This is a genomic window from Porphyromonas gulae DSM 15663 (genome assembly GCF_000378065.1).
Classification (GTDB): Bacteria; Bacteroidota; Bacteroidia; order Bacteroidales; family Porphyromonadaceae; genus Porphyromonas; species Porphyromonas gulae.
The window spans coordinates 1-57,671 of sequence record NZ_KB899154.1; the positions used below are offsets into that span (position 1 = coordinate 1).

Genomic DNA, 57,671 nt, shown 5'->3' on the forward strand with positions numbered 1-57,671 from the left:
TCCTAATAAAATAGACAATCCCAGATTGAGGGCAGCCTCTGTAATAGGAGCCCATATATCTCTGAAAAGACCATAAGCGGACAAAAAATCATCGCTGATACGCGTAATGCTGGCGAATGTAATGCCAACGATCAGGAAAAATGGGATTTCTTCCAAAAGATATTCAGCACCTACCCACAAAACAATAAAACTATTTCCTCCAATCCATAAACAATAGGTGACGACTCCTGCTATAAGCATACGGCAGGCAAAATATTCTCCGAAAACCTTTAGGATGGATTCTCGTTTCCCTTCCGCGATAAGGTTTCCTAAAGTCGGTATAATACCACTGAAAATCGCAATCAGAAGAGAGATTAACCCTGATACTATCAGCATATAATTGCCATAGATAGCAACAAGTGTTAGGGTCGTATAAGCATAGATAATCAGAGGTGAGGTCTGATTGAGTACATACCCTGCAACCTTGTGGAAAAACAGTTGTTTGCTCTTCGTAAGTATTACTTCATGCTCCTTATATACGCTTTTTCCGATCCGGAAAGAAGTTTTCAGCCAAGGATAGGTCTTTCGAACGGAATATTCTAGCATGATTGCAGTCAGGAAAGCAAATACAAATTCGACAACTAACCAACCCTGATAGCTCCATGGCGAATAGTATAGCACCAGGATTTGGATAATAAGCTTGAGGAAGGTTAGACCTTTGGCAATATAGGTTATTTTGTATTGCTTTTGATCCGCGGATAGGATAATCTGTCTATAATTGACGAAGTAACCCAAAAGAGAAGAGGTTAGAAAGACTATATAGGTGGCATAGGCATACCATAACGGCAGATCTGTTTTTTGAAATATCCAGGGGAAAAAAAACATAAGAATCATTCCCACGATAATGATCAAAATAGCGATATTCCTGTATAGCCATCCCTGAACTGATACGATCTCGGTGATACCCTTTCGATTATTCTCCAGCAGAGGTTTGAACAATGCAAAAGATACGGCAGTACCAATCCCTAATTCCGATAGGTTCAAAAGGCCCAGCAAATTTGTGATTGTTGTATTCAAGCCCAATACCTCGGTTCCAAGGGAATCGATAAAAACTTTACGGGAAAAGAAGGTTGTTACGAGGATAAGCAGATAAAAGAACAAAGAAACCCTCTTTTTTATCCTTCATCGATAGTGATGATTACGTATCATCGGATTTCTACGAAAAGAATATCAAGTATTTGCAGGATCATCCTGAGGTCGATATAGTAGTAGTTCCCGTATCTTTGGAAGAGGATAAAACCGGTAAACAGAGGCCGTTCAAAGCTCACCTAAAACCTTGTATGAAAGGAGGGAAAGAATCTATTGTCGATTTTCTGTGGTCGAGACATTTTCTGCTGTTGCAATCGGCTATCTACAAGGCATCTATATGGGAAGAAATAAGATTTCCATTGGGCATGCTACACGAAGACTCCTACATTCTTCCGGATTTGGCGGAAAAAGTAAAACGAATAAGTATTTCTTCAGTAGGAGTGTACTATTATTTAAAAAGGGAGGGTTCTATAACTGCAGCCCAAAGCGCGAAAAGATCAAGGGATATAATGAGGGTTGCCTTCTATCATCTTGATTACCTGAAACAATCTCCCAACTCTTATACATACAATCATCGACTATTAGGATTCATGTATACACTTAGGACAATAAAATCGACGATACCCAAAGGCGAATACGAAGAGTATATAAACCGAATTAAATCATATCCGTTGAATAGAAAAACGATCCTACTCTCACATAAAGCAGGATACAAAGAGAAGCTTTTTGCTCTCTTATACGAATTCCTATTAAACTAAAAATCAAAAAAATACTGAAACCAATATGAAGTCCCCCTTTTTTTCCGTGGTAATACCTCTTTACAACAAAGAGAAGACTATTTCCATAACGGTAGAATCAGTATTATCACAAACATTTGAAAATTTTGAAATCATAATAGTAAATGATGGGTCAAAAGATAAAGGTCCTCTTTTCGTTCAAGAGATTCATGATCCACGCATTACTTTAATTCATCAGGAAAATAAAGGAGTATCTACATCCCGTAATAGAGGAATAGAAAAAGCCCATGGGGAATATATTGCATTTTTAGATGGAGACGACATCTGGGAAAAAAATCATCTTGAAGAGTTGTATGCACTAATCACTGAATACACTCCACAAGCCAGTGTATTTGCCACAAATTTCGTCTGCAGATTTCCTGATGGCGAAATTTTTCTCAATAGAAATGATTTAAAAAGAGGTATTATCCGGAACTACTTTAAAGCAGCGATTAAAGTCGCCGTAGTACAGACATCTTGCGTTTGTATCAGCAAAAAAGCCCTATTATCAACAAAAGGTTTCAATCCCAATTATTCTATGGGTGAAGATACTGATCTATGGAACAGACTTGCCCGAAAATACAACATCGCTTATTCGCCTGTCGCCACATCGATTTATGACACAAATGGCCCCAACAACAGCTGTAATCAGCCTCTTAACTATAGAAGAAACGCAGCAAAAGATGCTCTCAAGGGAATGACCTTTAACATTTATGATATAAGGCTATCGATTAAGAGGTACGTTTACTTTCTAATTAAAATAGCCATTAGATATAAATCTAGACCTCAAAAACCGAGGGATACTAGTCTTAAAATAAAATAATAAACAGACAAGGGGAAAGAAGAGAGTTATTACTATCGTTGCAAAGAGCAGAGTGTTATTTTGCTAAAAATCCCATTTTGGGGATAGCGAAGGAGATTTGAAAGTAAAAAAACAGGCTATAGCCTGATTTACGCAAATGCTTGGCAGCCACAAAGATTTTTAGCATCTTATAATTCAGAGAGATGCATAAAAAATAATGACAAGCAACTCGTGATCCATAACAGCTTCTTAGCAAGCTGACTAGACATTCGAAAAACATGGCATCTGATATATTCCTGTGACCATAGTCCTACGATACGGCTGTTTTCTAAGGAATTAGTTTGCCGATATGTTTTATTTGGTACCTTTGTGCTGGTAAAAGATGCACCTATGCATCTAATGACTGTAGAACAAGAAAAAACTACTAATAACTAACCACTTAAACATTGTTTTTCTCAGATGAAGAAGCACAATTTCACCGCAGGACCCTGTATCCTCAACGACTTAGTTTTGAAGGATGCTGCATCAGCATGTCTCAATTTTGCCGGAACGGGTCTTTCTGTTCTTGAAGTTTCTCACCGCGACAAAGAGTTCGACGCTGTAATGCTCGAAGCTCGTAATCTCTTCAAAGAACTTCTTGATGTGCCCGAAGGCTATGAAGTACTTTTCCTCGGTGGTGGCGCCAGCCTCCAATTCTACCAAGTACCGCTGAACCTGCTTAAGAAGAAGGCAGCCTTTATCAATACCGGTACATGGGCAACCAACGCCATCAAACAGGCTAAGATCATGACGCAGGTATATGGTGGAGAAGTAGAGGTTTTGGCTTCATCTGAAGACAAGAACTTCTCATACATCCCCAAGGATTTCGTTATTCCCGAGGACGTAGACTATTTCCACTTCACCACAAACAACACGATCTACGGTACTGAGATCCGCAAGGATTTCGACACGAAGACTCGTCTCGTTGCGGACATGTCTTCCGACATTTTCTCTCGCCCGGTAGACGTTTCCAAGTACGACCTCATCTACGGTGGTGCTCAGAAGAACATCGGACCGGCCGGAGCTACTTTCGTATTGGTAAAAACGGATGTACTCGGACAGGTAGATCGTCCTCTGCCCGATATGCTGAACTATCAGATTCACATCAAGAAGGACTCTATGTTCAACACTCCTCCCGTATTCCCCGTTTATGTAGCACTCCAGACGATGAAGTGGTACAAAGAACTCGGCGGCGTGAAGGTGTTGGAAAAGATGAATCTGGACAAGGCAGCCCTTATCTACGATGCTATCGATAGCAGCAAGATCTTCCGCGGCACGGTTAATCCCGAAGACCGCTCTATCATGAACGTTTGCTTCGTGATGAAGGATGAGTACAAAGAGCTGGAGAAAGAATTCGCTACGTTTGCAGCTTCACGCGGCATGGTAGGTATCAAGGGACACCGCTCTGTAGGTGGTTTCCGTGCTTCTCTCTACAACGCATTGCCTATCGAAAGCGTACAATCTTTGGTTAGCGTAATGAAGGAATTCGAAGCTAAGCACTAATCGTGAATAAATCTAAAGAGATAAGATGATTGCCCGACTTCACTGTGGCAATCTCTTATCTCTTTTTTCATAACAAACATATTAATCGAAGATATCAGTCATGACAAAAGTATTGGTAGCTACCGAAAAGCCTTTTGCCAAGGTAGCCGTAGACGGAATCAAGAGAATTATCGAAGAGGCAGGTCTCGAATTTGCTTTGCTCGAAAAGTATACCGATAAGAAACAGCTCCTCGATGCAGTGAAAGATGCTAACGCCATCATTATCCGCAGCGACCAAATCGATGCAGAAGTTCTCGATGCAGCTAAGGAGCTGAAAATCGTAGTACGTGCAGGTGCCGGATATGACAACGTAGATCTGGCTGCTGCTACTGCGCACAACGTGTGCGTGATGAATACGCCGGGACAAAACTCAAATGCCGTTGCCGAATTGGTAATGGGTATGCTCGTATTCATGTATCGCAATCTCTTCAACGGAGCATCCGGTTCTGAGCTCATGGGCAAGAAGCTGGGTATCCTCGCATACGGCAATGTAGGTCGCAATGTGGCACGTATCGCAAAAGGTTTCGGCATGGAAATTTATGCTTACGACCAATTTGTTTCTGCAGCGGATATTGAGAAAGAAGGAGTAAAGGCTGTTGCTTCTCGCGATGCTCTGTTCGAAACCTGCGATATAGTTTCGCTTCACATCCCGAAGACTCCCGAGACTGTAAAATCAATCAATGCCGAACTCCTGTCGAAGATGCCTAAGGGTGCCTGCCTGATCAATACGGCTCGCCAAGAAGTAATCGACGAAGAGGGTATCTGCAAGTTTATGGCTGAGCGCACCGACTTCAAATACGCTACGGACATCAAGCCTGCAAACGATGCCGAAATGGCAAAATTCGAAGGTCGCTACTTCACCACTCCTAAAAAGATGGGTGCTCAGACAGCAGAAGCCAACATCAATGCCGGTCTGGCTGCAGCTCGTCAAATCGTTGACTTCATCAAAAACGGCAACGAAAAATTCCGTGTAAACAAATAATTTGCTTCGACAGACAATATGGCTATCATAAAACCATTCAAAGGAGTACGTCCTCCGAAAGAACTCGTAGAGCAAGTAGCATCTCGCCCCTACGACGTCCTCAATTCAGAAGAAGCTCGTGAAGAAGCGAAGGGCAACGAAAAGTCGCTCTATCATATTATCCGTCCGGAGATCGATTTCCCTGTAGGAAAAGATGAGCACGATGCGGATGTGTATGAAAAAGCTGCCGAGAACTTCAGAATGTTCCAAGAAAAAGGCTGGCTCGTACAAGACGCAAAAGAAAACTACTACGTTTATGCCCAAACCATGAATGGCAAAACGCAGTACGGCCTTGTCGTAGGTGCATACGTAGAGGACTATATGAACGGCGTGATCAAGAAGCATGAGCTGACACGCCGCGACAAGGAAGAAGATCGTATGAAGCACGTTCGTGTGAACGATGCCAACATCGAACCGGTATTCTTTGCCTATCCGGAAAACAAAGAGTTGGACGCTATCGTGAAGAAATATGCCGCTCGTCCGGCCGAATATGATTTTGTGGCAGAATTCGATGGTTTCGGCCACCACTTCTGGGTGATCGACGAAGAAGCCGACATCAAACGTATCACGGAGCTATTCGCTGCCATGCCGGCACTCTATATCGCTGACGGTCACCACCGTTCGGCTGCTGCGGCCCTGGTGGGTGCCGAAAAAGCCAAGAATAATCCCAATCATCGCGGCGATGAAGAGTACAACTACTTCATGGCTGTATGCTTCCCTGCCGATCAGCTCACGATCATCGACTATAACCGCGTGGTGAAAGATCTGAATGGCTTGAGTGACGAAGAATTCTTGCAGAGACTGTCTCAGCACTTCGACGTAGAATGCAAAGGGACGGAAGAATATCGTCCTACCAAGCTGCACAACTTCTCTCTCTATCTCGGTGGCAAATGGTACTCGCTGACAGCAAAAGCCGGCACCTATGACGACAACGATCCTATCGGCGTACTGGACGTTACGATCTCTTCGAATCTGATTCTGGATGAGATCTTAGGCATCAAGGACCTCCGCTCCGACAAGCGTATCGACTTCGTGGGTGGTATTCGTGGCCTGGGAGAACTGAAAAAGCGTGTAGACAGCGGCGAAATGCGTGTTGCTCTTGCTCTTTATCCGGTATCGATGAAGCAACTGATGGACATTGCAGATTCGGGCAATATCATGCCTCCCAAGACTACTTGGTTCGAGCCGAAACTTCGTTCCGGTCTGATCATCCACAAACTGAGCTGATCGGACGATCGACAGACAAGACATTTAATCCAAGCAAAGAGGGTGTGTAGAGATCGCAATCAGGCGATTTTTGCACACCCTCTTTTTATCCTTTTGATACACCGCTCGTTCTTTTGTATTTTTGTGGAGTATAAACTATGAATACGACCTGCTTAGAACAATGAATACAAATAATATCACCATCGGCAGCCGTGTACGATTTCTCAATTCACAGGGAGGAGGGATCGTCCGCCGCATCAGTGGGAGGATCGCTTGGGTGGAAGGAGAAGACGGATTCGAAATACCTACCCCGATCCAGGAATGTGTGACAGTCGGAGATAATGACACCTTTATTCCCGCCTATAAGTCGCCCATGGAAAAACGCCGAGAAGAGGAATCGAAAAAAGAAGAGCGGAACAAACGACACAAAGAAGCAGCCGTCGCTTCCGACAGAAAGCCAACACAGTCCGAGGAAAAACCGCGCTTGCTGCATACCGAACTGGCAGGACACGACAAGCTGAATGTATATCTGGCCTATCTGCCCATGAACGAACAACGCTTGGGGACAGAACCTTATGAATGTTTTCTGATCAACGATAGCAATTACTGCCTCCAATACAACTACCTCTCCTTAATATCCACCGGTTGGAAGATGCGAGCTGCCGGTAGCATAGACCCGAATACCAAATTGTTCATCGAGGAGTTTACCGCTGCAGATTTGCAAGATATGGAAAGGATATGTCTGCAAATAACCGCATACAAGGAAAGGAAAACTTTCCTCCTGAAACCGGCCATGTCAGTGGAATTAAGACTCGATACGATCAAATTCGTCAAACTGCATTGCTTCAGAGAAAATGATTTCTTCGAAGACAAAGCCCTGGTCTATTCCATAGTGGAGGATGATCGTCCTGTTGTGGAAAAGGTCTTCGATCCGGAAGCGATCGAACAGGCCATGAAGACCAAGGAGCAGATCGACAGGGCTGCGCCCACGCCGGCCCGAAAGGCTTCTACGGAGAAAAAACCGGATATAATCGAAATAGATCTCCATGCCAGCGAACTACTCGAAACCACGGCAGGGATGAAGAATGGGGACATATTGCAGTACCAGCTGGACAAATTTCACGAAGTCATGAAACAATATGCCTCCCGTAAGGGACAAAAGATTGTTTTCATTCATGGCAAAGGTGAAGGCGTATTGCGTCAGGCAGTAGAAAAGGAACTGCGCACACGCTACAAACAACATCGCTTTCAGGATGCCTCCTTCCGAGAATATGGTTTCGGTGCTACGATGGTGATTATTCATTGATGGACAGTACCAGTTCCTGAAGAATGGAAATAGAAAGAAAATTCCTGGTCTTAAATGACGATTTCAAAGCCAAGGCTACGGCCGTACACAGCATTACACAAGCTTATCTCGTGGCTGACGAACGGTGCACCGTCCGCATCCGATTGTGTAATGATGAAGCCTATCTCACCATCAAAGGGAAAACAAATGAAGGGGGATTGAGCAGATCGGAGTATGAGTATTCCGTGCCATTCGAAGAGGCTAAAGAGATGCTTACCCTATGCCTTCCCGGCTGTATCATGAAGCAGCGATACTGCGTCCCTCACAAAGGCCATGTATGGGAAGTGGATGTATTCGAAGGCCGGCACAGAGGGCTTGTAATAGCCGAAGTAGAGCTTGCCACTGAGGACGAAAGCATAGAGCTGCCCGATTGGATCGGAAGTGAGATAACGGGAGACAGGCGGTACTACAACTCATTCATTGCCGGCATTCAGAAGTGAGGAATGCCATCCACAAGGACACACAAGAACAAAGAACAATCGACACACAAAATAAAACGAAGTAATAATGAAAAAAAGACTATTGCTCCCCCTCTTTGCAGCTCTCTGCCTGAGCCAGATAGCTCATGCTGACGAGGGTATGTGGCTGATGCAACAGCTCGGACGGAAGTATGCGCAGATGAAAGAACGCGGCCTCAAGATGAAGGAATACGACCTTTACAACCCCAACGGCACATCACTGAAAGATGCCGTAGTACTATTCGATGGAGGATGTACGGGCGAAGTCGTTTCCGATCGCGGACTCGTACTGACCAATCACCACTGCGGATACGATATGATCCAGGCTCACAGCACGCTCGAACACAACTACCTCGAAGACGGATTTTGGGCGATGAGCGAAGCAGATGAATTACCGAACAAGGATATTTCCGTGGTATTCATCGACAAGATCGAAGATGTTACGGACTACGTCAAGAAAGAACTCAAAGCCATCAAAGATCCCAACAGCATGGACTACCTCTCTCCGAAGTACCTGCAAAAGTTGGCTGACAAAAAGGCCGGCAAGAACTTCTCTGCCAAGAATCCGGGACTTTCCGTAGAGATCAAAGCCTTCTATGGGGGCAATCTCTACCTGATGTTTACCAAAAAGACTTATACGGATGTTCGACTGGTGGGAGCACCTCCCAGCAGCATAGGCAAATTCGGTGCCGACACGGACAACTGGATCTGGCCTCGTCATACAGGCGACTTCTCCATCTTCCGTATCTATGGAGACAAGAACGGCAATCCCGCACCATACTCCAAAGACAATGTTCCACTCAAGCCGAAGCGTTTCTTCAACCTCTCTCTTGGTGGAGTACAAGAGAACGACTACGCCATGATAATGGGTTTCCCCGGTACTACGCACCGCTATTTCACAGCTTCGGAAGTAGACGAATGGAAGAGCATCGACAACGATATTCGCATCCGTATGCGTGATATTCGTCAGGGTGTCATGCTTAGGGAAATGCTGGCCGATCCTCAGATCAAAATCATGTATTCAGCTAAATATGCCGCCTCACAGAATGCTTACAAACGAGCCATAGGTGCCAACTGGGCAATCAAGACACGTGGTCTGCGTCAAAACAAACAGGCGATGCAGGACAGGCTGATCGCATGGGGAGCGAAGCAGGGTACTCCTCTATATGAAGAGGCCGTACACGAAATCGATGCTACGGTAGCCAAGCGTGCGGATCTGCGCCGTCGTTATTGGATGATAGAAGAGGGCATCATCCGTGGGATCGAGTTTGCCCGTTCTCCTATCCCTACCGAAGATGAAATGAAAGCTCTGCAAGGCAATGACGCTTCGGCTCGCAAGGAAGCGATCGATAAGATTCGTACACGCTACAGCAAGTTTGCCAACAAGGACTACAGTGCAGAGGTGGACAAGAAAGTGGCTGTAGCCATGCTGACAGAATATCTCAAGGAAATACCCTATGAGAATCTGCCTCTCCATTTGCGTCTCGTAAGAGACCGCTTTACAGGAGATGTTCAGGCCTATGTGGACGACATATTCGCTCGTTCCGTATTCGGTAGCGAAGCGCAGTTCAATGCCTTTGCAGCAGCACCTTCTGCAGAAAAACTTGCCGAAGATCCCATGGTACTCTTCGCCTCTTCGGTTTTCGACGAATACCGCAAACTCTACAACGAACTTCGTCCCTATGACGATCCCATTCTAAGGGCACAACGCACCTACATTGCAGGTCTCTTGGCAATGGATGGTGATCAGGATCAATTCCCTGATGCAAACCTGACGCTTCGTTTCACCTATGGTCAAGTGAAGGGCTATTCGCCCCGTGACAATGTTTACTACGGACACCAAACCACGTTGGATGGTGTAATGGAGAAAGAAGATCCCGATAATTGGGAATTCGTAGTCGATCCTAAACTCAAAGCCGTGTATGAGCGCAAAGACTTCGGACGTTATGCCGATCGCAACGGTCGCATGCCTGTAGCTTTCTGTGCCACTACGCATACAACCGGTGGCAATTCGGGCAGCCCCGTCATGAATGCCAATGGTGAGCTGATCGGTCTGAACTTCGACCGTAACTGGGAAGGCGTTGGTGGTGACATCCAGTATTTGGCCGACTACCAGCGCAGTATCATTGTGGATATTCGCTATGTCCTGCTTGTGATAGACAAGGTAGGTGGTTGCCAACGCCTGTTGGATGAAATGAATATCGTTCCCTAAAGCCGTAAGAGGTGTGTCGGACGTCCGGCACACCTCTTTCAATTATAAATCACATTCTCATACAGACACCGCTATTCATAATTAGGATTTACACGAATCTTGCACGGAGGGCAAAGCCCTCAAAAAAAAACATCAACAACAAATACCCTAACAACATGAGATTGAACCTAAGCTCCATGATTTCTCTATCCGAAATACCGGAGCGATACTACCGTCCGCAGAATACTTACGAAGAGACCCTGCTACGTCGGTTCGAGAATATACCGACCAATATATACCGCACCAACGACGAAGCAGCAGAAGTCATTGCCAACGAAATAGCCAAAGATATACGGGAGTCGCAGGCACAACACAAATACTACACACTGGCTCTGTCCGGAGGCAATTCGCCGGTCATCGTGTATGACAAACTGATACAAAAACACCGCGACGAAGGACTCAGCTTCCGCAACGTGATTGCCTTCACCGTATTCGAATACTATCCGCCGGTGAGCGAGAACTTGGGCTGTCTGGCCAAGTTGCGCAAGGACTTTCTCGACCATATCGACATCCTGCCGGAGAACATTATGGCACCCGATGTATATGCTTCGGAAGAAAACCTACTGCAAGCCTGTCAGGATTACGAATCCAAAATAGACAGCTTGGGTGGCATCAGACACATGCTCCTCGGCATCGGATCGGCCGGCAGTATCGCCTTCAACAGCCCGGGTACGCATCCCAACACATACACGCGCCTTGTCGTACTCGGCCATACGGAGCACAACGATGCTCTGACCATATTCAGCTCCCACGACACCATCCCCCCATCGGCTATCAGTATGGGACTGGCTACCATCCAGAAAGCTCACAAGGTGACCCTGCTGGCATGGGGAGAGAGCAAAGCGGAAGTAATAGCCCAAGCTATCGAAGGAAAGATTAGCGAGGCCTCTCCGGCTTCGTCCTTGCAACTACATCGCAATGCTTCCATCGTGTTGGATCTGTCGGCATCGTCTTGTCTCACGAGGATCAATCGTCCTTGGCTGGTGACGAGCTGTATCTGGAACAAACAGCTCATACGCAGGGCAGTAGTATGGCTGTGCGGACTGACCGGCAAGCCCATCCTGAAGCTGACGAACAAGGACTATACGGAGAACGGACTGGGTGAATTGCTGGCCAAATACGGCTCGGCCTACGAGGTAAACATCAAGCTCTTCAACGACATCCAGCACACCATCACCGGCTGGCCGGGCGGAAAGCCCAATGCCGATGACAGCAGCAGGCCGGAGAGAGCACTACCCTATCCCAAGAGGGTGGTTATCTTCAGTCCACACCCCGATGATGACGTCATTTCGATGGGTGGAACATTCCACAAACTGGTCAATCAGGGACACGATGTACATGTAGCCTACCAGACCTCCGGCAATATAGCCGTAGGGGATGAAGAAGTGATTCGATACGTGTCGTACCTCAGAAATGTATGCCGCCGGTACGGGCAAGAGAGCAGCCCCATTCTGGCCAAAGCAGAAGAAGTGCGGCACTATCTCATGCACAAAAAGATAGAAGGGGATCCCGAGCAGGAGGATATCAGGTTTATGAAAGGAACCATCCGACGCGAAGAAGCCCGAACGGCATGCAGATACTTGGGATTGCCGGAGGATCATGTTCATTTCCTCGATCTGCCTTTCTATGAGACGGGATTGATCAGGAAAAATCCTTTGGGAGAGGAAGACGTGTGCATCATCATAGCTCTATTGGAAGAGATACAGCCACACCAGATATTCGTAGCAGGGGATTTGGCCGATCCGCACGGCACGCATCGCGTTTGTCTGAACGCCGTTTTGGCAGCTATAGACGAGCTGAAAGAGGAGCCTTGGTTCAAGGAAGATTGTCGCGTATGGATGTATCGCGGGGCATGGGCAGAGTGGGAAATGGACTACATAGAGATGGCTGTACCGATGAGTCCGGACGAACTCCGCTTCAAACGAAACAGCATCCTCAAGCATCAGTCCCAAATGGAGTCCGCCCCCTTCCTTGGCGATGACGAACGGCTCTTCTGGCAGAGGGCAGAGGATCGAAACAGACAAACGGCCACCCTGTACGAAAAGCTCGGCTTGGCCTCCTATGAAGCCATAGAGGCATTCGTACAGTATAAGCCTGTGGAATAGAGAAGCGGTATAAATACAGTAAGAGAGGCTTCCTTCATTTGTCCATTCGGGACGGAGAAGGAAGCCTCTCTGTTTTGATACCGACCTTTGCCAACGGCAGGTGGAGTTTATCTCTTAGCGAGCTGATGATCGATGAAGATCAGATTCTGCTCCTGAGAGAGACGGATCGTATCGACGATTTCAGCAGCAGTGGCTTCCTCTTCTACCTGCTCGCGGATATACTTCCAGAAGAAGTCCTGCGATGCCATATCTCTGGCTTCGGAGGCAGCCCTTACGACACCTTCGATCATTTCGGTCACTTTGCATTCGTGTTCGTACACTTGTTGGAATACCTCCAATACAGAGCCGAACTTCTGGGGCACGGCATCGATAGCTTCTATCTTCACCTCACCGCCACGCTTCAGGAGGTAGTCCATCATATCGTAGGCGTGCTCCATTTCCTCGAGGCTCTGCTTTTTGAGCCAATGGGCAAAGCCGTTGTACCCTATCTGCGCAAAATGCACGGACATGGACAGATAGAGGTTTGAAGACCACATTTCGGCCTTGATTTGGTCATTGATCGCTTTTGTTACGTTTTCGCTTATTTTCATTGTTCTGTAAATTTATTATTCGGGCCTACACAGCGAAACCCGATGATTATTTACTTCTATATCCATTAACCGAATAACACCTCCTTTTGTTCACCGCCAAAGCAATCTTGCCACACCTTAATTTGGAGCATGAGTCTGACATAAGACGAGAACTTATCTATGCCACGAAGGATCAATAACCGGACGGCTATTACGATCTGCTCCATCCAACCACCAACCACCTTAGAAGAGCAGAGCCATATTATCGTTCGGTCGATTTACGTGCCGGAATTTTCGAGTTTGCTATCCGATAAAATGTGGCGCGAGAAGTTTTTTGTTTTGGCGCGAGAAGTAAAAAATTTACGCGCCAAAACGAAAAAGATCTCACGCCATTTTTTCAGGAAACACGAACGACAATCCGAACATTTCTCACTCGTAAAATATGAAGGCAGTAAGTTATAAACGTCAAGCCTCGGGATCAATTCAGTAGTATCAGTCTACAAGCCTTATCGTCTCTCACTTCCGAATTTCAAATTTCACGTCAATATATCTCCCTATTCCAATGGGTTGATCGCTTCTGGAGGATGCCCTACCTGATACTTAGTTCGCAGCAAGGGCAAATCCTCCATTGTCAAATATTCAGAGGAAAAACAAACTATCCTACATTATCGTGGGAGGAATGAGTACTTTTGCAGGGAATCATGTTATTTGCTTGAGCCGGTCAAGATTAGGAATCCGGCCTTTCCGATTATGAAAAAGAAAGTCGCATTAATCACGGGAATCACAGGGCAGGACGGCTCTTTCCTCGCCGAGTTTCTGATAGAAAAGGGGTACGAAGTGCATGGTATCCTGCGCCGTTCGTCTTCGTTCAATACGGGACGAATCGAACATCTCTATCTGGACGAATGGGTACGGGATATGAAGCGCGAGCGGCTGATCAATCTGCACTATGGGGACATGACGGACAGCTCCTCTTTGGTACGCATCATTCAGACCACTCGCCCCTCGGAAATATACAATCTGGCCGCTCAAAGCCACGTCAAGGTCTCGTTCGACGTTCCGGAGTACACGGCAGAGGCCGATGCCGTGGGCACGCTTCGCCTCTTGGAAGCGGTGCGAATACTCGGATTGGAAAAAGAAACACGGATCTACCAGGCCTCTACATCCGAGCTGTTCGGCAAGGTGCAGGAAGTGCCCCAACGGGAGAGCACTCCGTTTTATCCCCGATCGCCGTACGGAGTGGCCAAGCAGTATGCTTTCTGGATCACGAAGAACTATCGCGAGAGCTACGGCATGTTTGCTGTCAATGGCATTCTCTTCAACCATGAGAGCGAACGCCGCGGCGAAACCTTCGTCACCAGAAAGATCACGCTGGCCGCTGCTCGCATCAAGCAAGGATTTCAGGACAAGCTCTACCTCGGCAATCTGGATGCCCGTCGCGACTGGGGCTATGCTCGCGACTACGTGGAGTGTATGTGGCTGATGCTACAGCACGATATGCCGGAAGACTTCGTCATCGCCACAGGGGAGATGCACAGTGTACGCGAGTTCGCTACTCTGGCATTTCGTGAAGTCGGCATAGCACTGGAGTGGAAAGGCTGCGGAGTGGAAGAGCAAGGCATAGACACCGCCACGGGACGGGTTTTGGTAGAGGTGGATCGGAAATACTTCCGTCCCTGCGAAGTGGATCAGCTATTGGGCGACCCTACCAAAGCCAAGACGCTACTGGGATGGAATCCGACAAAGACCTCTTTCGAAGAGCTGGTACGAATCATGGTCGAAGCAGACATGAGATTTGTCCAAAAGCTGCATATAAGAGCCGAAATAGACAATTCCTACGATGAATAAAGATGCCAAAATCTATGTGGCCGGTCATCGCGGTTTGGTCGGATCAGCCATTTGGAACGATCTCCGCCGGAAGGGTTATACCAACCTTGTCGGGCGAACTCATCAGGAGCTGGACTTGCTCGATGCCGTAGCCGTCAGAGAGTTTTTCGACAAGGAAGAGCCTCAATACGTATTTCTCGCAGCTGCCTATGTGGGAGGCATCATGGCGAACAATCGTTTCCGTGCCGACTTCATCTATCGCAATCTGGGTATCCAGCAGAATATCATCGGAGAAAGCTACAGGCACCGTGTCAGCAAGCTGATGTTTCTCGGCAGTACCTGTATCTATCCGCGCGATGCCCATCAGCCGATGCGTGAGGAAGAACTGCTGACAGCTCCGCTGGAATACACCAACGAGCCGTATGCCATAGCCAAAATCGCAGGACTGAAGATGTGCGAGAGCTTCAACCTCCAATACGGTACCAATTATATAGCTGTGATGCCGACCAACCTGTACGGACCCAACGACAATTTCGATTTGGAGCGAAGCCATGTGCTTCCGGCCATGATCAGGAAGATTTATTTGGCCGATTGCCTGCTTCGCCACGATGAGGAAGCAGTTAGAGCAGATTTATCTGCACGTCGCGTCGAAGGCATCAACGGGTCTTCTTCTTTCGATGATATTCTCTCCTTGCTCAAGCGGTACGGCATCACGGCCGAAAGGGTAAGCCTATGGGGTACAGGTCGTCCGATGCGCGAATTTCTATGGAGCGAGGAGATGGCCGATGCCTGCGTATTCCTCATGGAGCATCGCGACTTCTCCGATATGTACTCCCACGGGACCCAAGAGATCCGCAACTGCCATATCAACATCGGCACTGGGGAGGAAATCTCCATTCGCGATTTGGCTTCGCTGATAGCAAAGACCATCGGTTACGAAGGCCTTATCGAGTTCGACTCCTCCAAACCGGACGGCACGATGCGCAAACTAACGGATGTAAGCAAACTCCATGCCTTAGGCTGGAAGCACCGAATCGACATAACCACAGGAGTGCGAATGTTAGTGGATTGGTATCGTCCGAAGTAGACATTCGCATACCTGCTTTCATTTATCGAACCAAAACCAAATAACAGACTGATTATTTGCTACCTTTGCAGAGTTGCTGAATGAAAGACATTTGCAATTATCATCTTAATCATAAACAATCTTATTCTAATTAGGATTATGGAAAATATCGATTGGTCATCGCTCTCATTCGGTTATATGAAGACCGACTACAACGTGCGTTGTTACTATCGCAATGGCAAATGGGGAGAGCTTGAAGTATCCTCAGAGGAAACGATCACGATGCACATGGCTGCCACATGCCTCCACTATGGACAGGAAGCATTCGAAGGGATGAAGGCTTTCCGGGGCAAAGACGGCAAGATCCGCCTCTTCCGCATGGACGAGAATGCCAAGCGCATGAACAGATCATGCCAAGGTGTGGTAATGGCCGAGCTGCCGCAGGAAATCTTCGAAGCAGCTGTAATCAAAGCCGTAAAGATGAACGAGCGTTTCGTTCCTCCCTACGAAAGCGGAGCTTCTCTTTACATCCGTCCGCTTGTTATCGGACTGGGTGCACAAGTGGGTGTGAAGCCGGCTCCCGAGTATCTCTTCATCGTCTTTGTAACGCCCGTAGGGCCGTATTTCAAAGAAGGATTCAAACCGACCAAGATGGCTATCTTCCGCGAGTATGACCGTGCAGCTCCTCTGGGTACGGGTACGATCAAAGTAGGCGGTAACTATGCAGCAGGTATGATCCCCACGGTGAAAGCTCACGAAATGGGCTACTCTGCAGCTATCTTCTTGGATGCCAAAGAAAAGAGGTACATAGACGAAGCCGGTCCGGCCAACTTCTTCGCCATCAAGAACAATACTTATATCACTCCCGAATCCAGCTCTATCCTGCCCTCTATCACAAATAAGAGTCTGATGCAGGTGGCTCAGGATCTGGGTCTGAAGGTAGAGCGTCGTCCGGTAGCCGAAGACGAGCTTGCTACTTTCGAAGAAGCAGGTGCTTGTGGTACGGCAGCCGTGATCAGTCCTATCTCCGAGATCGACGACTTGGAGAACAACAAACAGTACGTAATCAGCAAGGACGGCAAACCGGGTCCGTGGTGCGAAAAGCTCTATCACGAACTTCGTGCCATCCAGTATGGCGACAAGCCCGACACTCATGGTTGGGTGACAATCCTCGACTAATATCCCCTAATCTATTCGCTTAGAAAGAAAGGCATCGCAACCGAGTTGCGATGCCTTTCTCTATTACGGATGTTCAAAAAGCGGACAACTTATGAAGCTATACGGGCTTCACTCTTTGCCAAACATTTCACGATCCTTGATTTTCTTGGGATCGGTGTAGAACTTTTCCCACCATGCTTTCTCATCTTGCTTGCGGGGAGGTTTCGTCAGGAACAATCGTATATTACACTCTTCGGCCTGTGCCAGATTGACCCTGAAGTGATAATGATCAAAGATTCGCAAAGCCTCGATCATATAGGATATAGCTACTTTTCGATCCTTGACAAACAGGAGATTCTCACCGTTCTTGCGATCTGCAGTCGTAGAAAAATTGTATGACCCCAGATAAACACGGGCAGTAGGCTTATCAAAGTCAATCACTATAAACTTATGATGCATACGCGTGCCACCTCCTCCGGTCGGCTCTGACTTGAATGGCTCCGGCATGTTTTTATTGATGGCCTGCGGATACACAGGCATAAGATTGCCGTTGGGCTTTTGCAAATTGAGCCCTCCCATTCTTTTATCCGAGATACCATAGACGAACACATCGTCCTTCTCCAGCACACGTACTATTTCTTCTTTCAGCGAACCGGTGGTTTGCGACAGGAAAGCGAGTGAATAAAAGAGGCTCGACTCCGTACCGGCTACATCAGCAGCAATAGTATCCAACAAAGCATTGTCTTTGGAGTGTGGAGAAAAAGATACCTGCGCATCTATCTTCGGAAGATTGAGATTATTCCAGAGGGCAGAGCTTGTCTTGCCGAATTTGGGTACCGAAGAATTCCAATAATGATCAAAAGCATCCCAAAACGGCTTTATAGCCTCCTCTCCTCGAACGACAACGACATTATTGGACTGCACATACAGGCCTCGCCAAGTGAAATTAGTAGATCCACAGACTGCAGCTTTTACCTTAGAGCCGTTCACTACGATTGTTTTATTGTGCTGCAATTGCCCCATGTGCTGTCGCTTTGCCTTACCCATGGTCGAGGAAAGCAGCTTTTCAAAGGCGATGCTTTCAGCCGAATCATGTTCTTTGTGTTCTGCACTATCGTCAATGATAATGGACAGCCTTTCGCCTAATTGTACAAACCGCTCCACAATCGCGGGAAGATTGAGATCGAATGCTACCACCCTTACTTCGGCCGTTTGATCAGCTATCGCGTCGTCCAAGAGACGGAGCAGAGCCTCTACAGCCTCGAAACCCATCCAAGAGAGTGCAGCAGAAGCCTTCGGATGAGTAGGCACAAAGTCGATACCCGACTTGGAATCTTTCGGCAGCAATGCAGCCACACCACCTCCATCCGAAAATCTATCGACAAAAGCCTGTGATGAAATGAATCCGCGAGTGAATGCCACATCAAGACAGTCCGGATAGGTCTCGCGATGCAATACTACCTCCACTCGCTGCTCCTCTCCATAACTCAATTCATCATAATAGTTCATAAAAACGGGTTTTACCACATAGACGAAAGCTCCGTTTTTATCTGCATTGCGAGGGAAGTGTACCCAGCGAAACATTTGGAAAGGAGACAAAAGGGAAGACTTAGCCGCTTTACACACGGTTCCATCCTGATTGAGGAAAGAAAGCCTGTTCTTCAAAGCATAGTAGCGATCGCCATCCGGCTCCTTGTACTCTATGGAAAAACCGACAAAATCCCGAGGAGGACGCCCCTTTTTCCAATTCATAGCCAAAAGAACCATGCCGTCTCCTCTATAGACTTTCAAGGAAAATACAGCCTTTTCGTTTTTCCCGGTCAAAATAAAATCGTCCAAATCCCGCTTCATGACTATAATTTGTTAATCGATCAAATATAACAAAAGATTGTTTTGAAAACTAATATTCTAATGTCTTTGTTATCTTTACAAAACAAGATTGAATCAATCGATCAATCAGAGAGTGTTAGTATAAGCAGTATTAATAAAAAAGCTTTTTATCTATGGCAAACTACAAAGTGATGGAAGTAGAAGGTATCGGTCCCGTTATGGCCGGTAAACTGAATGATGCAGGAATCAACACTACAGACCAACTCCTGCAAGCGTGCAAAACAAAAGCAAATCGAAAGGCTTTGGCTGAAAAAAGCGGTATCGATGAGGCCAAAATCCTCAAGTTTGCCAATATGGTAGACCTTTTTCGCATCAAAGGAGTAGGAAGCGAATACGCTGAACTCCTTGAAGCAGCCGGAGTAGACACTGTGAAGGAGCTTGCCACTCGGAAAGCAGAAAATCTGACACAGAAGATGGCAGAGGTGAACGAAAGCAAAAAACTGGTGCGTCGCCTGCCCGTACTCAAAATGGTAGAGGACTGGATCAGTCAGGCAAAGGCACTGCCTCGAATGCTTGAGTACTAAGATCGCTGTTGCGTAGCGTATCAGCAGGCATTAGAAGCAGCTCGAATCTCTGAGTTTGAGACTAAGAACGGCTCCTTATCCCTGTTTCACATTCGAAAAGAAAATATAGGTGGGCAGAGGGCACCTACCCCGATCCGACTATATTCTCTTCTTGCATTATTTTTTAGTATTTCCAAAGGTTAAAGGGCGCTTTCCTTCATTGAGGGAAGCGCTTTATTCCGCAATAAAAATTCGCAACTAAAACTACCAGGACATAAAACGGTGGAAAGCACCGAAAAGCGAAGTATTTTTATAAGCTGTATTTCTCCTTTATTCATTGGTTTAGTTAGTATTTTTGCGCTATCATGAGATTATCAGAATTACATACGGGCGATCAAGCAGTAATCGTACGAGTAGAAGGTCGCGGGGTATTCCGCAAACGGATTTTAGAAATGGGATTTGTGCACGGCAAGACGATTACTGTCGTCCAGTGTGCCCCATTGCGGGATCCGGTCTATTATCGCATCATGGACTACAATGTCTCTTTACGGAGAGAGGATGCAGCCAAGATAGAAGTGGAGCTTATATCCTCTAATGCAACTTCTTCCTCGGCAGAAAACGGAGAAGGAGAACAATTGGCTATGTCGGCTTCTAACGGATCGGTTTCGACAAATACCGCAGAGAGCTTCCAACCGGATACAGATGATTCGGCGAGAGGAACCGATGTCAAGCCGAACGGGCATGTGATACGTGTTGCACTAATCGGGAATCCCAACTGCGGTAAGACCTCCATATTCAACCGCGCCAGCGGTGCCCATGAACATGTAGGGAACTATAGCGGCGTGACGGTAGAAGCGAAAGAAGGTCTCTTCCGGCACAAGGACTACAAGATAGAGATTATCGACCTGCCCGGCACCTACTCTCTTTCTCCATACAGTCCTGAAGAACTGTATATCCGCCAGTATCTAAGCGAGGAAACCCGTCCCGATCTGGTGCTGAATGTAGTAGATACCTGTAATCTGGAGCGCAATCTTTACCTGACCCTCCAGCTCAAAGAAATGGGTTTGCCTGTTGTCATCGCACTGAATATGTTCGATGAGTTCGAGAAGAAAGGCGACACCTTCGACTATCCTGCCCTATCCGCTATGCTCGGTATCCCCATGGTTCCGACGGTGGGGCGTACGGGACAAGGCCTGCCGGAGCTTTTCGATACGCTTATCTCCATTCATGAAGGACGAAACAAAATCATACGTCCCATTCGTATCAACTATGGCAGCATCATAGAACCGGCCGTAGAAGCTCTGACAGAGAAAATAAAAAATCAGCTCTCTCTACCCTACTCCCTTCCGGCACGCTATATAGCTGTCAAACTGCTGGAAGGCGATAAGGAGATGAATCGCTTCGTAGGCGAACAGCCCAAAGGTCTTTTCATCCTTTCGGCCCGAGACTTCGCCCTACGAGAGATCGACGAACATCTGACAGTGGCGAGCGATGCCGAAAGCGTTATCACGGATCAGCGATACGGATTCATCGCAGGAGCCCTCAAAGAAACTTACCGGAGTAGCTACAAACAGCTCAAGACCCTGACCGATAAGATCGATCATATCGTCACCCATCGTGTCTTGGGTTTCCCTCTCTTCCTCCTATTCATGTTTATCATGTTCGAGGCTACGTTTGTTCTCGGCCAGTATCCGATGGACTGGATCGAAGCAGGTGTAGGTTGGATAGGCAGCATGGTAAATACCTTCATGCCCGATGGTTCGTTCAAGGATCTGATCGTGGACGGAGTGATAGGAGGCGTAGGCGGTGTGATCGTCTTCCTGCCGAACATCCTCATCCTCTATTTCTTCATTTCGCTGATGGAAGACAGCGGCTATATGGCACGTGCAGCCTTCATCATGGACAAGATCATGCACCGAATGGGACTGCATGGCAAATCGTTCATTCCCCTTATCATGGGATTCGGCTGTAACGTTCCCGCCATTATGGCCACTCGCACGATCGAAAGCAAACAAAGTCGCATGATCACCATGCTCGTAACACCTCTGATGAGCTGTAGTGCCCGTCTGCCGGTCTATTTGCTTTTGGCCGGTGCATTCTTCCCCGATTCGGCCGGCTTGGTGCTTTTCGGATTGTATTTTCTGGGTATTCTGTTGGCTGTATTATTGGCACGTCTTTTCAAAAAAACACTTTTCAAGGTGGAAGACGTTCCCTTCGTCATGGAACTCCCCCCCTATCGTATGCCGACCTCTCGCTCCGTAATCGTACATATGTGGAATAAGGCAGCACAATACCTGCGCAAAATGGGTAGCATCATCCTGCTTGCTTCGATCGTCATTTGGTTCCTCAGCTATTACCCTCGCTACTCCGAAGAGGCTGTACTGATCTCCCAAATCGAACAGATAGAAGGTAATCCGCTGCTGGACGAAGAGGAGAAGACATCTCAGAAAGAAGAGCTGAATCGCAAAGCGCATATCGAACAGCAAGAACAATCCTACATCGGACGATTCGGCAAAGCCGTTCAACCCGTATTGGCACCGATCGGTTTCGATTGGAAAATGAGTGTAAGCTTGCTAACTGGTATGGCAGCCAAAGAGGTCGTAGTGAGTACCCTCGGTGTCATCTATACGGGCGACAGTGATGATAGCGACGAAGCTGCCCAGCGACTGGGCGAACGTATCCGAGAGGATCGCGACGCAGAAGGCAACCATACATTCTCCCCTATCATTGCTTTGGCACTGATGGCTTTCGTGCTGATTTATTTTCCGTGCATCGCTACCGTGGTCGCTATCGGACGTGAAAGCGGACATTGGAAGTGGGCAGCTTTCTCCATTATATACTCCTGCTCGCTGGCATGGATCGTATCGTTCCTTATCTACCGGATAGGGATACTCTTCTTCTAAACCGTATAAGCCCAAAGATATGATACAGAATATCCTCACAGCCATAACGGGTATCCTTGTCCTCGTCCTGATCGTTTATCGTTTGGTACGTCTCTGGAAGCGAAAAGACTCTGGCGGTGGATGCTCCGGCTGCTCGTCCAAATCCGATTGTGCCTTGTCCTCGAAAACGATGAAGGAAAAAGGCAATCCATCATCCCTCAAATAAAACTCTCATGGAAACAGGACGGCAATACTATCCCCTCAGTATCTGGCAGCGGATTCTCTCTGTCCTCGTTATTATAGTGTTAGCCATTGCTCTGGTCCCGGCTTGGTACAACGGCATGTGGGCTTTGGCAGTTGCCTTGTGGGTTATTATTCTTCCTGCTGTAGGATGGAGTATAGCTATTATTCCACGCTATACAGAGGTGACAGAGAAGCAAATAATCGTCAAGCAAGTATGGGGGCAATTAGTCTTCGACAAGAAGGAAGTGGAAATAGTGCCTATCGTCAAAGACGATCTCAAAAGCTCGATTCGTACATTCGGCAATGGAGGTCTATTCGGCTATGCCGGTTATTTCCAGAATAAGAAACTGGGGAAGTACCGTATGTATGTAACGCGCTTGAAAGACTTATCGCTACTCACAGACCGCAACGGCCAGAAAACGGTGATCAACCTGCGACAGGCATACCCCCCCACTCGTCATCAACGTGAACCCGACATAAGGGGAACACATCATCTCATCATAATCCGCTTTTAGTTTACGCGCCTAAAATTTGTGGCTTATCACCTCTAAAAAAGTGGCGCGTAAACGTTTTCGTTTTGGCGCGAGAAGCAAAAAATTCCCGCGCCAGAGCGAAAAATATCTCGTGCCAAAAAGAGAAACTTACGGCGCGTGTTTCTCCGGAAAACACGCGCGACATCTAAGAATTCGGAGAGCTCAGAAAATCAGCAATTATGTCGAAATATTTGACCTACTTCAAGTGGTTTTGCACTAAAACCGATACTGCAACGTAAGAGAAAGGCTGTATACTTTCAGACTGTACTTCGAATAGGTGGCCATTGCATCATCCGTCAACGAAAGAGTCCGGTACTCACCCGGATCTGAGTAGATGAAGCTCAGTGTCCCTTCCCTACCCAATGCTTGCTTGTCTTTTTTATTGACATGGAATAGAAGTCGCCTCGTGTCTTAGCGTCTTGTATCATATGGCGTTTGTTCCATTTCGCCCCTGCCGTGATTGCGATTTGACTGCCGGGGAATACAGCCAATTGAGCTCCCCAAATCCGGTCGGTCTGATTGATAGGCCTGTCCGAAATCCTCCACCGTCTTGCCGAAAGCTCTCCATTGAGAGACAGTTCCATCCATTTGAACGGCCGGCTGAGCAACTTTCCACTCAGAGCGTATGTCTCCGCCAGCACCTGCAGTGTCGTTTTTTGGTGAATGACAGAGGATTTGTTTCTGTCATAGCTCGCTTGGAGAATAAGCTTGGAAGCTAATGGCCTGTAAAAGAAATCTGTGGAGGCACTTAGCCCGAAGTTGTACAGGGAAGTAGGGATAGAGGCGAATGTGGAAGAAAGTGAAGAGGTATTTATCTGTTCCGTGGCAGAGGTGTTGGACTTGGTTCGGCATCTCTTCTTCCAGGGCTATCGCATTTGAAAGTTTATACTGTATCCTTGGCCTCTTTCTTCTATAATTTGGGACTCTAGTACATTAATGCGTACTTGTTTTGATAACCGGACGTAGCAATCGTTAGGTTTATAAGTGTGATAACAGCTCAAATGCGATTGCCCTGTCTCTTCTTCTGACGTATTACTGTCTCGAAGGATATTTTTTCTATCTTTGTGCGGACTTTGTTCAGAGCTGCCTTTTCCTAACAGGATCGGCGGTAATGATTAAAAGGGAATCGGGTGAAAATCCCGAGCAGTCCCGCTGCTGTAAACCTTGTTAAGCTTCCGGCATTTATATCCACTGTCCGTTCTGTGCGGATGGGAAGGAGTCGGAAGTATGGGGTGAGCCAGAAGACCTGCAAAGTCTTTGTCTGCGGCTTCGAGGAAAAGCCGGGAGAGAATGCTCTTGTGGTCAATCCGACTTTACTGCCACAAGGATCCGTTTCTTTCCCTTTCAATCCCCCGAGGAAAATTCTGTTTCCGACGCAGCGGAAACGATCCGATTCTTTTGCCAGGAATTGGAGTGTATTGTGAGCGGACCCTTATGGTCTTGTCTTGGTGGGATGAGCTCCACACAAGGCAGACCTAAGGGTCTTATCATTTCTCCCCCTCCCCTATCATACTTATTGCCGTGTGCTTGGAGCGGATCATCAGGGTTCGGAAGAACGAATCTATTCTGCGTCCCCATGTCAGGACTTAAATTAAATGTTACTTTTGTAGGGCTTTCAATATGGGAATCATCGTCTCTATTGGCAGGGCATAAAATGATAAAATCACTTAGCTGAATTTCCGGTGTATCGTCTTTAGCTCACTAAGATGTAGAGCCGATCTCGACCCATAGAAATAACAGCACACAGTAATCAACTAAAACTAAAAGCTATTTCGATCAATATGCAATGGCTGAATGACTTGCTTTTCGGCGTAGGAGTGGGGCACTCTATCCTCCTCATATCCATTACGATTGCCTTAGGGATTTGGTTGGGAAAGATAAAGATCTTCGGAATCTCCCTGGGTGTTACTTTCGTTCTTTTTGTAGGGATTGTCTTAGGGCATTTCGGTATGCACCTGCACCCCGATGTACACCATTTCTTCAAAGAGTTTGGACTGATCCTATTCGTTTACTCGGTGGGGATGCAAGTAGGCCCGGGCTTTTTCTCCTCTCTTCGTAAGGGGGGGCTTACCCTGAATATGCTTGCCATGGGTGTAGTTTTCCTGGGCGTACTGACCACCGTGGTTCTACACTTCGTGACAGGCATCCCCATGTCTACGATGGTAGGCGTTCTGTCCGGAGCCGTGACGAATACACCGGGTCTGGGAGCTGCCGAACAAACATTCCACGACCTCACAGGAACGAGCGATCCGACCATTACACTCGGATATGCCGTAGCCTATCCATTGGGAGTGGTGGGGATCATCGCATCGATGCTGATCGTACGTGCCATTTTCAAGATCAGTGTGGCAAAAGAAAAGGAAAAGATGGACAATCTGGAGCAGGGCGATGAAAATCAGGCTATCGCACTCTCTCTGGTTGTGAAAAATCCGGCCGTTTTCTCCAAAACGCTGGCCGAAGTACGCCAACTGCTCAAAGGTCATGACTACGTGATTTCGCGCACGATGGATTCGCGCACCAACAGTATTTCGCTGGCACATTCGGATACGGTTCTAAATGAAAACGACAGGGTTTTCGTTATTACCAATCCGCAAAATGCTGCGGTGATCAGCAGCTTCATCGGGACTGAGGTACAGATGGACAGGAAGCAGTGGATACCTACCGAGTCGCATTTGGTGAGTCGCCGATTCATCGTCACGAAGTCCGAGTTGAATGGAAAGACCCTCGGTTCATTGCAGCTACGCAAATTACATGGCATGAATGTGACACGGGTAAACCGTGCCGGAGTTGAGATGGTAGCATTGGCTTCCCTTCCGCTACAGGTGGGCGATCGTCTGACTGTAGTGGGCAGTGAGTTGGTGATGCCCAAGGTGGAAGAACTGATCGGCAATTCCGTCAAGCGGCTCAACGAACCGAACCTGATGTCCATATTCATCGGCATCGGTCTCGGTATCCTTTTGGGTTCGCTTCCGATCGTTTTGCCCGGTATTCCTCAGCCCGTCAAGCTGGGACTTGCCGGTGGCCCATTGGTAGTGGCTATTCTGTTGAGCCGGTTCGGTTATCGGTATAAGCTGGTGACTTATACGACACCTAGTGCCAATTTGATGTTAAGAGAAATCGGCATCACCATATTCTTGGCTTGCGTAGGATTGGGAGCCGGGGAGGGATTCGTCGATACGATAGTAAACAAGGGTGGTTTTACATGGATCGGATACGGTTTTATAATCACCCTCCTGCCTCTTCTGATCATCGGCTTTATCGCTCGCAAAGGATATAAGATCAATTACCTTACACTGATGGGGATGTTGGCCGGTAGCACTACAGACCCTCCCGCACTGGCATACGCCAACAACACGACTAACCACGATGCCCCGGCCGTAGGCTACGCCACGGTCTATCCTCTGACCATGTTCTTGAGGGTGCTGACTGCACAATTGCTCATCTTATTCTTTTGCTCTTAGTCCGGCGAACCGAAAGACTCGCTTTTGCGGAGCCTGTCTCCGCTGTATTCGCGGTAGACCGCTTGTACATATCGACTAATGCCAAGCTGAATGGTGACTGATACACAAGACAATGAGCCTATCGTTTTCGGAGAGCATAATGTCCACGCCGAAAACCTTTCCATAGGCCGTCTTGTCACATACTTTCCGTGGACAGAATACTTCAATGCGTTAGGCATGGCAGGGGCCTACCCGGCTCTGCTTTACACAGATGAAAAAGCCGATGCCTTGTATGAAGCCGTATCGTCGCTTTTAGGCGAGTGGATCGTATCGGGAGATCCGTGGATCGACCTCTCTTTGGTTTTTCACGATGTGGAGGGAGGGCAGCCCGAAGGCGATTTGGAGGTCGTGCTCTCCTCTCATCTAAGCGATGAAGACATTATGCCTGTAGCGTCCCTTTCTTTGTATGATATGGGATACTACCTCTTGGAGGCAGCCGCTGCATGGATAGCTGATCAAGAGGCATACGGGATGCAAACGGTGATCGAGCGAAAAGACATCAGCCGCAGACCCTCGGAGGAAGGTCTACGGCTGATGGGGCACTGGGTCTTGAGAGCAATCGAAAGTTAGCAGCCCTCCATTCCGCAAGAGCAACCCTCGGGATCCAATTCTATCGTAGCATGCCGTATTCCGTGGGCACTGCACTTCTCCCGTACCGATTCTTTCATATCGAATACTGCTTGGGGCGAACTGAAATCGTCCGGGCAGTACACAACGTGAATCGTCATCACGTGCGACTCTCCGTCGAGTGTCCACAGGTGGATGTCGTGAACGCTACGTATATGCGGCAGAGAGAGTATGTCCGTTTTTAATCCTTCTAAGTCTATCCCGTCGGGCACACCTTGCAGCATGACTTTGAAGGTCTCGCGCAGATTGCCGTACACATTGTATAGAATCCACGCTGTGATACATAGAGAAAGTATCGGGTCGAGGATCGGGGCATTGACAAAGAGCATAACGATACTGACTACAAGGACAGCCGCCCATCCGAGCACATCCTCCATAAGGTGCAGCATCACGGCGCGCTCATTGAGCGAAGAGCTTCCTTTCAGCCTGAATGCGGCCAAACCATTGACAGCGAGTCCGAATATGGCCAGCACAAGCATTCCTCCCGCCTTGGGTTCTCCCGGTACGCTAAGACGTTCGATGGCAGCGATAATGACAAAAACGGATCCTACCAGAAGAATAAGCGAAATGAGCAAAGCTCCAAGTAGGGAGAAACGTTTGTATCCATAGCTGAATGAGGTGTCGCGCCCCTTTTCAGACAGCTTCTGTAGTCGCCAGGCAACACCGAGGGAAATGGAATCGCCGAAATCGTGCAAAGCATCCGACAGGATGGCCACACTGCCGGTGAAAATACCACCGACCAATTCTACAATAGCAAAGAAGAGATTCATGGCGAAAGCAAAAAGCAAATTGCTTCCACTGCCGCCATGGTGGTGATGGAGATGATGATGGTGTCCGTGGTGATGATGCTCTTGATGGTGATGAGCATCATGTTGGTGCTCCGAGCAGCAAGTGTGAGTGTGAGATTGTCTTGTTTCCATAGATTTGTCTCCTACACGTTTGATCTGATGTTTTTGTTTTGACGGTGTGTCATAATGTCCAAATTACGGCGTTGCTTGCGATATTCGGCTTGTACTTTACACATTCTTACCCATCTAAAGGGGTGGGTTGTACCCAAAAAGAATTTTGACACAGCCCATCTTTATTGCAAAGGTGATCATTTTGTTGACATTTTTACCATATATTTCCGCACTTTCACAAAGTGCCGATTCCTCAAATAAAATTTACTATTGGAAAATACATCTTCCATTTCTCAATCTGTCGTGCTGGGCTGTAATCTTAAAAGATTTTTCAGCATTCTCTCAATACGGAGCATAATCAAACGGCTCTGGAAGAAGAGAAAAAACGCTACTTTTGTATCAATGGAGACCGCGGAAGAAGCGTATCATTCCTGCGTACAATCCTACAAGATTCATTTCAACTATGATGAGAACGACATGAAGGTTCATAAAGAAAGTACCGGCCTTTTAGTATCCATGGCAACCCTCTTCACAGGGATATGCTTGAGCCTGTTTTATTTCCTTGGGACTTCTTTTGTATCCTATTTGGTAATGATCATTGCCATTTTCCTCTATCTGCTTACGATCAACTTTTTTCGTTGCCCTAAGAGACACAGCCCCTTTGCCGATGACGATCGTGCCGTTGTGGCACCTGCCGATGGCAAGATTGTAGCCATCGAAGAAGTATCCGAAAACGAAATACTCCATGAACGCTGTATTCAGGTATCGATTTTTATGTCGGTTTTCAACGTTCATGCCAATTGGTTCCCCTGCAAAGGCAAGGTTACGCACGTATCCCACAAGAACGGTCATTTTATCGCAGCCTACCTTCCTAAAAGCAGCACCGACAACGAGCGTTCGGCTATCGTTATCAAAACGGAAAGAGGGGCTCGCATACTGGCGCGACAGATTGCAGGGGCCTTGGCTCGCCGTATCGTTACCTATGCAGAGGTGGGGGATATATGCTCCATAGATGCCCATATGGGTTTTATCAAGTTTGGCTCACGAGTAGATGTTTACTTGCCCCTCGGTTCTCAGGTAGAGGTTAAGATGGACCAGAAGACTGTCGGCAATCAAACGCTAATAGCCCGACTGCCCGAGTAGCATGAATATCCATCGACATATTCCCAATGCGATTACTTGCCTCAATCTGCTTGCAGGTTGTGGGGCTATAATAGCAGCCGTTCAGTACCACAATCTCGCTGTGGCTGCCGGATTCATTATTTTGGCTGCCGTATTCGACTTCTTCGATGGGATGGCAGCCCGGATTCTCAATGCGAAGTCATCGATTGGAGCGGATCTGGATTCATTGGCTGATGTGGTGAGCTTCGGCGTGGCTCCTGCCATGTGTTTGTATGAAGCTTTGGAGGCTGTAGTGGAGCCTTCGTATCGCTTTGCCACCTATGGCGTATTCCTTTTGGCTGCATTTGCCGCCTTGCGTTTGGCCAAATTCAACAACGACACGCGTCAGACTACCTCCTTTATCGGCCTGCCGGTTCCGGCCAATGCTCTTTTTTGGATCGCATACATAGACCTCTTTTCTTTAGATAGCAGTCCGATCATCACGGGATTGCCCTTGCTTGTGCTCACGCTTGCGCTCGTTTTCCTCTTTTCTTATCTGATGGTAAGCGAGCTGCCCATGCTTGCGCTGAAGATTCGATCGCTGGCGTGGCGTGGCAATGAATGGCGATATATACTGGTCATTGCTTCGGCTCTGTCCGTAGCAGTCTGGGGAATAGGTGGATTTTCGCCCGCTATCGTACTTTATCTGCTGATGGCTATCGCAACAAAGCGTATCGACCGCGAACGGAAGTGATCCAGAAGCCATGTATTCTCTCATTGCCTTGCTATAGGCACAATAACAAAAAAAGCATGATCATAATATGGAACTAATAGGCACTTTCTTCCTTGTCCTCTTTATCTACTGGGTAATCCGATTTCTGATGAAGATGTTCGCCATTCGTCAGATGTTTTTCGATCAGAAGAAGAACTCTTCACGGCAAGGAACGCAAACCACAAAAACGCCTTCACCGGGTGAAAAAGTCGAACTCGACGAACTGGAAAAACGAAGATTTGACAAAGACCAAGGAGAATACGTGGACTTCGAAGACATAAAGGACAAGGGCTGATACATAAACCGGATGGATCCATATACTCAGCTGGTTCGGATCTTTTGCTCCGATCTCCCATTGTTTGATAGCAGATCCGGCAAAGAATAAAGAGGGCGTGCCAATTCTTCATCTTGGCACGCCCTTTACTATATTGGGGTTTGAGGCTCTCGAAACGAACTGTTATGCCCCATTTCAGTGTCAGATCGGTCTTTTTATTTGCTGAGGATTGTCATGGTGTCGGAGGCAATCATATATTCTTCGTCGGTGGGAACCACGATCACGGTTACCTTACTTTCTGGCTTGCTGATTACCATTTCTTTTCCACGCATACCATCATTCACCTTCGGGTCGAAGACAATACCCATAAATTCCATATCGGAACAAACCTTCTCACGTGTAGAATATTGATTTTCACCCACTCCACCGGTGAATACAAGCACATCGACTCCACCCATGGCAGCTGCATAAGCTCCCACATATTTTTTGATCCGATAATCGTACATGGTCATGGCCAGAATAGCTCTTTCGTCGCCATTCTTAATACCATCTTCGATCTCACGCATGTCCGAAGAAATGCCACTTACGCCGAGCACACCACTCTTCTTATTGATCAGTTCAGAGATTCCTGCAGCATCCAGACCTTCTGCTTCCATCAAGAAAGTAAGAACACCGGGGTCGACATCTCCACTGCGGGTACCCATCATAAGTCCTTCTACGGGTGTCATCCCCAGTGATACATCCAGAGCCCTGCCATTTTTGATGGCAGCGATGGAAGCACCATTGCCGATATGCGCCGTGATAATACGAGTTTTGTTGTAGTCCAGACCCAAAATCTCACAAGCACGGGCACTGACATAGCGATGGCTGGTGCCGTGGAATCCATAGCGACGTACACCATGCTTGTTGCACATATCGTATGGCAAGGCATATCGGTACACATGTTCGGGCATGGTCTGGAAGAAAGCCGTATCGAATACACCGACCTGACGGATACCGGGGAGCAGCTTTTCGATGGCTACCACGCCTTTGAGGTTAGCAGGATTGTGAAGCGGAGCCAAGGGAATACATTCCTCTACTTTGGCAATTACTTCCGGTGTGATCTCCACACTGTTGCTGAACTTCTCTCCTCCATGAACGAGACGGTGGCCTACAGCATCGATTTCTTCGTAGCTCTTGATGCATCCATATTTCTCATCTTTGAGTACGGAGAGAATGAACTCCACGGCTATTGTATGCTCGGGCATGTCTTTCTCCAGCACTACCTTCTCGCCATTGGGCATGGTTAGTTTGAGAAACGAGCCGGGAAGACCCAATTTTTCTACTCCGCCCTGAGCCAATACGTCGCCCTTGGGCATTTCGAGTAGCTTATATTTGACGGATGAACTACCACAGTTCAATACCAATACTTTCATATCGTTTAGTTGATTTTTAGGGGTTTGATAGGGTTAGTTTTCTCTATTATTGTTCTTTGGCTGCGATAGCTTGGTTAGCCGTGATGGCAACCATCCTGTATATATCCTCGACCGAGCAGCCGCGACTCAAATCGTTTACAGGAGCAGCCATTCCTTGCAGGATAGGCCCTACGGCTTCTGCATGTCCAAGACGCTCTACAAGTTTGTATGCGATGTTGCCGACTTCAAGCGTCGGGAATACAAGTACATTGGCCTTTCCTGCCACATTGCTTCCGGGAGCTTTGAGTATTGCCACTCTTTCTACCAAAGCGGCATCGGCTTGCATTTCGCCGTCGATCATCAAATCAGGTGCCATTTCTTGAGCTTTACGAGTAGCTTCTACGACCTTGTCTGTCATTTCATGCTTTGCACTGCCTTTCGTAGAGAAGCTCAACATGGCTACACGGGGCTCAATGTCAGCAATAGCCTTTGCCGTGCGAGCTGTAGCTACAGCGATCTGTGCCAGCTCGTCCGATGTCGGATTGGGGATAACCGCACAGTCTGCCACGAGCAAGAGTCCGTCTTTGCCGTATTCTTTGGCTTTGGTGAAGAGTAAGAAAGTACCGCTCACGCTACTCATGCCCGGAGCTGTCTTGATGACTTGAAGGGCCGGACGAAGTACATCGCCGGTAGTATTCTGTGCACCGGCAATCAGTCCGTCGGCATCTCCGCTCTTTACAATGAGACAACCCAGATAAAGAGGGTTTTCTACGAGTTCGGCCGCCTTTTCGGGAGTCAGCCCTTTCTTTTGACGGATTTGCAGCAGAAGATCTGTGTATTGTTGTTTCTTGGGGTGGTTATTGGGATCGATGATCACAGCCTGGTCCAAGTTTTTCAAACCGAGTTCTGTCACTTTGGCTTTCACCTTGTCGACATTGCCGATCAGAATGATGTTTACAACTTTGTCGGCCATGAGGCGGTCGGCAGCTTCCAATGTACGAGGTTCCAACCCTTCGGGCAGAACGATCCGTTGCTTGTTCTCTTGAGCACGCTTAATAACGTCTTGAATGAGATCCATGGATAATACCTTATTATGTTATAGTTATTGTTTGAAAAGAAAGACGAACAGAAATGACGCCTTATTTGCGGTCGCAAAGATAGTTAAAAACACGGGTAATAAGAGAGATACGCTCAAAATAATTTGAAATGGACGCACCACAAAAATAAGGCTGCGATTCCATTTTCTCTTTTGTGTTTATATCTCTTTTCTACAGTCTTATTTGACTCGTGCGGATAGCGGGTGGCGCAGTCCCTCAGCTGACTTCAGATAGACTTCGGCAGCCCCGATTTTCAACTCCATTCTGATACGCACCGGTATTCTATTGGCATCGTTCGTGAACCATACGGTAATAGCTTTTTGAGGCTTCTTGAATGTTTCAGGTTCATTTATAAGCATAGATACCCGATGAGTTCGGTAGCTGATGCCTTGTTTAGTCTTCTGTACGTCAGCCCCTTCGTATTGAAAGAAACAGTCGATTCCCTTTTTGCCGGCAAAGATTTTTGTCTTTATAATCTCTTTGGAAGCACTCGACCAGTCAATCGATCGAAGGTAAAGTATGGCACCTATCATATCAAGAGAAGTTTGATCGACAAATTCGATCGTGTCTATCCTTGCCTCTCCGTTGCGGAATCGTGTGGTATGTATACGATTGCGTCCCTCTTGCCGAGAGAAATGAATGAGATCTATCGTATAATCTCCTCCCTCCATTACGTGTTTCTGACCATTCATGATACGCATGTCTTGATCAAGATTACAGTCGAGAGTATCCCTCATACTAAAGATAGCATCGAAGAAAGGAGCCGTCCTGAAAAGCAAACGGGATCGATATCCTTTGTCCGCCTTTTTGAACGAAAGCGAAGCGTCACCGGCACGAGGCATCAGTGCCCCCCATTTATAGTAGACCGTATAGTCGAGTCGCTCGCCGGACTGAACAAAATCATTGACAATAGGCTGCTGGGCTTGTAACAGTATAGCAGTACCGCTTATATATAAAATCGTAAGGATATGGACTATTCGGTTGGATAGCCATTGTTTCCGACTTACATTTTCTTTTGCCTTCATTTCTTCCCTTCTTCTTTTTTATGCAGGCTTTTTTTCAACGCCCCAAATATAGGCAATAAGCTATTTAGTAAAAATAAAAGGAGGAAGCCTGCGCAAGGCCTCCTCCTAAAATCGTTTCGGTCTTCCGAGTCTAAATACCCGATGTTATTTATAGATTTCGCTCAACTTTTCGATGAGCTTTTCGCCACGAAGATCGCGCTCTACAATGGTGCCGTCAGGACCGAACAGGATAACTTGAGGAATCCCTTGTATGCCATACATATCCGTTGCAACATTCTTGCTGTCGAAAAGCTGAGGCCAAACTACGTTGAGGGCTTCTTTGGCTTTGAGGTGATCTTCCATTTTGTCCCAAACCACCACTCCGATTACTTGCAGACCTTTAGCTCCAAACTTAGCATTAGCTTCAGCTATATAAGGGATCTCGCGACGGCAAGGACCGCACCATGAGGCCCAGAAGTCTACCACAGCATAGTTGCCTTGTCCCACATATTTGAATAGTTCCACCTCGTTGCCCTCGGCATCTGTGCCGGTGAAGTTTTTAGCCATTTTGCCGGGCTGCGTGTCAGCCAAGTTGTCAATCATAGCAAGCAGACGCACGATGTTCGGATGTGCCAAAACAATAGGGCCGGCTTTTTTACGTGCCTCTGCAATAGCATTGGAATTAGAGCTTTCACCACGGAGAATATTCTGGAAGAGACGTATTCCAAGAGCATCGTTCGTATGCGATTCGTACAGATCGGCTGTGATTTTGTTTTTCTCTCCTAACATAGCTGTGTATTCTTTCTCGAGCAATGCCTGAGTTTCCTCGGCCGGACGAAGCGTATCAGCTTGAATCTCTTCCATCTTCATCCTGAAATTATCTTCCAACTCGTTAAGTTTAGCGGAATACTCAAAATTCTTATCGTTCAGCGGAGTACCCTTTGCTGCAAATTCTCCGACTTTAGCCGATATTTTGCCATCCTCCAAGATGAAGATAATCGGAGCTACGTTCTGTTCGGGAGAAGCCGTCACGATATAAGCCAGTTTAGCTGTGTCGATATGCTCTCCGGTGAATGTAAATGCACCGTTCCGGATCGTCGTGCTATCCAGTTTGTTGTCTTGAGACAGCTGGATATAAACCATCTTTCCATCCAGGTTCAGCGTACTATCCACTGTACCGGTGATGGTATAACCTTTCTGTTGACAGGATGTAAGACCTGCAAGCAGCACTACGGCTGCGAATAACAATTTTTTCATACGTTATCGTTTTTGAATTGGTGGATTATTTCTACCGGCAAAAGTAAGTATTTTGGTCTTTATAGCCCCCTTCCTTAGAATCGATAAAAACGGATTCTATTCCGAAGGATTTTGAAAATGTTCTTCAAAAATCGGATAATGATCCCAATGCTATCCCTGTGATTGTCCCAAAAATAAAGCCTATCTAAATAATAAACTATTCTTTTTAAAAGAATTTATTTACTTTTGTATAGCGAACAATTCATTTAGAAATATAGACTATGGAAAAAAAGCGTGGAAAAAGGGCTGAAACGCCTGAACAAAAGAAGCAAAAAGCTTCCATGGGTTTTTACTTTAAGAGTACAAAACCTGCCGAAAGAATGGCTCAGCTTGATACAGCGATCGCTCGCTATGAAAATTACTTGGCCAACTGCCGAATAGCTAAAGATAATATCGCTGTTACATCTGTAGCGGATCAGATTAAAATGCTGACCAAAGAACAAAAAGAAGAGTTGAAAAAATTCCTCTAAACATCTTTTCCTTATTCCGTTCTCACCTGCTGATAGCACATGAATCGGAATAGGGTTATCTCAATAAGCGAGGCTGTCCGAGTGTAAAACTTCGGCAGCCTTTCTTTTTCGGACAAAAGGAGCTAAGGACGAGGCTGGTAATTTGGGACAAAGATCCTGATAGTCTAATGCAAGTTCGATGTACGGCCTACATGGCTTGGCGGATAGAGTCTGACCCCGACATCCAGACAGCAGCACATTCCTATTATTGAGGCAGCGCAGTGCCCAAAACCTGCCGGCTCGGCAATACGCACCAAAAAAGTTCAGATTCTCGCCCCTGATTCGGGAGAAAGTGGCGCGAGATTTTTTTCATTTTGGCGCATAAATTTTTTACTTCCCGAACCAAAAGAAAAAAGTTTTCGCGCCATGTTTTTAGGACTAACGAACGCAAAAATTTTGGTGCCATAAACTAAACCGATATAAGATGGAGCATACCCCATTTAGCCGGTATCGGTCATTAGAAAAATGAAACCTACGACCAATCCGGCTTTAATTGCTCTCTTTTTTGTTCTTTTGTGCAGAAACAAGGTTGTAGGTCGATGATACAGCTAACTACCCCAGTTGACAATCCGGTGATAAGCGAAAAGTTAATCTCTTACGCCAACAGACTCTTTTTCATCGGGTCCTGCTTTAGTTTGGAAGTCGGTTCTTATATGCGTCAAGCCGGATTCCGTGCAGAGATCAATCCTTTTGGAATCATGTACAATCCCCTATCCATAGGAAGGTGTATCGGCAGATTGCTCGATGCTACACCTTATGCGGCGGATGAACTGTTCGAATATGATGGCTTATTTCACAGCTTCGACCATCATGGAGTCTTTTCTCACGCGAAAAGAGGAGAAACCTTGCAGCACATCAATGACCGCTTGCGCACCGGTCGCGAAGCTTTACTTGGCTCGGACAGGCTTTTCTTTACTTGGGGGACAGCTTTTGTCTACAACAGTATTCATGACAATAAAGTGGTGGCCAACTGTCATAAACTGCCCGAACGGCTCTTCCGCAGGCATATGGTCAGTATCGATGACTTACTGGCTGTATGGATTCCTCTCATGGAGCGACTGACAACTTCTTATCCGGAGCGTAAGATCATCCTTACGGTCAGCCCTGTACGTCATCTTCGCGATGGAGCTGTAGGTAATCAGCAAAGCAAAGCCACTCTCGTCCTGTTCTGTAAGGCTTTGACAGAGCATTTCCCGGAGCATCTTTATTATTTCCCTGCATATGAGATAATGATGGACGAACTGCGTGACTATCGCTATTATGCAGACGATATGACTCATCCATCTGCTTTGGCCGTTTCGATCATACGTGAACGCTTTACCGATCTTTTTGTGGGAAAGGAGCACCGTGAGGCTATGGAGGCCTGTCTCAAACTCCGACGTCGTATGGTGCACAGACCGTTACACCCGGATAGCCCTGATGCCATGCTGTTTGAAGAACAGACACAGACACTCATCAGTGCATTGCTACGTAAGTATCCGGACTTAGTATTAGACGATATTGCGGATGGGATAGAATCCTGATATTCCAATGTACGATTTAATAGCATATTCATGACCATGTTCCTTTTCTCCGAATTATGCAGGCACTTGTCTCCTCGAGAGGCAAGAATCGTCAGCGACAACGAGATCGTATACCTGCTTACCGATAGTCGTACACTGTCCGATCCTGCCACCACCCTCTTCTTTGCTATACGTACCGCATCGGGCGACGGCCATTTATATATCCGAGACTTGTATGACAGGGGGGTAAGGAATTTTGTCATTTCGGATCTTTCCGAAGATTTGACAGAGAAAATGCCGGAAGCAAATTGGATGCGTGTGGCGCATCCGTTGGACTCTCTACAACGGATAGCTGCGCTAAGGCGTTCTATGTTCGATATTCCTGTGATAGGAATTACCGGAAGCAATGGCAAGACAATCGTCAAAGAGTTTCTTTACCAGTTATTACGCAAGGACTATCGCATTGTCCGCTCGCCCCGAAGCTATAACTCGCAGATAGGAGTACCTCTTTCCGTATGGCAAATGACAGAGGAACACACTCTCGGTATATTTGAGGCCGGCATATCGCAAATGGGGGAAATGGAACGTCTGGAGGGCATAATACGCCCCTCGTACGGTATCATTACGAATATAGGAGGTGCTCATCAGGAGAATTTCCCGGATATAAAAACGAAACTGGAGGAAAAGCTTCGCTTGTTCCTCCATTGTCATACCATTGTCTATAACGGCGACAGCGAAGAGATAGCAGCAGCTATCTCTTCTTCTGGTTTGGCAAGAGCCGGGGTGTCATGGAGCCGGACGAATCCCGAAGCTCATTTGTACATATGCAGATTGGAATCGAAAGATAATCGCACCGAGATTGATTTTCGGTGTCTCGGCAAAGATTACTCTCTTGTGTTGCCATTCACAGATGCTGCTTCCATAGAAGATATGATCCATTGCATCACACTGATTTCTGTACTGTGTCCGGAGGTCTTATCTGCACGAAAGCGGTTTGCAGGTTTAGAGCCTGTCGAAATGCGAATGGAAGTTAAGGCCGGAGACCATGGCAATACGATCATCAATGATGTTTACAGCAATGATGTCTATTCGCTCACGCTGGCCTTGGACTTCCAACGAAGACGTACTGCCGAAACAAGCCTAAAGAAAGTGTTGATTCTGTCCGACATCTTGCAAAGCGGAATGCCTCCCGAAGAATTGTACAGGCATGTAGCAGCACAATTACAAGTCTATGCTCTTGACTTTTTCGTCGGTATCGGAGAGGAAATAGCCTCGAATCGCACTTGTTTTGCCGGCATGTCTGCCGTTTTTTTCAAAGACGTTGCCACATTCTTGGCATCCGGTGAGATAGAACACCTTTCCGACAGTTGCATTCTGCTTAAAGGTGCACGCAAGTATCGTTTCGAACAGATTACGGAACGGCTTGTCCAGCAGGTGCACGAGACTGCGCTAAGGATCAACTTATCGGCCATCACCCATAATCTTAATTTCTATCGCAATTTAGTTCCTTCTGGCACCAAAACCATCTGTATGGTCAAAGCCCAGGGCTACGGCGTAGGCTCCTACGAGCTTGTCAAGACGCTGCAGGAGCATCGTGTGGATTATATAGCCGTCGCTGTAGCGGACGAAGGTAAGGAGCTTAGGGAAAGGGGTATCAATATGCCTATCGTGGTGATGAATCCCCAAAGAAATGCCTTTCAGACACTCATAGACTATGGATTAGAGCCTGAGATTTATAGCTTTGCCCTTCTCGCTTCTTTTTCAGATGCTGTCGTACGCAACGGTCTCACGGGCTATCCTGTTCATATCAAAATCGACACGGGGATGCACCGGCTTGGTTTTTTACCGTCTGAGATGACACAGCTCGGTGAGATACTTGTTAAAGATGCCGGATTGAGCATTCGCTCTGTATTTACTCATCTTGCAGGTGCCGATGACCCTGATTTGGATGATTTCACGCGATCTCAACTGCTGTCTTTCGATACTGTTTTCGCCTCTCTCTCTTCTTCATTAGGCTATATACCTCTCCGTCATGTATTGAATACGGCAGGGGTAGAGCGTTTTGCCGACTACCGTGCCGACATGATTCGTCTTGGCATCGGCTTGTATGGAGTAACGGCATCCGGTGTACAAGGATTGAGACCGGTAGCCACCCTGATGACTACAATTTTGCAAATCAAGGATATTTCTTCGGGCGATACGGTCGGATATGGACGTAGAGGACGGGTACAGCAACCATCTCGAATAGCCATTATACCTATCGGTTATGCCGATGGTCTGGATAGGCGTTTGAGTTGTGGAGTAGGAGAAGTACTTGTCCGCGGTCACCGCTGTCCAATTGTAGGGAATGTCTGTATGGATATATGTATGATAGATGTTACCGGCGTGCCGGCAGAAGAGGGTGACCCTGTCATTATTTTCGGAGAAGAACTCCCAATCGAAGAAGTTGCCCGTAAGATGAATACTATCCCCTATGAGGTGCTCACTGGTATCTCGCCTCGTGTCCGCAGAGTTTATTTCCAAGAGTAGTATACATCTTTTTTATTTTCTACTCTTTTACCCTGTGATAATATCATATGAAAGGGAATATGCATACGTATATATACGTAGAAAAAATACAGAGGAACCCGTAGAAAATCTCTTCAAATACCTCTTACCTTTGCGATAGATAAAAACAGAGATACTGTTTTGGGAAAATATCTTACTTATTCCTCAATAGTGTTTTTATTGTAATGGGTGCGCGCGGGATTGCTTGTACAAGCAATCCCGTTTTTTTGTATGGATTTTGATCTTATTTATCTGTGAAAAATGCCCGACTTCTTGTGTTTTGTTCGGAGGATGAATTACTCTGCCTTACGAAGTAGTAGCAACACCTTTTTCCCATCTGCCATTGTCGTACCCATCAGTGTTTTTTCCCCTCCGTCTGCCATCTTGCTGCGTTGTCTCAGTTCGATCGGAGAAAGAGGAAAGTTGCGACAACTGATGGAAGCCTGTGGTACTGTCTTGCGAAGCTGTTTAAGCACGGAAGAGGAAAAGGAAATAATTTCTTCCGGAACAAAGGTACGCCCGGGGAAAGCCGACTCATATACTTCCGACGTGTAGAGATGGCTGTTGGGATGCAGTTTGCGTAAGCCAAGGCGATAGGCTACGGTCTTGAAGGCTCCGGCTTTCAGCAATGCAGTATGTGGCTCATATACGTACTTTTCTATCGAATCGGCATACGGAATAGAGATACTTCTCTCTTCCTCCATTGTAAAGATGAAGGGTGTTGCGGTATCTTCCGAAAGAAGATTAACTGCGTGGATCGGCACTTTTTCAGGAGGAATAGCAGCTTTGCTTAGAGACATTCTGACCAATAGTTCTTTTACCTCTCCGTGGGCGGCCACTACGTGTAGCTCCTGTACGTGCGGAAGAGACTGAAGCGTGTCCCACAGGTCGATCATAGGAGACAGTTTGCCCAGAATACTGCCACAGAACGGTAGCAATTCGGCAGCCAATGGGATGAGATCCGGCTCACAGTCGGCTATGGCATAAACGCGCTTATCCGCTCCCGACCTTCTGGCAGGATCCACGTAGATACAGTCGGGGTGAAAAGTCTTTATCTGCTGTAAATACTCTTTGAAATCCCCCGTTAGGATATTTACATCTTTCCCTTCGTTGAGCAATAGCGGTATGTTGTGCCGTGCTGCAGTTGCCGTCTCTTCATTTCGCTCGATATATATGCCTTGGGACGCTTTGGACATCAAGGCCATGAAGTCGATGCCGAGTCCGCCGGTCAGATCCACCACCTTGGCCCCTTCTCCGATGAAACGGCTTTTGTACGAACTCGTGACAGCTCCGGAGGATTGCTCCAAAGAGAGCCGTGAAGGAATGTACAGAGAACTGATACCGGCCCACCGGGGCAGCTTGTTCTTCAGACGAGGCCAAAGCTCTATCTGGGTAGCCACTGCAGCCCGATACACCGAAGGAATATCGTTGCTCCCCAGCAGAATCCTGTCGGGTGATTGGTCGGCATAGAGCTTAGCCCATCGCGTAATGGCGAGAATTTCTTTTTCGTCGAATAGCATCGTCCGTACGGGGTATATACTGAAAGAGGGAACCCTTCGAATGGATTCCCTCAGATACTGTGTGACCGCGACAGGATTCAAACCTGTAACCGGCTGATCCGTAGTCAGCTACTCTATTCAGTTGAGCTACGCGGCCATCGTAAAAGCCTGAAACAATAGAAGGAGAAAAAGTGACCGCGACAGGATTCAAACCTGTAACCGGCTGATCCGTAGTCAGCTACTCTATTCAGTTGAGCTACGCGGCCGTTCTTCTTTTCTTCGTTTCGGGTGCAAATATAGTGGTTTTATCGATAGATGCAACATTCCCGAACGGTTTTTTTCCCTTTTGCCGGTGTAAGTTTCTATTTCTCGGGTGGCTTTTGCTTCATGCTTTCGGAGGCGATACGGACAGATCCATGGCGAAGGAGGAGGGTACGGGCTTCTTCGTAGGAGAGGTCGAACTCACTCATCAGCATGCGCGTGCCCCGATCGATCAGCTTGTTGTTGCTGAGTTGCATATTGACCATACGATTGCCCTTTACCCGTCCGAGACGAATCATTATGGAGGTGCTGATCATATTCAGGATCATTTTCTGCGCCGTACCGGATTTCATCCGTGAGCTACCCGTCACGTATTCCGGGCCTACTATCACTTCGATGGGACAATCCGCTTCGGCAGCCAGCGGAGATCCGATATTGCTACAGATACATCCCGTCAGGATTCCATGTCTGCGTGCTTCTCGCAAGGCTCCGATGACATAGGGTGTAGTCCCCGATGCCGCTATGCCGATGACCGTATCGGAGGAGTTTACTCCGTGGCTCAAAAGCTCTTCCCAGCCGCGTTCGGTGTTGTCTTCGGCTTTCTCTACCGGATTACGCAGGGCACGATCCCCTCCGGCGATCAGCCCGATGACGAATGTAGGGGGCATGCCGAATGTGGGAGGGATCTCCGAAGCATCCAGAACACCCAAGCGGCCACTGGTGCCGGCTCCCATGTAGAAGAGTCGCCCACCCTGCTCCATGCGTGGTATGATTTGTTCGACCAATCGTTCGATCAACGGGATAGTCCGGCTGACGGCTTCGGCCACTTTCCTGTCCTCGCGATTGATGTCTTCGAGGATCTCTCTGGTCGATTTTTCTTCCAGTCGGTCGTACAGGGATGGTTGTTCGGTAATCTTCTCAAACATGATCGTTGTGGTGATATTGTATAAGTCCCTCCATCGGACTTTGCAGTACCGATCCGAGCGTCAAGCCTCTTTTTTCGATGACGCTGCTCAACACTTCCCGATAGTGGAAGGCTACGGAGCCGATGAAGTGGATGGGGAGGTCAGGGCGATTGTATCGGAGCACATTGCGCACAAGAAAGTCGTCGAAACTATTCTGTACAAGGCTATATACAGCCGGAATGTCCAAATGCTGCGCGATAAAGGGAGAGAATCCGGCCAAGAAACGGTTGGGGAAAGGCTTTCGATAGACACTCTCGATAATATCGGCAGACGTCAGATCATACTCCTGCAAGAAAGCTTCGCACAGCCCCTCCGGCATCTGCCCCTTGAGCAGGCTGCCGATGAAGAGCCGTCCCAATACGGCTCCGCTCCCTTCATCTCCGAGGATATAGCCCAGTGGGGAAACGTTGGCTTTGATCTCCCGACCATCGAACAGGCAGGAATTGGATCCCGTACCCAATATGCAGGCTATCCCCTCGGTATCGCCACAGAGAGCACGGGCTGCGCCGAGCATATCGCCGGCGACTTCGATGCGGCCACAGCAGGGCAGCATACCGCCCAAGGCTTCGTATAGTATAGGAGCTTTGGCCGGTGTACACCCTGCTCCGTAGAAATGTACAGCTCGGATGGAGGTGGCTTTTGGGCCTATGGCCGGCAGGACTTCCGAGCACAAGGCTGTGTCTATTTCGTCCCTATCCTGCTGAAAGGGATTGATACCCGACGTTTGGAATCGTCCGAGGCTTTTTCCCTCCTTGGCCATGCACCAATCCGTCTTGGTGGAACCGCTGTCTCCAATCAGAATCATGATCGTATTTCTTTTTTCCTGCTCAACAAGGCCAGACCCATAGCGGTAAAGAGGGCATTGAAGATGAGGAGTTCGTAACTGAATTTATAGCCGCCGAACCATTGCTCCGAATGGCTCTGGAGAATGTAGCAGAGCACCGGAGCGGCAAGGGCTGCCAGGGGGACGTATCTGTCCCGTACCGCCCTTTTGGTGGTGATGCCAAAGAAAAACAGCCCCAATATCGGGCCATAAGTGTAACTGGCCAGTACGTAGACGGCATCGATGACGCTCGTGCTGCTCACCATATCGAAGAAGTATATGACCAACCCCATGACGACAGCCATGCCGATGTGCACGCGATGGCGTATGCGAGCCGATTGCTCTTCAGTTCGGTGGCTGTCTGCTTGGAGGATGTCCAGCGTGAACGAAGTGGTCAGAGCCGTCAGAGCCGAACCGGCTGCGGAGAAAGCCGACGACACCAGTCCCAAAACAAACAGGATACCGACAATAGGCGGAAAATAGCTACCCGTGGCCAAGAGAGGGAAAAGTTCATCACTTTTGGCCGGATGGGGGATGCCGTGGCTGTCGGCATAGGTATAGAGCAGGGTGCCGAGCATGAGGAAGAGTGCTATGATGAAAAACTGCATCACGCCACCGGTGAGGACGTTCTTCTGCGAATCGCGGTAGTTCCTACAGCTCAGATTGCGCTGCATCATGTCCTGATCCAGACCCGTCATAGCTATTACGGTGAATACGCCCGCCAGAAACTGCTTGAAGAAATAGCGTCTGTCGTTCACGTCATCGAAGAAAAACATACGGGAGTAGTCGCTCCCACCGATAAGATCGGAAAGCCCACCCCACTTGTCGCCCAAGTCGGCAGAAATATAGACGATGCAGAGTACGACCGAGACGATGAGGCAGAGGGTCTTGAACGAATCTGTCCAGATCAGCGATTTCACTCCGCCCTTGAACGTATACAGCCAGACGAGGAGCATCGTCAGACACACATTGGTCCAAAAAGGCCAACCGAACGGTTCGAATATGATCAGTTGGAGCGTCAGGCACACGAGGAAGAGACGGACAGCCGCACCGAGCATCTTGGAAATGAAGAAAAACCATGCCCCCGTCTTGTAGGACGAGAATCCGAACCGCTCTTGCAAGTAGCCGTAAATGGACATCAGATTCATCCGGTAGAAGAGAGGGATCAGCACGAAAGCAATGATCAGCTGTCCGGCCACGAAGCCCAGTACCATCTGCAAGTAGGAGAATCCACTGCCGGCCACCATGCCCGGCACGGATACGAAGGTCACACCCGATATACCGGAGCCGATCATGGCAAAAGCCACCATGTACCACGGGGATTTGCGATTGCCGACGAAGAAGCCGGCATTATCCGCCTTGCGGCCCGTGATGATGGAAATACCGAAAAGGAAAATGAAATAGATGATAACGGTCAGAATAGCTACGAGAGGACTCATATCAAATCATTGAGACGTTAGGAGGAGTACTTTTCTTAAACACTCTGCAAAGCTACGGAAATACGGCAAGCTCTTTGCAACCAGCATATCCGACAGATCATGAGCTGCATAGTCGTGCTCGTGAAGACATCTCCGGCAGACTTCCGGCTACGCCCTAGGGGTTATCGAGCTACGCTGTAGGGGTCAATGAGCTACGCTCTAGAGCTTGTCGAGCTACGCCGTAGAGGCCGGCTCGTTATCCTCTACGGCTTATCTCGTTATGTTCTAGGGAGCTCCTCATTGTCCTCTACGGATTATCTCCCTACGCCCTACAGCTCGTTTCCATACGCTCTACAGGATAGCAGAAGAGCCCCTGTTCTGCAAGGAAAAGAGTGGGGAAAAAGCTGCAAAACGGACAATTCTGTTCGGCTTTCAAAATGTCGGAAAGTTGATCGTATAGCGGAGCATCAGGCCGTAATCTTTATGGAAATTGTATGCGCCACAGAAGATGCCGATTTGTGCGATCGTACCACGAGAATAGCCTATTTCGAAGAAAGGCATCCGGTCTTTGTGGCATCCCCAATACGTATTCAGATGAAGGTTGGACTGGAACGAAGCGAATAGGATGCCCAACGGATTAGTGATCAATGAGGGGAAACACCAGCGAGTCTGAAGGATGAGAAAGTTCTGATCCGTATAAGAATAAGGAGGGAGGGTTTGGAAACTGTCGTGGAGCGTGCCTCCTATTTGAAACAAAGCATTGTCAGCTTTGAGATAGCGCTGTTCGTCGAGGTGTACCGTATGCCGACGAAAGTAACTGCCCACCGTGAAGTGGTAGTAGAGCGAGTGCAACGGATTGAGTCGGAGATTTTGCCGTACCGAACCGGATAGGTAGATGTAGTCGCTGTCGTGCTCTCGTCCGAGCGGTATGGCTTGACGGTAAGTGAGCCCAAATAGCGGAGCGCGTGTACCGACCCCGTCATACCGCTTACGTCCGTCCTTGTCCAAACGATAATAGGGTGCAGGATTATAGCGGATGCTGCCCCCGACCGTCAGACTTCTGTGATCGGGCATCGAATAGAGCAGGCTATCGGGAGAAGATGCGATGCCGCCGATTAATTTGTTTTTAATCGGTTTCTTGAAAATTCCCCATACACGATTTTCGGCCAAAGGGCTGCCATGGCGTCCTTCAGCGAAGAGGAATAGCTGCAAGCCCGGCAATAGGTCTATCTGATTGCTCAAGCGCAGATACTTCTTGTCATATAGCATCAGATGACCACGACCGTCTACTAAGGTGGTCAGGAAAGTCTGTATGCGCCAGTCCGTATTGGCAAACGGGCCAGTCAGGTCTGCACTCTGCCTGCCTGCCGATAGGGAGAGTAGTCCACCCGAGAGAGGAGCGTAGCGGAAATCGGCACGGACATCCCAGTATAGCTTCCGCCTATGAGTAGTATAATATAGTATAGGGCGCAGCGTCAGGTCTACACCTTTGGAAAACTTCTGCCGGAAGAAAAAGCTCTGTCCCAACCAAAAGCCATCCGTATAGCGGTAGTCATAGAGCGATCCGCGGATAAGGCCGTTGAATCCGAGTGTAGTCCCCTCTCCCATTTTATAGTCATGTCCGCCGAGGATAGCACCGAGGATGGAAGTACGGCCGGTACGTTCGCCTTCCCGACCGCCACCGAACCGCCGCTTTTTCTCAAAAGCTTGCATCAGACTGTCCCGATTGGCATAGCTCTGTGCTTCTTCATCGGTAAGCGGTGCCGTCACTACAGCGTCCCAGTAGGAAGAGTCGCGATCGAAAGCTAGTGAATCGAATCGGACCTTGGCCTGCAATTCGGTATCGGGCAGCATATACTTGTCGGGCAGATGATAGCCCAGCGTATCCAATCGGGATTCGAGCATCCGAAGGTGGCGGTTTACTTCGCGGTTCGTACGGAAGCGAAGTCCCTCAGCTCTTCGGGCAGTGGATAGCAATTTGCGGTCGATCTCAAGCGAATCGTACACCAAGGACGAAAAGTACTGGTACTCCAGTTTCAGTCCCATCGACTGCATCTCCATACCGATGGCATAGGTGGTGGGCAGGTACACATCCTTTTCGAGCGGATTGAGACTTATATCGACCTTGTACCGAATCATATCGTAAGCCTTAATTTCCAATTTTAGTGCCTGCAGACACCAGATGCTATCGATCACCCACAGTTCGCCCCTCATGGCGTCCCTTCTGCCTTTGAAGCTGATGTGGTACACTTTTCTTTCCTTTTCCCGGCTGGTACCCTCCAGTTTGTAGGTGTACGATTCCAGTACACCCGTCCGTATAGGACTTGCCATGTTTACTATTCCATCAAGACTGAACTCTTTGGCATATATGTTGGTCGAGATAATCTGCATATAATCCGTTGTATCAGATTTGAGGTCATCCGGTATCGAAGAGCGCATCGCGCGCACTTGCTTGTTGTATTTGTTCGGATGCCGGAATTCCAGAGAGGCTTGGCTCTCTATGACGAAGCGTTTTTTCTCCAGATCCTTTGCACTTATGCCATCTGCTTTCTTATAGCGTAGCCAGAAAGGCAGCTTATCCAGCCGCATCGAACCCTTGGTATAGACTTTGGCCTGATAGCTCTTTACCATGTGCTCGTAAACTGGAGTGCGCGCTATGAGTTCGCGCATGATGGGATAGGCAGGATCTTCTTTAGGCCGTTTACCTATCACTTCCACCTCTTTCAGATCATAGATGACGGAGCTGAGTCGGAAAGTCTTCTCCTCGCTTTTCTCGCCCACGAGCAACTCTGTCTCAAGAGGAGTGTATCCCATGGAACGGATGGCCAGCCGGTAGCGTCCCGGATGGAGGCGGAGGATAAATCGTCCGCTCTCGTCCGCCACTACTCCGCTCTTTGTTTCAGCGACATAGATGGATGCATAAGATACGGGGGCTTCATTGTCCGCTGCGAGGACAAGACCTTTGATCACCGTTTGTGCCGTGGCTGAATAGCCTGCCGATACTATTATAATAATATATAGGAAGAAGTGGTGAAGTCTGCACCTCAGCAGGGAAGTCAATGACAACAGATGGTGTGGCATGGGTATTCTTCGTCTTTTTAGCGATTGATCTGCTCTGTAAAAATAAGGAAATGATACTTCTATAGACTTTCCTCTCGCTTTCCCGTTTAATGGCAGTTTCCACTCGCGTACATGCGGATCGTATCCCAATTATGTACCTTAGCGGCATGAAACAAATACCCTTGGCAGAGAGAATGCGTCCCAAGATGCTGGTCGACTATGTGGGGCAGCAGCATCTGATCGGACCGGGAGCTGTGCTCCGGCGGATGATCGAACAGGGACAGGTGCCATCCATGATTCTGTGGGGGCCTCCCGGAGTAGGCAAGACCACGCTGGCCGAAATCATTGCTCACGAAGTGGATGCACCTTTCTATACATTGAGTGCGGTCAGCTCCGGTGTGAAAGAAGTGCGAGAAGTGATAGCCGACATCGAATCCAATCGTGGCAATCTGTTCGACAAAGGCGGACGCGCCATCCTCTTCATAGATGAGATACACCGTTTCAGCAAGAGTCAGCAGGATTCGCTTCTGGCAGCCGTAGAGCGAGGGATAGTGACGCTGATCGGTGCCACGACCGAAAATCCGAGTTTCGAAGTGATACGTCCGCTCCTCTCGCGCTGTCAGGTCTATGTGCTCAAACCCCAAAGTGATGAGGATCTGCTGCTACTGGCACACAGGGCTATCGATCGGGACGAACTGCTGGCCGCCAAGCATCCTGTACTGGAGGAGACAGAAGCTCTGCTTCTCTATGCCGGAGGCGATGCGCGAAAGATGCTGAACATCCTCGACCTTCTGGCTACAAGCGAAGTAGAAGACCGGCTCGTCATTACCAACGAAAAGATACGCCGGCGATTGCAAGAAAACCCTGCTGCTTTCGACAAGGGAGGCGAACTGCACTACGATATAGCATCCGCCTTTATCAAAAGTATTCGGGGCAGTGATCCCGATGCGGCTATTTACTGGCTGGCGCGCCTTATCGATGGTGGGGAAGAACCCTCATTCATCGCTCGCAGGCTGATCATATCGGCTGCGGAGGACATCGGTCTGGCCAATCCGAACGCCATGCTCATCGCCACGGCCTGTGCCGAGGCTTTAGACCGGATCGGCTGGCCCGAAGGCCGTATTCCATTGGCCGAGGCTACCATTTATTTGGCTACTTCGGAGAAGAGCAATTCGGCTTATTTGGCCATCGACTCCGCTCTCGAATATGTCCGCCGATCAGGCAATCTCCCTGTGCCCCTACACCTGCGTAATGCCCCTACCCGTCTGATGGCCGACCTCGACTATGGTAAGGGATATAAATACTCGCATGATTTTCCGGAGCACTTCGTCTCACAGCAATATCTGCCCGACAAAGCTGCTGACGTCTCTTTCTGGACTCCTCAAATGCACACGGCACATGAAGCCAAACTGGGAGAGCGGATGAAGCGGTGGTGGAAGGGGGAGAAATCCGAAAAGGATACAACGAAACAATGACTCTTCATTCTGTACCGCCCTTATGCCGACAGATATTTTTTCCTTCAAACAATTCGACATCGACCAAACAGGTTGTGCCATGCGCGTGGGTACCGATGGCGTCCTGCTCGGAGCATGGGCCGGAGAGGATGCAGCCGGAAGTATGCCCCGGCATTGTCTGGACATAGGCACGGGCACAGGGCTGATAGCCTTAATGTTGGCACAGCGATTTCCACAGGCCCGGGTACAGGGAATAGAAATAGATACTGCCGCTGCCGAATGTGCTCGTGCAAACGCCGCTGCTTCTCCTTTTTCCGATCGAATAGCGATCGCTTCTGGAGATATTTTGGATTCATCGCTCGAAAGCCTTATCGGGGATCAACGTTTCGACCTGATCGTCTCGAATCCGCCTTTCTTCAAATCCTCCCTGCATGCCCCCGACAGGCAGCGTACCATGGCACGACATGAAGAAACCCTGCCATTGGAAAGACTGATATGCCGTGCCTCCGAATTGCTCTCTCCGCAAGGACGATTGGCATTCATTACGCCCCATGACCGGCTAAAGGATTTACGCCTGTATGCAGCTACCTATCACTTGGCCCCGTCTCGCTTGACCGAGGTGTGTACTCTACCCCATAAAGGACCTAAACGACTCCTAAGCGAATGGCGACCTGCCGATACCGCTATCGACCGATCGCCACTCACCGATACTCTCATCATTCATCCTGCCACAGGCTTCTATTCGCCTGAGTACGTACGTCTGACAGAGCCTTTCTATACGACTTCTTTCCGCATCCTTGCTGTGGGATAACCGAGCTGCTCCCGATACTTGGCAACGGTACGACGAGCCAGTCGATAACCGCTTTCGGCCAAAACCTCAGCCAACTCGGTATCATTCAGGGGAGATCTCTTGTCCTCGGAGTCGATGGCTTCGGCAAGTACTCGCTTGACCTCACGTGTGGATACTTCCTCTCCCTTATCATTCACAGTGCCATCGCTGAAAAAGTGCTTCAGGGAGAAGATTCCGAAGTCGGTCTGTACATATTTACTGTTGCTCACCCGAGAGATCGTACTGACATCGTAACCCGTCGGATCGGCCACATCTTTCAGAATCATAGGCTTCAGATCGGCAAGTTCTCCACTTCTGAAATAAGCATCCTGTAGCCGTACTATGGCCTCCATCGTCCTCTGTAGTGTTTCCCGACGCTGACGAATGGCTTCGATGAACCATTGTGCCTGATCCACTTTCTGCTTGACGAAAAGAAGTGTTTGCTTGCGTTCGCGTGAACGATTCTTAGCAGAGCCCTGATAATCCTGCATCATCTCCTGATAGACCTTACTGACGCGCAAGGGCTGAATATCACCACCACGGGTAAGCGACACGACCAGATCATCTCCCATACGCTCGACGATGAAATCGGGATATACCCTGTTCATGGCTGCTTCGGCATCGTCTCCCCATCCATTAGCGGGTTTGGGATTGAGCTGCATGATCAGCCCGAAGGCTTCCTTCATTTCCGAGTCGGAAAGAGATGCCTCCTCCTGCAACTGCTCGAACCGTTTGGAGACAAAGTCGTCATAATGGTTCGTAAGAATATGGAGGGCTGTCTGCCGAGTTGTCGTATCCGGCAATCGCTCCAACTGAAGTAGCAGACATTCTTTGAGATCTCTGGCACATATACCGGGAGGATCGAGGCTCTGTACCAATCCTATCACTTCCTCCACTTCCTTTTGGTCCGCTTCGATACCGGCACGGAAGGCGAGATCGTCCAGAATCTCCTCCAGATCGCGATGCAGATAGCCATCTTCTTCTATGTTACCAATAATATAAGGAGCAAGTTGTTGCTGTCGATCCGTCAGAGGCAGGAACTTCAGCTGTTCGACCAAACGATCGTTGATCGAAGGTGCAGCGGAAGAAAAAGGTATTTCCTCTCGTCGGCTGTTGCGATCCTGTATTTCGCGCAGCTTGTATTCCGGAATATCTTCCTCGGTACGGTAATCGCCCAATGAGAGGTCGGAGGTGTCATCCCCCATCAGATTGTCTTCGGTTCCATCCACACTGCCGGATACCTCATCATCATACGCTCCTTCTTCCAAAGCAGGGTTAGCCTCCAGTTCTTTCTGTATCCTCTCTTCCAACTCAATGGCAGGAAGCTCCAAGAGTTTGATTTGCTGGATCTGCTGTGCAGAGAGATTTTGTTGCTGCCTTTGAGCAAGGGTTTGCTTCAACATAGAGGAATTATCTTTTCGAGGTGGATACCGTGCGATCCTTTGAGCAGGATGAGAGAATCGTGAATGGGATGAGCTTTCAAATACTCTTCGAGAGCAACATTGTCGGCAAATCCCGTTGCTCCGTTGGGGAAGCTATCCGCCAAAGCCGTCAGGCAAGGACCGCATAGCAATATCCGCCGATACCGACCGGTATTGATACGTTCGAGAAGAGCCATATGCTCACGCTTGCTCTCTGCGCCCAGTTCGTTCATGTCGCCGAGGATAAGCACAAGAGGTTTATCGGTATGCAGGGAATCGAAATTGTCGAGTGCCGCGTGCATGCTCACCGGATTGGCATTATAGGCATCCACAATCAGGGAATTGCCTCGCTCCGTTTCGATCCATTGGGAGCGATTATTACTCGGTCTGTAAGTAGCAAGAGCCGATACAATGGCTTCATCGGGGACATCGAAAAAGCGTCCTGTCGTTACGGCAGCCAAAGCATTCGGCAGATTGTAGTCGCCCACGAGATTGGTGCAAATCCTCTGCTCACTCGATGAGCCGAATAAATCGAAGCAGAGATAAGGCGTGTTGTTTGCAACTATTCGTCCTCGAACCGTGGCATCTGCCGAGGTACCGTAAGAGACCGATTGCAGTCCCTGCGACATATCGACGAGGGTATCATCATCGAAATTCAAGAAGAGGATCCCACCCTCTGCTCGAATGAAATCATAAAGTTCTCCCTTGGTACGCCTTACCCCTTCCAAAGAGCCGAAGCCCTGTAAATGCGCCCGACCGATATTGGTAATCAGTCCAAAGTTAGGACGGGCTATACGCGTCAGCTCGGCAATGTCTCCGGGCTTATTGGCACCCATCTCGATAATAGCTATCCGGTGTTCGGCTTTGAGCCTCAACAAAGTCAAAGGCACTCCTATATGGTTATTGAGATTGCCCTCCGTATAGAGTATAGGATAAGTAGTGGAAAGGACAGCAGCCATCAGCTCCTTTGTCGTGGTTTTGCCATTCGTCCCGGTGATACCGATAACCGGTGTGCCGAGACTCTTGCGGTGAAAAGCAGCCAGCTGCTGGAGAGCTGTCAGCACATCGTCCACAAGGAGATAGCGTTCGTCACGAACGACTGAAGAGTCGTCCACCACAGCCAAGGCGCATCCTTTCTCCAAGGCAGAGGAGGCAAACCGATTGCCATCGAACAGCTCGCCCTTGAGAGCGAAGAAAATACTGTCGGGAGGTGTTTGGCGGCTGTCGGTAGTCACCGTAGGATGAGCCAGATAGGCTGCATATAATTGTTCGATTGTCATTTCGACTGCAAATTTGAATTTGTCTTGAGGTAGCGCAGGCAGCTACTCCCACTTGATCTGTCCGAACAAAAGTACAGCAATTCTCGGTTGCATCCCATACGAACAATGTTTGCCACAGAGAGATATAGATATACTGAATACAAGTGCGATTGTTGTACATACATATATTTACCGTTACTTTGCAGTCGTAAAAAATACAGAGAATTGCAAAACAACATGTACGTCGAAGTATTAAAATCCAAAATACACCGCGTAACCATTACGGAGGCCAACCTCGACTATGTAGGCAGCATCACCATCGATGAAGATCTGATGGATGCTGCCAACATCATCGCCGGAGAGAAAGTCCAAATCGTGGACAACAACAACGGAGCACGCTTGGAGACCTATACCATACCGGGCAAAAGAGGTTCGGGGGTAATCTGTCTCAATGGAGCAGCTGCTCGCATCGTTCATCCGGGCGATATTATCATCATCATGGCGTATGCCTGGATGAAGATGGAGGAAGCCAAGGTGTTCAAGCCTGCTGTAGTATTTCCCGATACTGCAACGAACAAGATAATTCTGAAATAATCACAGCAATATAATCTCTCCCCTCCTCTCCGGCTATGAATCGGATCGCGAGAGGAGAGATGCAAGCTATCATTTCCTATGTTTGAAAATCTGAGCGAACGGCTCGACCGTTCTTTTAAGCTCCTCAAAGGTGAGGGGAGAATCACCGAGATCAATGTAGCCGAGACTCTCAAAGACGTACGTCGTGCCCTTTTGGATGCCGACGTGAACTATGTCGTTGCCAAGCAGTTTACGGACTTGGTCAAGGAAAAAGCCATCGGCCAAAACGTACTGACCTCCGTCCGTCCGGGCGAACTGATGGTGAAGATCGTTCATGACGAATTGGCTGCTCTGATGGGCGGACATTCTGTGGATATTAACCTCAAAGGCAGTCCGGCAGTAATCCTGATGTCCGGATTGCAGGGTTCGGGTAAGACCACCTTCTCCGGCAAACTGGCCAATATGCTCAAGTCCAAGCAGGGCAAACGACCTCTGCTCGTGGCCTGCGACGTGTATCGTCCTGCGGCCATCCAGCAGCTGATGATCCTCGGCGAGCAGCTCGGAGTACCCGTCTACAGCGAACCGGACAGCAAAAAGCCGGTCGAGATAGCCCGACATGCCATCGCCGAAGCCAAGACCAAGGGGAACGACGTTGTCATCATTGACACCGCGGGTCGCTTGGCCATCGACGAAGAAATGATGCGCGAGATAGAGGCTATCAAGGCGGCCATCCAGCCGAACGAAGTCCTTTTCGTAGTGGATTCGATGACCGGTCAGGACGCCGTGAATACAGCCAAAGAGTTCAACACACGCTTGGATTTCGACGGTGTTGTCCTCACCAAACTCGATGGAGACACTCGAGGCGGTGCTGCTCTCTCGATCCGTTCGGTCGTAAACAAGCCCATCAAGTTCGTCGGTACGGGAGAGAAGATGGAAGCGATCGACGCATTTCATCCCGAGCGTATGGCCGACCGTATCCTCGGCATGGGGGACATCGTGTCGCTTGTGGAGCGTGCTCAGGAGCAATACGACGAAAAGGAAGCTCGCAAACTGGAGGAGAAAATAGCCAAGAATCAGTTCGACTTCAATGACTTCCTCGCCCAGATACATCAGATCAAAAAGATGGGTAACCTCAAAGAGCTTGCATCCATGATCCCGGGAGTGGGAAAGGCCATCAAGGATATAGACATAGACGACGATGCCTTCAAGAGCATCGAGGCCATCATATATTCCATGACGCCTCATGAGCGCACCCATCCCTCTATCCTCAACGGACAGCGTCGCAAGCGAATAGCAATGGGTAGCGGCACTTCCATACAGGATGTCAATAAGCTGATCACGCAGTTCGACCAGACGCGTAAAATGATGAAGACCATACAGGGATTCAAAGGTGGCAAAATGCCGAAGATGCCGCGCATGCCGAAGATGAAGAGATAAATAAAGATACCGGCCGCAAAGAGTTCTTCGGACAGCCGGAGTGAGTGCAAGGCGAGAGCGCATCGGCATCGCTGACGGAAGAGCGAAGAACAATGTTGAGATCAAAGAGGTTGTCTAATATATGGAAACGACATACAAACTTCTCGACGGGAAAAAGATTTCCGGCGAAATAAAACAAGAGATTGCAGCCGAAGTAAACGAGCTGCTGGAGAAAGGTGGTCGCCGTCCGCATTTGGCAGGCGTGCTCGTAGGTCATGATGGCGGTAGCGAGACCTATATGGCCAGCAAGGTAAAAGCTTGCGAAGAGGTGGGCTTTACCTCCTCGCTCATTCGCTACGAAGACGATGTAACGGAGGAGGAACTGCTGGCCTGCGTGCACCGCCTGAATCAGGATCCGACGGTAGACGGCTTCATCGTACAGCTCCCCCTGCCCAAGCATATCGACGAGCAGAAGATCATCGAAACTGTAGACCCGCGCAAGGATGTGGACGGATTTCATCCCATCAACGTAGGCCGTCTGAGCATCGGTCTGCCCGGTTTCGTCTCGGCCACACCGAAAGGAATAGTGGAACTGCTTCGCCGCTACAATATCCCTACCAGAGGCAAGCATTGCGTAGTATTGGGACGTAGCAATATCGTAGGCAAGCCCGTATCGCAGCTTTTGCTCCAAAAGGGAGAGCCGGGCGACTGCACCATCACCATCTGCCATAGCCGTACCCCTAACATCAAAGAGGTATGCCTGACGGCCGACATTATTATTGCAGCTTTGGGGCAGCCCGAATTCCTGACAGCCGATATGGTAAAGCCCGGGGCCGTAGTCGTGGACGTAGGTACCACGCTCGTACCGGACTCTACGCGCAAAAGCGGTTTCCGTCTGACGGGCGACGTCAAATTCGATGAAGTGGCACCCAAGTGCTCGTACATCACTCCCGTACCGGGCGGAGTAGGTCCGATGACCATCGTATCGCTCATGTCCAATACCCTTCTGGCAGGTAAAGGATTGTACCGGTAAACCCTCCTTCCCTTATTTGCCAACGACCTTATCGAAGAGGCCTGTCATCAATATCGGTTCGTCCAGTATTACGATGATCGGCCTCTTTTCTTATTGACGGTGTATCGTCATGCGCAAATTACTGCACTGCTTGCGACATTCAGCTTCAGTCACGTACTCTAATCGGTCTTGGAGCCTCGTACTTTCGCACTCTTAGGCACCTAAAACAGGTTATGCCAAAATGAATTTTGACACAGCCCCTTCCTGCCGATACTTTGAAGAATCGCTTCGTATCCTTTCTCATTAGGAGGTAAAGGCGTACTTTCGCAGCACGCTATGGATGCTACTACGCAAAAAACCGGCCACTACGGGGCATTGCTCCGCCTCGGGCTACCCATTATCATCGGCCAACTGGGAATCATCTTCGTCAGCTTTGCCGATAATATCATGGTCGGGCAGCACTCCACGGCAGAGTTGGCCGCAGCCTCCTTTGTGAACAATATATTAGGTCTGCTCCTCATCCTCGGTATCGGCTTTGCATACGGACTGACGCCGCTGGTGGCATCGGCCGAACACAGAGGGCAGTACTTCAAAGCCGGCATCCTGCTCCGGCACAGCCTCCGCCTCAATATAGCGATCGGACTCTTCCTCGCAAGTGTGGCAGTCGTGATGGTTCCCTTGTTCGATACGCTCAACCTCCCACCCTCGCTCCGCCCTCTCGCCATCCCCTATTACTGGGTGCAGGTGGGAGGTCTCTTCCTCGTAACGGTATTCAATGCCTTCAAGCAGTTCTATGACGGCATGAGCGATACGCGCACCCCGATGTATATCACCATATCGGGCAATCTCTTCAATGTCGGACTGAACTATCTGCTGATATTCGGCAAAGGCGGTCTTCCCGAAATGGGACTCCTCGGAGCAGGCTATGCTACCCTGCTGAGTCGCTTGCTGATGCTCGCCACCATCGTCCTTTTCCTCTATCGCAGACCCTCATGGACAGCGATCCGCCGTGCCTTCTGCCGGCAGACGCATATCCGCCGCGCCTACCGCCGCCTATTCTCCGTCGGACTCCCCGTTGCCGTCCAGATGGGACTCGAATCGGCCTCTTTCACCATCGCCGTCCTTTTTGTCGGGCGACTCGGCGATCAGGCTCTGGCGGCACACCAGATCGTCTGCGTCATCACCACGCTCGGCTACCTCGTCTATTACGGGCTTGGTGCTGCCACCACCATCCGCATCAGTCACTTCAAGCTGCACGGCCAACCCGATGAAGTCCGCCGCGTAGCCGCCACGGCCTACCGAATGGCCGCACTGACCGCCTGCGTCGTGGTCGTACTACTTTTGCTCACGCGGCACAGCTTTTCCTTCCTCTTCACGCCCGACGAGGAGGTGGCTCGTATCGTTGCCCTTACGTTGATCCCTGTCGTCGTCTACCAATTCGGAGATGCCCTCCAAGCCATCTATGCCAATGCTCTGCGAGGAATGGAGCGCGTCCGTTTTCTGGCTCCGGCAGCAGCTTTCTGCCACGTATTGCTGGCACCGATACTCTCCTATTTGCTGGGATTCGTATTCATATCGGGCAATACGCCCATGCAGTTGGCCGGTATCTGGTCGGCCTTTCCCATCAGCCTGACACTACTCGGCATCCTCTTCTACAGCTACTTCCGGAAGGTAACCCGATAAACTCTGCGAAGGAAAACCTTGCTCCTCTTTCGGGAAAACGGTCCTTTTTCCGATCCCCCGTCTCCATTTGCTCCGGGACGGCTGTATGGAAAGTGAAAACCACAGACGGATCCGACCGATATGGCCATCCCTTTACTTACTCCTCTGTCGATAAAGTGAAATTCATTTCTTGAAAAAATCATGATAAATATA

The 57,671-nt window shown here is 48.5% G+C and carries 51 protein-coding genes, 2 tRNA genes and 1 riboswitch; of the genes, 32 read left to right on the forward strand and 21 right to left on the reverse strand.

Annotation, left to right across the window (positions count from 1 at the left end; all coding sequences use genetic code 11):
* Window positions 1-1,056, reverse strand: a 1,056-nt coding sequence (locus F452_RS0103510) for an MATE family efflux transporter (protein WP_244263764.1), incomplete at its 3' end; no start/stop codon positions are given.
* A 795-nt stretch (window positions 1,057-1,851) separates the two neighbouring features.
* Between F452_RS0103510 and F452_RS0103520 the strand changes: the two genes are divergently transcribed.
* The 8 genes from F452_RS0103520 (at window position 1,852) to F452_RS0103555 (ending at window position 12,613) form a co-directional block, all read left to right on the forward strand.
* Complete coding sequence (locus F452_RS0103520; RefSeq protein WP_018964861.1) at window positions 1,852-2,667, forward strand: glycosyltransferase family 2 protein; 816 nt, start codon at window positions 1,852-1,854, stop codon at window positions 2,665-2,667.
* Between the two features lie 438 nt (window positions 2,668-3,105).
* Window positions 3,106-4,188, forward strand: coding sequence for a phosphoserine transaminase (gene serC, locus F452_RS0103525; protein ID WP_018964862.1), 1,083 nt, complete (start codon window positions 3,106-3,108; stop codon window positions 4,186-4,188).
* Window positions 4,189-4,288: 100 nt separating this feature from the next.
* Entirely contained in the window at window positions 4,289-5,209 is a 921-nt protein-coding gene (locus F452_RS0103530) for a 3-phosphoglycerate dehydrogenase (protein WP_004585580.1), read from the forward strand.
* 18 nt (window positions 5,210-5,227) lie between these two features.
* Entirely contained in the window at window positions 5,228-6,475 is a 1,248-nt protein-coding gene (locus F452_RS0103535; RefSeq protein WP_018964863.1) for a DUF1015 domain-containing protein, read from the forward strand.
* A 160-nt stretch (window positions 6,476-6,635) separates the two neighbouring features.
* A complete protein-coding gene (locus tag F452_RS0103540) occupies window positions 6,636-7,760 on the forward strand; it encodes a DUF2027 domain-containing protein (RefSeq protein WP_018964864.1) in 1,125 nt (374 codons plus the stop codon).
* A gap of 23 nt (window positions 7,761-7,783) precedes the next feature.
* Window positions 7,784-8,239 carry a CYTH domain-containing protein gene (locus F452_RS0103545; RefSeq protein ID WP_018964865.1) on the forward strand — a complete coding sequence of 152 codons (456 nt, stop codon included), beginning with the start codon at window positions 7,784-7,786 and terminating at the stop codon, window positions 8,237-8,239.
* A gap of 67 nt (window positions 8,240-8,306) precedes the next feature.
* Complete coding sequence (locus F452_RS0103550; protein WP_018964866.1) at window positions 8,307-10,469, forward strand: S46 family peptidase; 2,163 nt, start codon at window positions 8,307-8,309, stop codon at window positions 10,467-10,469.
* Window positions 10,470-10,624: 155 nt separating this feature from the next.
* The gene (locus tag F452_RS0103555; protein WP_026292155.1) at window positions 10,625-12,613 is read left to right on the forward strand and encodes a glucosamine-6-phosphate deaminase; all 1,989 of its coding nucleotides are present in this window, start codon (window positions 10,625-10,627) and stop codon (window positions 12,611-12,613) included.
* A 107-nt stretch (window positions 12,614-12,720) separates the two neighbouring features.
* Here the strand turns inward: F452_RS0103555 and F452_RS0103560 are convergent, their stop codons facing one another.
* The gene (locus tag F452_RS0103560) at window positions 12,721-13,203 is read right to left on the reverse strand and encodes a ferritin (RefSeq protein ID WP_018964869.1); all 483 of its coding nucleotides are present in this window, start codon (window positions 13,201-13,203) and stop codon (window positions 12,721-12,723) included.
* A 257-nt stretch (window positions 13,204-13,460) separates the two neighbouring features.
* Window positions 13,461-13,553, reverse strand: a complete 93-nt coding sequence (locus tag F452_RS12645; protein ID WP_235314702.1) for a DUF1661 domain-containing protein — start codon at window positions 13,551-13,553, stop codon at window positions 13,461-13,463.
* Between F452_RS12645 and F452_RS12415 the strand changes: the two genes are divergently transcribed.
* The 4 genes from F452_RS12415 (at window position 13,522) to F452_RS0103580 (ending at window position 17,254) form a co-directional block, all read left to right on the forward strand.
* On the forward strand, window positions 13,522-13,644 hold the full coding sequence (locus F452_RS12415; RefSeq protein ID WP_235314701.1) for a DUF1661 domain-containing protein: 123 nt from the start codon (window positions 13,522-13,524) through the stop codon (window positions 13,642-13,644). The two genes, F452_RS12645 and F452_RS12415, sit on opposite strands and share 32 nt — an antisense overlap.
* A gap of 288 nt (window positions 13,645-13,932) precedes the next feature.
* Window positions 13,933-15,030, forward strand: a complete 1,098-nt coding sequence (gmd, locus tag F452_RS0103570) for a GDP-mannose 4,6-dehydratase (RefSeq protein WP_018964871.1) — start codon at window positions 13,933-13,935, stop codon at window positions 15,028-15,030.
* Window positions 15,023-16,096, forward strand: coding sequence for a GDP-L-fucose synthase family protein (locus tag F452_RS0103575; RefSeq protein WP_018964872.1), 1,074 nt, complete (start codon window positions 15,023-15,025; stop codon window positions 16,094-16,096). Before gmd ends, F452_RS0103575 begins: the two co-directional genes overlap by 8 nt.
* Window positions 16,097-16,234: 138 nt before the next feature.
* On the forward strand, window positions 16,235-17,254 hold the full coding sequence (locus F452_RS0103580) for a branched-chain amino acid aminotransferase (protein ID WP_018964873.1): 1,020 nt from the start codon (window positions 16,235-16,237) through the stop codon (window positions 17,252-17,254).
* A gap of 108 nt (window positions 17,255-17,362) precedes the next feature.
* Here the strand turns inward: F452_RS0103580 and F452_RS0103585 are convergent, their stop codons facing one another.
* On the reverse strand, window positions 17,363-19,084 hold the full coding sequence (locus F452_RS0103585) for a phospholipase D-like domain-containing protein (RefSeq protein WP_018964874.1): 1,722 nt from the start codon (window positions 19,082-19,084) through the stop codon (window positions 17,363-17,365).
* Window positions 19,085-19,236: 152 nt separating this feature from the next.
* On the opposite strand from F452_RS0103585, the gene F452_RS0103590 reads away from it, so the two are divergent.
* The 4 genes from F452_RS0103590 (at window position 19,237) to F452_RS0103605 (ending at window position 23,266) form a co-directional block, all read left to right on the forward strand.
* Window positions 19,237-19,647: a DUF4332 domain-containing protein gene (locus F452_RS0103590; protein ID WP_018964875.1), complete on the forward strand. Its 411-nt coding sequence runs from the start codon at window positions 19,237-19,239 to the stop codon at window positions 19,645-19,647.
* A 344-nt stretch (window positions 19,648-19,991) separates the two neighbouring features.
* On the forward strand, window positions 19,992-22,529 hold the full coding sequence (feoB, locus tag F452_RS0103595; protein ID WP_018964876.1) for a ferrous iron transport protein B: 2,538 nt from the start codon (window positions 19,992-19,994) through the stop codon (window positions 22,527-22,529).
* Window positions 22,530-22,548: 19 nt separating this feature from the next.
* The gene (locus F452_RS0103600; protein ID WP_018964877.1) at window positions 22,549-22,734 is read left to right on the forward strand and encodes a FeoB-associated Cys-rich membrane protein; all 186 of its coding nucleotides are present in this window, start codon (window positions 22,549-22,551) and stop codon (window positions 22,732-22,734) included.
* 7 nt (window positions 22,735-22,741) lie between these two features.
* Window positions 22,742-23,266, forward strand: coding sequence for a PH domain-containing protein (locus tag F452_RS0103605; protein ID WP_018964878.1), 525 nt, complete (start codon window positions 22,742-22,744; stop codon window positions 23,264-23,266).
* Between the two features lies 1 nt (window position 23,267).
* Here F452_RS0103605 and F452_RS13255 read toward each other — a convergent pair whose 3' ends face one another.
* Together F452_RS13255 and F452_RS0103610 are read right to left on the reverse strand one after the other, a co-directional pair.
* Entirely contained in the window at window positions 23,268-23,429 is a 162-nt protein-coding gene (locus F452_RS13255; RefSeq protein ID WP_152567388.1) for a DUF1661 domain-containing protein, read from the reverse strand.
* A 196-nt stretch (window positions 23,430-23,625) separates the two neighbouring features.
* Window positions 23,626-23,925 carry a hypothetical protein gene (locus F452_RS0103610; RefSeq protein WP_018964879.1) on the reverse strand — a complete coding sequence of 100 codons (300 nt, stop codon included), beginning with the start codon at window positions 23,923-23,925 and terminating at the stop codon, window positions 23,626-23,628.
* 97 nt (window positions 23,926-24,022) lie between these two features.
* Here F452_RS0103610 and F452_RS11920 point away from each other — a divergent pair, with 97 nt between their 5' ends.
* From F452_RS11920 to F452_RS10680, 3 genes are all read left to right on the forward strand, one after another.
* Window positions 24,023-24,163 (forward strand): hypothetical protein, encoded by a 141-nt coding sequence (locus F452_RS11920; protein ID WP_155259036.1) that lies wholly within the window; start codon window positions 24,023-24,025, stop codon window positions 24,161-24,163.
* A gap of 177 nt (window positions 24,164-24,340) precedes the next feature.
* A riboswitch (cobalamin riboswitch) is annotated at window positions 24,341-24,552 on the forward strand.
* Between the two features lie 513 nt (window positions 24,553-25,065).
* Window positions 25,066-26,745, forward strand: coding sequence for a putative transporter (locus F452_RS0103620; RefSeq protein WP_018964881.1), 1,680 nt, complete (start codon window positions 25,066-25,068; stop codon window positions 26,743-26,745).
* Between the two features lie 90 nt (window positions 26,746-26,835).
* Window positions 26,836-27,354, forward strand: coding sequence for a hypothetical protein (locus tag F452_RS10680; RefSeq protein WP_018964882.1), 519 nt, complete (start codon window positions 26,836-26,838; stop codon window positions 27,352-27,354).
* Here the strand turns inward: F452_RS10680 and F452_RS0103630 are convergent.
* Window positions 27,351-28,331 carry a cation diffusion facilitator family transporter gene (locus F452_RS0103630; RefSeq protein WP_026292156.1) on the reverse strand — a complete coding sequence of 327 codons (981 nt, stop codon included), beginning with the start codon at window positions 28,329-28,331 and terminating at the stop codon, window positions 27,351-27,353. The genes F452_RS10680 and F452_RS0103630 overlap by 4 nt on opposite strands.
* A gap of 456 nt (window positions 28,332-28,787) precedes the next feature.
* Here F452_RS0103630 and F452_RS0103635 point away from each other — a divergent pair, with 456 nt between their 5' ends.
* The 3 genes from F452_RS0103635 (at window position 28,788) to F452_RS0103645 (ending at window position 30,478) form a co-directional block, all read left to right on the forward strand.
* Window positions 28,788-29,453: a phosphatidylserine decarboxylase family protein gene (locus F452_RS0103635; RefSeq protein WP_026292157.1), complete on the forward strand. Its 666-nt coding sequence runs from the start codon at window positions 28,788-28,790 to the stop codon at window positions 29,451-29,453.
* 1 nt (window position 29,454) lies between these two features.
* Entirely contained in the window at window positions 29,455-30,165 is a 711-nt protein-coding gene (gene pssA / locus F452_RS0103640; protein ID WP_018964886.1) for a CDP-diacylglycerol--serine O-phosphatidyltransferase, read from the forward strand.
* 67 nt (window positions 30,166-30,232) lie between these two features.
* Complete coding sequence (locus F452_RS0103645) at window positions 30,233-30,478, forward strand: hypothetical protein (RefSeq protein ID WP_018964887.1); 246 nt, start codon at window positions 30,233-30,235, stop codon at window positions 30,476-30,478.
* Window positions 30,479-30,672: 194 nt separating this feature from the next.
* Here the strand turns inward: F452_RS0103645 and F452_RS0103650 are convergent, their stop codons facing one another.
* The 4 genes from F452_RS0103650 to F452_RS0103665 form a co-directional block, all read right to left on the reverse strand.
* Window positions 30,673-31,872: an acetate kinase gene (locus F452_RS0103650; protein ID WP_026292158.1), complete on the reverse strand. Its 1,200-nt coding sequence runs from the start codon at window positions 31,870-31,872 to the stop codon at window positions 30,673-30,675.
* A 46-nt stretch (window positions 31,873-31,918) separates the two neighbouring features.
* The gene (pta, locus tag F452_RS0103655; RefSeq protein WP_018964889.1) at window positions 31,919-32,929 is read right to left on the reverse strand and encodes a phosphate acetyltransferase; all 1,011 of its coding nucleotides are present in this window, start codon (window positions 32,927-32,929) and stop codon (window positions 31,919-31,921) included.
* Window positions 32,930-33,127: 198 nt separating this feature from the next.
* On the reverse strand, window positions 33,128-33,973 hold the full coding sequence (locus F452_RS0103660; RefSeq protein ID WP_018964890.1) for a DUF3108 domain-containing protein: 846 nt from the start codon (window positions 33,971-33,973) through the stop codon (window positions 33,128-33,130).
* Window positions 33,974-34,117: 144 nt separating this feature from the next.
* Complete coding sequence (locus F452_RS0103665) at window positions 34,118-35,209, reverse strand: TlpA disulfide reductase family protein (protein ID WP_018964891.1); 1,092 nt, start codon at window positions 35,207-35,209, stop codon at window positions 34,118-34,120.
* Between the two features lie 260 nt (window positions 35,210-35,469).
* Between F452_RS0103665 and F452_RS0103670 the strand changes: the two genes are divergently transcribed.
* Window positions 35,470-35,718 carry a hypothetical protein gene (locus tag F452_RS0103670; protein ID WP_018964892.1) on the forward strand — a complete coding sequence of 83 codons (249 nt, stop codon included), beginning with the start codon at window positions 35,470-35,472 and terminating at the stop codon, window positions 35,716-35,718.
* A 244-nt stretch (window positions 35,719-35,962) separates the two neighbouring features.
* Here F452_RS0103670 and F452_RS13260 read toward each other — a convergent pair whose 3' ends face one another.
* Window positions 35,963-36,070 carry a hypothetical protein gene (locus F452_RS13260; protein ID WP_230587224.1) on the reverse strand — a complete coding sequence of 36 codons (108 nt, stop codon included), beginning with the start codon at window positions 36,068-36,070 and terminating at the stop codon, window positions 35,963-35,965.
* A gap of 1 nt (window position 36,071) precedes the next feature.
* On the opposite strand from F452_RS13260, the gene F452_RS12655 reads away from it, so the two are divergent.
* From F452_RS12655 to F452_RS0103685, 3 genes are all read left to right on the forward strand, one after another.
* Window positions 36,072-36,170, forward strand: a complete 99-nt coding sequence (locus F452_RS12655) for a DUF1661 domain-containing protein (protein WP_235315017.1) — start codon at window positions 36,072-36,074, stop codon at window positions 36,168-36,170.
* 126 nt (window positions 36,171-36,296) lie between these two features.
* Window positions 36,297-37,280, forward strand: coding sequence for a GSCFA domain-containing protein (locus F452_RS0103680; protein ID WP_026292159.1), 984 nt, complete (start codon window positions 36,297-36,299; stop codon window positions 37,278-37,280).
* A 36-nt stretch (window positions 37,281-37,316) separates the two neighbouring features.
* The gene (locus F452_RS0103685; RefSeq protein ID WP_018964895.1) at window positions 37,317-39,788 is read left to right on the forward strand and encodes a bifunctional UDP-N-acetylmuramoyl-tripeptide:D-alanyl-D-alanine ligase/alanine racemase; all 2,472 of its coding nucleotides are present in this window, start codon (window positions 37,317-37,319) and stop codon (window positions 39,786-39,788) included.
* Between the two features lie 314 nt (window positions 39,789-40,102).
* Here F452_RS0103685 and F452_RS0103690 read toward each other — a convergent pair whose 3' ends face one another.
* The 7 genes from F452_RS0103690 to F452_RS0103720 all read right to left on the reverse strand — a co-directional run bounded on the left by F452_RS0103690 (window position 40,103) and on the right by F452_RS0103720 (window position 47,853).
* Window positions 40,103-41,407 (reverse strand): class I SAM-dependent methyltransferase, encoded by a 1,305-nt coding sequence (locus F452_RS0103690; protein ID WP_235317473.1) that lies wholly within the window; start codon window positions 41,405-41,407, stop codon window positions 40,103-40,105.
* Window positions 41,389-41,462 (reverse strand) — tRNA-Arg (locus F452_RS0103695). The genes F452_RS0103690 and F452_RS0103695 overlap by 19 nt, the downstream gene beginning before the upstream one ends.
* Window positions 41,463-41,497: 35 nt before the next feature.
* Window positions 41,498-41,571, reverse strand: a tRNA-Arg gene (locus F452_RS0103700).
* Window positions 41,572-41,667: 96 nt separating this feature from the next.
* Complete coding sequence (gene murQ / locus F452_RS0103705; RefSeq protein ID WP_018964897.1) at window positions 41,668-42,492, reverse strand: N-acetylmuramic acid 6-phosphate etherase; 825 nt, start codon at window positions 42,490-42,492, stop codon at window positions 41,668-41,670.
* Complete coding sequence (locus F452_RS0103710) at window positions 42,485-43,336, reverse strand: ATPase (RefSeq protein WP_018964898.1); 852 nt, start codon at window positions 43,334-43,336, stop codon at window positions 42,485-42,487. The genes murQ and F452_RS0103710 overlap by 8 nt, the downstream gene beginning before the upstream one ends.
* Window positions 43,333-44,793, reverse strand: a complete 1,461-nt coding sequence (locus F452_RS0103715) for a sodium:solute symporter (protein ID WP_018964899.1) — start codon at window positions 44,791-44,793, stop codon at window positions 43,333-43,335. Before F452_RS0103715 ends, F452_RS0103710 begins: the two co-directional genes overlap by 4 nt.
* A 411-nt stretch (window positions 44,794-45,204) precedes the next feature.
* On the reverse strand, window positions 45,205-47,853 hold the full coding sequence (locus F452_RS0103720) for a DUF5686 and carboxypeptidase-like regulatory domain-containing protein (protein ID WP_235317474.1): 2,649 nt from the start codon (window positions 47,851-47,853) through the stop codon (window positions 45,205-45,207).
* Between the two features lie 146 nt (window positions 47,854-47,999).
* Here F452_RS0103720 and F452_RS0103725 point away from each other — a divergent pair, with 146 nt between their 5' ends.
* Both F452_RS0103725 and F452_RS0103730 read left to right on the forward strand, forming a co-directional pair.
* Window positions 48,000-49,307 (forward strand): replication-associated recombination protein A, encoded by a 1,308-nt coding sequence (locus F452_RS0103725; RefSeq protein WP_033317135.1) that lies wholly within the window; start codon window positions 48,000-48,002, stop codon window positions 49,305-49,307.
* Window positions 49,308-49,329: 22 nt separating this feature from the next.
* Window positions 49,330-50,097, forward strand: a complete 768-nt coding sequence (locus F452_RS0103730; protein ID WP_018964902.1) for a tRNA1(Val) (adenine(37)-N6)-methyltransferase — start codon at window positions 49,330-49,332, stop codon at window positions 50,095-50,097.
* On the opposite strand, the gene rpoN is transcribed toward F452_RS0103730, so the two are convergent.
* Complete coding sequence (gene rpoN / locus F452_RS0103735) at window positions 50,061-51,518, reverse strand: RNA polymerase factor sigma-54 (RefSeq protein WP_018964903.1); 1,458 nt, start codon at window positions 51,516-51,518, stop codon at window positions 50,061-50,063. The genes F452_RS0103730 and rpoN overlap by 37 nt on opposite strands.
* Window positions 51,512-52,816: a UDP-N-acetylmuramoyl-tripeptide--D-alanyl-D-alanine ligase gene (locus F452_RS0103740; protein ID WP_018964904.1), complete on the reverse strand. Its 1,305-nt coding sequence runs from the start codon at window positions 52,814-52,816 to the stop codon at window positions 51,512-51,514. The genes rpoN and F452_RS0103740 overlap by 7 nt, the downstream gene beginning before the upstream one ends.
* A gap of 216 nt (window positions 52,817-53,032) precedes the next feature.
* Between F452_RS0103740 and panD the strand changes: the two genes are divergently transcribed.
* From panD to F452_RS0103760, 4 genes are all read left to right on the forward strand, one after another.
* Window positions 53,033-53,389 (forward strand): aspartate 1-decarboxylase, encoded by a 357-nt coding sequence (gene panD, locus F452_RS0103745; RefSeq protein WP_018964905.1) that lies wholly within the window; start codon window positions 53,033-53,035, stop codon window positions 53,387-53,389.
* 78 nt (window positions 53,390-53,467) lie between these two features.
* Entirely contained in the window at window positions 53,468-54,805 is a 1,338-nt protein-coding gene (gene ffh, locus F452_RS0103750) for a signal recognition particle protein (RefSeq protein WP_018964906.1), read from the forward strand.
* A 121-nt stretch (window positions 54,806-54,926) separates the two neighbouring features.
* The gene (gene folD, locus F452_RS0103755; RefSeq protein ID WP_018964907.1) at window positions 54,927-55,817 is read left to right on the forward strand and encodes a bifunctional methylenetetrahydrofolate dehydrogenase/methenyltetrahydrofolate cyclohydrolase FolD; all 891 of its coding nucleotides are present in this window, start codon (window positions 54,927-54,929) and stop codon (window positions 55,815-55,817) included.
* A gap of 315 nt (window positions 55,818-56,132) precedes the next feature.
* The gene (locus tag F452_RS0103760; RefSeq protein ID WP_018964908.1) at window positions 56,133-57,479 is read left to right on the forward strand and encodes an MATE family efflux transporter; all 1,347 of its coding nucleotides are present in this window, start codon (window positions 56,133-56,135) and stop codon (window positions 57,477-57,479) included.
* The last annotated feature ends 192 nt before the right edge of the window (window positions 57,480-57,671 follow it).

What these genes read in the sequence shown, in the direction of transcription:
- F452_RS0103545 (WP_018964865.1), top strand. Translation starts at nt 7,784, where the DNA reads ATGGAAATAGAAAGAAAATTCCTGGTCTTAAATGACGATTTCAAAGCC.
- murQ (WP_018964897.1), bottom strand. Translation starts at nt 42,492, where the DNA reads ATGTTTGAGAAGATTACCGAACAACCATCCCTGTACGACCGACTGGAA.
- F452_RS0103590 (WP_018964875.1), top strand. Translation starts at nt 19,237, where the DNA reads ATGGCAAACTACAAAGTGATGGAAGTAGAAGGTATCGGTCCCGTTATG.
- serC (WP_018964862.1), top strand. Translation starts at nt 3,106, where the DNA reads ATGAAGAAGCACAATTTCACCGCAGGACCCTGTATCCTCAACGACTTA.
- F452_RS13260 (WP_230587224.1), bottom strand. Translation starts at nt 36,070, where the DNA reads ATGAAAAAAATCTCGCGCCACTTTCTCCCGAATCAGGGGCGAGAATCT.
- F452_RS0103520 (WP_018964861.1), top strand. Translation starts at nt 1,852, where the DNA reads ATGAAGTCCCCCTTTTTTTCCGTGGTAATACCTCTTTACAACAAAGAG.
- F452_RS0103620 (WP_018964881.1), top strand. Translation starts at nt 25,066, where the DNA reads ATGCAATGGCTGAATGACTTGCTTTTCGGCGTAGGAGTGGGGCACTCT.
- F452_RS0103555 (WP_026292155.1), top strand. Translation starts at nt 10,625, where the DNA reads ATGAGATTGAACCTAAGCTCCATGATTTCTCTATCCGAAATACCGGAG.
- F452_RS10680 (WP_018964882.1), top strand. Translation starts at nt 26,836, where the DNA reads ATGGTGACTGATACACAAGACAATGAGCCTATCGTTTTCGGAGAGCAT.
- F452_RS0103575 (WP_018964872.1), top strand. Translation starts at nt 15,023, where the DNA reads ATGAATAAAGATGCCAAAATCTATGTGGCCGGTCATCGCGGTTTGGTC.
- F452_RS0103660 (WP_018964890.1), bottom strand. Translation starts at nt 33,973, where the DNA reads ATGAAGGCAAAAGAAAATGTAAGTCGGAAACAATGGCTATCCAACCGA.
- F452_RS0103585 (WP_018964874.1), bottom strand. Translation starts at nt 19,084, where the DNA reads ATGAAGCGGGATTTGGACGATTTTATTTTGACCGGGAAAAACGAAAAG.
- F452_RS0103645 (WP_018964887.1), top strand. Translation starts at nt 30,233, where the DNA reads ATGGAACTAATAGGCACTTTCTTCCTTGTCCTCTTTATCTACTGGGTA.
- F452_RS0103670 (WP_018964892.1), top strand. Translation starts at nt 35,470, where the DNA reads ATGGAAAAAAAGCGTGGAAAAAGGGCTGAAACGCCTGAACAAAAGAAG.
- panD (WP_018964905.1), top strand. Translation starts at nt 53,033, where the DNA reads ATGTACGTCGAAGTATTAAAATCCAAAATACACCGCGTAACCATTACG.
- F452_RS0103600 (WP_018964877.1), top strand. Translation starts at nt 22,549, where the DNA reads ATGATACAGAATATCCTCACAGCCATAACGGGTATCCTTGTCCTCGTC.
- folD (WP_018964907.1), top strand. Translation starts at nt 54,927, where the DNA reads ATGGAAACGACATACAAACTTCTCGACGGGAAAAAGATTTCCGGCGAA.
- F452_RS0103680 (WP_026292159.1), top strand. Translation starts at nt 36,297, where the DNA reads ATGATACAGCTAACTACCCCAGTTGACAATCCGGTGATAAGCGAAAAG.
- F452_RS0103535 (WP_018964863.1), top strand. Translation starts at nt 5,228, where the DNA reads ATGGCTATCATAAAACCATTCAAAGGAGTACGTCCTCCGAAAGAACTC.
- F452_RS0103740 (WP_018964904.1), bottom strand. Translation starts at nt 52,816, where the DNA reads ATGACAATCGAACAATTATATGCAGCCTATCTGGCTCATCCTACGGTG.
- F452_RS0103580 (WP_018964873.1), top strand. Translation starts at nt 16,235, where the DNA reads ATGGAAAATATCGATTGGTCATCGCTCTCATTCGGTTATATGAAGACC.
- F452_RS0103730 (WP_018964902.1), top strand. Translation starts at nt 49,330, where the DNA reads ATGCCGACAGATATTTTTTCCTTCAAACAATTCGACATCGACCAAACA.
- F452_RS0103710 (WP_018964898.1), bottom strand. Translation starts at nt 43,336, where the DNA reads ATGATTCTGATTGGAGACAGCGGTTCCACCAAGACGGATTGGTGCATG.
- F452_RS0103720 (WP_235317474.1), bottom strand. Translation starts at nt 47,853, where the DNA reads ATGCCACACCATCTGTTGTCATTGACTTCCCTGCTGAGGTGCAGACTT.
- feoB (WP_018964876.1), top strand. Translation starts at nt 19,992, where the DNA reads ATGAGATTATCAGAATTACATACGGGCGATCAAGCAGTAATCGTACGA.
- F452_RS0103665 (WP_018964891.1), bottom strand. Translation starts at nt 35,209, where the DNA reads ATGAAAAAATTGTTATTCGCAGCCGTAGTGCTGCTTGCAGGTCTTACA.
- F452_RS0103630 (WP_026292156.1), bottom strand. Translation starts at nt 28,331, where the DNA reads ATGGAAACAAGACAATCTCACACTCACACTTGCTGCTCGGAGCACCAA.
- rpoN (WP_018964903.1), bottom strand. Translation starts at nt 51,518, where the DNA reads ATGTTGAAGCAAACCCTTGCTCAAAGGCAGCAACAAAATCTCTCTGCA.
- F452_RS0103685 (WP_018964895.1), top strand. Translation starts at nt 37,317, where the DNA reads ATGTTCCTTTTCTCCGAATTATGCAGGCACTTGTCTCCTCGAGAGGCA.
- F452_RS0103530 (WP_004585580.1), top strand. Translation starts at nt 4,289, where the DNA reads ATGACAAAAGTATTGGTAGCTACCGAAAAGCCTTTTGCCAAGGTAGCC.
- ffh (WP_018964906.1), top strand. Translation starts at nt 53,468, where the DNA reads ATGTTTGAAAATCTGAGCGAACGGCTCGACCGTTCTTTTAAGCTCCTC.
- F452_RS0103560 (WP_018964869.1), bottom strand. Translation starts at nt 13,203, where the DNA reads ATGAAAATAAGCGAAAACGTAACAAAAGCGATCAATGACCAAATCAAG.
- pta (WP_018964889.1), bottom strand. Translation starts at nt 32,929, where the DNA reads ATGGATCTCATTCAAGACGTTATTAAGCGTGCTCAAGAGAACAAGCAA.
- F452_RS13255 (WP_152567388.1), bottom strand. Translation starts at nt 23,429, where the DNA reads ATGTCGCGCGTGTTTTCCGGAGAAACACGCGCCGTAAGTTTCTCTTTT.
- F452_RS0103550 (WP_018964866.1), top strand. Translation starts at nt 8,307, where the DNA reads ATGAAAAAAAGACTATTGCTCCCCCTCTTTGCAGCTCTCTGCCTGAGC.
- F452_RS0103650 (WP_026292158.1), bottom strand. Translation starts at nt 31,872, where the DNA reads ATGAAAGTATTGGTATTGAACTGTGGTAGTTCATCCGTCAAATATAAG.
- F452_RS0103635 (WP_026292157.1), top strand. Translation starts at nt 28,788, where the DNA reads ATGAAGGTTCATAAAGAAAGTACCGGCCTTTTAGTATCCATGGCAACC.
- F452_RS0103760 (WP_018964908.1), top strand. Translation starts at nt 56,133, where the DNA reads ATGGATGCTACTACGCAAAAAACCGGCCACTACGGGGCATTGCTCCGC.
- gmd (WP_018964871.1), top strand. Translation starts at nt 13,933, where the DNA reads ATGAAAAAGAAAGTCGCATTAATCACGGGAATCACAGGGCAGGACGGC.
- F452_RS0103715 (WP_018964899.1), bottom strand. Translation starts at nt 44,793, where the DNA reads ATGAGTCCTCTCGTAGCTATTCTGACCGTTATCATCTATTTCATTTTC.
- F452_RS0103725 (WP_033317135.1), top strand. Translation starts at nt 48,000, where the DNA reads ATGAAACAAATACCCTTGGCAGAGAGAATGCGTCCCAAGATGCTGGTC.
- F452_RS0103540 (WP_018964864.1), top strand. Translation starts at nt 6,636, where the DNA reads ATGAATACAAATAATATCACCATCGGCAGCCGTGTACGATTTCTCAAT.
- F452_RS0103605 (WP_018964878.1), top strand. Translation starts at nt 22,742, where the DNA reads ATGGAAACAGGACGGCAATACTATCCCCTCAGTATCTGGCAGCGGATT.
- pssA (WP_018964886.1), top strand. Translation starts at nt 29,455, where the DNA reads ATGAATATCCATCGACATATTCCCAATGCGATTACTTGCCTCAATCTG.